This is a genomic window from Psychrobacter nivimaris (assembly GCF_904846365.1).
Taxonomy (GTDB): Bacteria; Pseudomonadota; Gammaproteobacteria; order Pseudomonadales; family Moraxellaceae; genus Psychrobacter; species Psychrobacter nivimaris_B.
Genome location: NZ_CAJHAL010000024.1, coordinates 1 through 56,046 on the forward strand (window position 1 = coordinate 1; position 56,046 = coordinate 56,046).

Sequence of the window (56,046 nt, forward strand, 5' to 3'; positions counted from 1 at the left end):
CTAAAAAGTGGTCGATGCCCATCCGTAACTGGACGTCTGCTTTGAATCGCTTTATGATTATGTTTGATGACCGTATAAGCAGGCATTTAATCTAAATGGCAGTTACACAGAATCTGGGATGGTCTCAGTAAGTCATTCATAGTAAGTAGCTTATTAACAATAGATTTGTATTCACCGTATTATAGGGAAATCTCAACCTCTATTTTGATTGGTCGTTTTAAATGGATAGTGACTTTTATATTAATAGAAGCTGCTTCTGGTGGCTCATTGTCCAAAGCGCCGTCAACGATATGTGCTATTTTCATTGCTTCTACTTCTTTAAGCTCAAAGCCGTTTGCTTTGGCACCTCTCATCACTTTTTCATAAATTTCTTTTTCGCCTATATAGCGCTCTTTATTGTTAAATGATAACTGCATAACTTTAGAATAGGCGACGCTAGACATCTCCATCGGCTTTTGCATTTTAAACCTATCTAAACTAGGATCAGCTGAACTACTAGCAGAAGCCAACACTAGGGCTGATGCTACCATTGCAATCGATAAAATCTTCATTTTGAATTCCTTTTGAGTTAATTTATTCCTTCTAAGTTAAAACGCTGTTAGCGAATATATTCGCTATATCAACTATATCCTAATAAATTATTAATTGAAAATTTAAATTAATATTAGTAATACTAATATTATTAAGTAATGGGTAATTTTAATCAGTTATCCCTATTCTGATTTTCTGCACAATGCCAATTATTACTTTAAATCAAACAAAAAAAAGCCCTGCTATCTTTCGATAACAGAGCTTTTAATAGTTCAAACGCTTTCACAAAAATACTTACAACTCTAGTGAAAAACGCTTTATGAGTTGACTAAAGCAGTACGACTAGGCAACCGAGTGAAGATTGTACTGATAGTACATCGAGCGAGGTTAACAACGTCGTACAAAGTTAGTCGAGGCATATATTACATCATGCCGCCCATTCCACCCATACCGCCCATTCCAGCACCACCGCCCATAGCAGCCATACCGTCATCACCTTGCGGTAAATCAGTGATCATAACTTCAGTCGTTAGCATTAAGCCTGCAACAGATGCTGCATTTTCTAGCGCTGAACGAGCAACTTTAGCTGGATCAAGGATACCCATCTCTAGCATATCGCCATATTCGCCAGTCGCTGCGTTGTAACCGTAGTTACCACTGCCACTCTTCACTTCGTTAACCACAACTGAAGCTTCTTCGCCAGCGTTGGTTACAATTTGACGTAGTGGTGCTTCCATCGCGCGACGTAGGATGTTCATACCCGCGTTCTGGTCATCGTTGTCACCGCGTAGTTCAGACAATGCATTCATCGCACGAACTAAGGCAACACCGCCGCCAGGTACAACGCCTTCTTCAACCGCTGCACGAGTTGCATGTAGTGCATCGTCAACACGGTCTTTTTTCTCTTTCATTTCAGTTTCAGTTGCTGCGCCGACTTTGATCACTGCTACGCCGCCTGCTAGTTTAGCAACACGCTCTTGTAGCTTTTCTTTGTCATAGTCAGACGTAGACTCTTCAATTTGACGGTTGATAGACTCAACACGGTTTTCGATGTCAGCTTTGTTGCCAGCGCCATCAACGATAACAGTGTTTTCTTTACCGACAGTCACTTTCTTAGCAGTACCAAGTTGCTCTAGAGTAGCAGTCTCTAGGCTTAGACCAATCTCTTCAGAGATTACAGTACCGCCAGTTAGCGTTGCGATGTCTTCTAGCATTGCTTTACGACGATCGCCGAAACCTGGTGCTTTAACGGCACAAGTTTTCAAGCCGCCACGCATGTTGTTCACAACTAGTGTTGCTAGTGCTTCGTTTTCTACATCTTCAGCAATGATTAGCAACGGCTTGCTCTGCTGCATTACTTGCTCAAGTAATGGCACGATTTCGCGAATGTTGCTGATTTTTTTGTCAACTAGCAAGATATATGGGTTTTCAAATTCAGCAGTTAGGCTGTCTTGCTTGTTAGCAAAGTATGGGCTGATATAACCACGGTCAAACTGCATACCTTCTACAACTTCTAGGGTATCTTCAAAGCTTGAACCTTCTTCAACAGTGATAACGCCTTGCTTGCCTACTTTTTCCATCGCTTGCGAGATCAGTTCACCGATTTTGGTGTCTGAGTTTGCAGAGATAGAACCAACTTGAGCGATTGCTTTGTGATCGTCAGCTGGCGTTGATAGTTTATGGATTTCTTTGACCGCTTCACGTACCGCTTTGTCGATACCGCGCTTAAGATCCATTGGGTTCATGCCAGCAGCAACTGACTTCATGCCTTCTTGTAGAATTGACTGAGCCAATACTGTCGCAGTGGTTGTACCATCACCAGCGACATCGTTAGTGCGACTAGCCACTTCACGTACCAGCTGTGCACCCATGTTTTCAAATTTGTTTTCTAGCTCGATTTCTTTGGCAACCGATACACCATCTTTAGTGATGGTAGGTGCGCCAAATGATTTGTCGATAACAACGTTACGACCTTTAGGGCCTAATGTTACACGTACTGCGTTTGCTAGAACGTTTACGCCATCCATCATTTGTTTACGGGCATCAATGCCGAATTTTACGTCTTTTGCCATGTTAAATTACTCCACTATTATAAGTATGAGAATACAATTGATTGATTTGATAGTTGCTTATCAAAAGCGATTATTAGAAACTGCTATCAAAATGTGCTGAGTATAAAATAATACTCAAAAGGACTAGCCTTCTAGCACACCCAATACATCAGACTCTTTCATAATCAATAGTTCTTCACCGTCAACCTTTACGGTTTGACCAGCATATTGACCGAACAAAACTTTGTCGCCAGCTTTTACATCTAACGCACGAGTTTCACCGTTGTCACGAACTTGACCATTACCAACTGCAAGCACTTCACCTTGTGAAGGCTTCTCTTGTGCTGAACCAGGAAGCAAGATACCACCAGCAGTCTTTGTTTCTTCTTCTATGCGGCGGACGACAATACGGTCATGTAAAGGACGAATGTTCATCGATATGACTCCAAAAGTTGGTTAATAAAATTAAGGGTTTATTTGAATTAATGGTCTCAATACCAGTATCTATAGGGAACACTGCCAAAAACAATGCTTTATAGATAAGCCTTGAGCTTGTAACAAAAAGTGGGGGCAAGGTGAGTTCGGTTCAAGTGTAAAGCCCAAAAATTTACAAGATTATTTTGCAAAAATTGATCAATCAACGTTTCATATAAATGAATGAAGCTTAGTAAAGCCGATATGCTATTCAAATAAGGAACAAGAAGTAGGAATATTTAGAAATATTAGCGAGCTGAATTTATATTTTGACCAATGCCAAATTAGCTATAGAAACATTTGCTACAAGCACTACACGAAGCGGTATGACATCACGCTTGAAAATGTAACAGCGTATGACCATTATAGGTCTGGTAAACATAATAAGAACGAACGAAAAAAGTTGCTATATCGGCAATAAATTAATGAAGGGGTATCTATGAGTTTTTCATCAATGTACAAAAAGTCATCAAGCGACAATGTTGATAATGCTAATAACGCAAAACGCAGTCCATCTAAATTTTTATCTGCCTTGGTAACAGGCATCAGTATCTCTACCGTTGGAGCTTTGAGTATGACCGCACCTACCCTCGCCAGCGCAAAAACTGTTCAACCATCGACTGCCGATTATAGTTTTACTGTTGAGGACAAATACAAAGGCACAGCAACTCGTACGCTAAGCAAATCTGGTAATACGTGGAAATATAACGTTAAGGCTCGCGTCGCTGGTGTGGCTAGCGCCTCGCAAAACAGCACTTTTACGATTAATGGCAACAATGTCAATCCGACGCAGGCAAGTACTACGTACAAACTACTTGGCATGGGTCGCACGCATAAACTAGACTTCAACCCAAGCAGCAAAAAAGTCACCAGTAACTATAAGGGCAAGTCGACGACTATGAACATGTCGCAGCAAGCCTTTGATGATTTAAGTCTTGAGGTACAGATTCGCCAAGATTTACTAAACGGTAAATTCTCTGGTAACTACTACATGGCGAAAAAAGACAAAATCGAGAAGACGCCATTTAAAAAATCAGGCAAAACTAAAGTCACCGTACCAGCGGGTACCTTTGATACGGTACGTGTTGACCGTGTCCACGATGACGACAGCCGCTCTACCAGCTTTTGGTTAGCTCCAAGCTTAGACTATATGCCAGTTAAAGTTAGCCAAATTAACGATGGTAAGAAAATGGATTTAGAATTGACTAAGATTAACTAATCTACTTATTTTTAACGTTATAAACAAAAAAGCGGCGCTCTAGATGGAGTGCCGCTTTTTTATGGTTTTAGATTAATGGATATAATTTATTAGGCTTCAGATAAATTCAATTATTGACGAGGTTTCTTCACAACGTTGTTCATCGAAGGCAAACGTTTGAGCAAAATAAATAGCCAAATATTGATAGCAAGCAATAGTAAGAAGTCCGTTAAGTATACGGCGATTTCTGCCCAGCTACTGCCATATATACGAGTAAACAGCACCACGCCACTCGCACCCAAATATACCAAGGTAAACATACTACTTATCAACAATGCATAAGGTGAACGACCACGCAATATCCATGGCGTCAGAATCAACGCGGGCACTAGCCATAATGCCTGCCAAGCAATACCGCCAACGATATCAGGGCTACTAGGATTAAAGATACTAATAAAGATAGGCAATCCGAGCAGTCTATAAACGAGCCAAATTAACCACGTAACCTTCAAGCGCTGTGCAATAGGTGCGATAGGCTTAACCGTTTTAAGAGGCTTTGTATTAGAGCGGGTTGTGGCCATTAGATATTTTGATTTCCTAAATGAATAATATACTGCTGAAGATGAATAAGTAGCTCTTTATTATAATCACTTGCTTATAACCGAGTGGTTATAACCACTCAATCATAGACTTTGAGACTCAGACGATTCTAGACAGCAGGTTTATAAAAGTTGCTTATCGGCCCCAATCAGCCTTTGCTAATGCAGCTGCAGTAATCGCTAAACGGCGACCCTGCGCAATACCCAAATCTCGCTCGTCAGTAGATATAGGCTGATCATGTGATGCACCGCTGACATGACTGGCACCATAAGGCGTGCCGCCGCGATGAGTACGGTTCAATGCTGGCTCTGCATAGGGCACACCTACGATGACCATACCGTGATGCATCAACGGCAACATCATCGTCAACAATGTCGTTTCTTGGCCACCATGCATAGAGCCTGTCGCCGTAAACACCGATGCAGGCTTGTTTTGTAGGTTCCCTGCCAGCCATAGGGTCACGGTATTATCCCAAAAATACTTCATGGGTGCAGCCATATTACCAAAGTGCGTTGGGCTACCAAGCGCTAGACCGCTACAGTCCTTGAGATCGTCCATCGTACAGTACAAATCACCCTCATCAGGTATGGCAGGCTTACTTGACGTGGTTTCAGGTGCCACTGTCGGTACCGTACGGATACGCGCCGACATGCCAGCATCTTCAATACCTTGAGCGATAGCATATGCTAATGTCTTAGTCGTACCGTAATTAGAATAATAAAGCACCAAAACATAAGGGTCGGTCTGACTCATTAGCAAAGCTTCCTTATAAAATCGTTAGTCGTACTGGCCACCAAAAATGCGGCGAAATATACGACTAACTGGCATTGTAGAATATGTGCACATTATGCCCGAGTCATTCACCGTCATGCAAATAACCATGATTGATAACCTGACTTATATTGTATCTGGTGTGCTACGCGGTGCATTTTGACACAATTAAACCGCAGATGATAACCGTTCATCTTTGTTACACTATTGTCACTCTTACTTTTGCTTAATGGTCGACATGGAAAAATTATCTCAAAAACTCCCGTTTTTACAGCAGCGCTGGTTTCAGTTTTTACGGTTTTTGACTCGGCATTTTTTTGAAGATAATTGCCAGCAAAAGGCCGCTTCACTAACATACACCACGATGCTGTCGATTGTGCCTGTATTGACGGTATTATTGATGATTTTGTCATCTGTACCAGCACTCGCATCGGTTAGAGCTCAGATTTATGACGTCATTTATAGCAATCTATTGCCGCAATCGAGCATGCAAGTTAGTGAGTACATTAATAGCTTTGCCGAAAAATCATCCAACCTAACCATTATCGGTGCCATGATTTTATTCTTTACGACTATCATGACCTTAACCACTATCGAGCGCGCGTTTAACCAAATTTGGCGAGTAGAAGATCGCTCCGGTGGTATCAAAAGCATGCTGCGTTATTGGACTATCGTTACCCTAGGACCATTAGTATTGGGTACCGCTTTTATCGCTTCAAGTACTGTACAGAGTCTGAGCTTTCTCAATCGTCAAATTGCTGGCTACGGTATCGACTGGAGCTTTTGGGTACAAATGGCATCGATTGGTATTACGATGGCGGGCTTTATCGGTATGTACTGGTTTATTCCAAAGGCGCGCGTACCAGCAAAGAACGCAGCCATCGCTGGCGTGTTTGTGGCCATTGTCTTTGAATTAATGAAGCATCTGTTTGGTACAGTGATGGCTAACTTTACCAGCTACGAAGCGATTTACGGCGCTTTTGCCGCATTGCCTATCTTCCTACTATGGATTTATCTGTCGTGGAATTTGATTTTATTAGGCGTTGAAATCAGCTATACCTTGACGATTTTTGAGACAGAAGAAGTCTACCCTCGTCACCCGTTACTTAGTTTGCTAGACATGTTGAATTTGGTCTATACCCACCACTTAAAAGGTGAAGCCGTTAGCGAACAAGCACTGCGCAATGTCTTAGGTCGCAAAGAGCTGCCAAAATGGTATACCTATATCAACTACCTACAAGACAGCAATCTTATCACCATGACGGATGATGATGACTACGTGCTCAAAAGAGACCTGAGTAGGATGACGTTATGGGACTTTTATCGTACCTTGCCCTATCCACTTCCTATCAAGGACGAGTTGGATGAGATGAAATTGGAAGGTCAAAAGCCTTGGCTAAGTTTATTGGTAAAACGCTTTGAAAACACCGAAGCATATGCCAAACAGCAATTGCATCTGCCGCTAAATGCTATCTTTGCCAATAGCGAACCGCGTAAACAATCTAACAGTAAGCATGGCGATGACCGTAAACTATTTAGAAAAACCTCTGCCGCCACTGAAAATGTACAACGACATGATAATCTAGATAGACATAATGAGAATATTTATAACGGTAATGATTCAAATATTGAAGCCTCACCGCACCTAGAGCCTATGGCTTATGATAAAGACAGTGATATTGAGTATGACGATCACGACAATGAAGCCATCATACCTCTAGGGACTAGTGAGAGTCATGCTGAGACAAATATGAGCAGACGTACGCACAAAAACGCTATTATTACAGAAGCAGATAACCCTAAGGCTCATCACAGTGAATAAAAATGATGGAGACAGTGTCTGGACACGTACGATCAATGCAGGTCAAAACAGGCTTAAGCAGTTCACTAAGTTGTGGTCAATACAAACGCTGACCGACTTGCCTGATCGCTTAAATAACTTGTGGCAATGGCTGATTGGCTCTTATTGGTTTATTCCAACCGCTTGTGTCATCGTCGGTATTTTACTTGCTCCTTTGCTAGTCGCGATTGATCAGCATTTTGATCGTGAAACGGTAAAAGAGATCTCCTTTGCCTTTACTGGGGATGACGAGGCTGCGCGCGCGATTATGACAGCTATCGCTGGTGCGGTATTGGGCGTGGCCGGTACGACATTTTCGATTACAATCGCCGTCCTGTCGATGGCATCCTCACAGTTTGGTCCAAGACTGCTACGTAACTTTTTGACCGACACCCCAAATCAGTTTGTCCTTGGCGCTTTTATCGGTACATTTAGCTATAGCTTACTGGTATTGAAGTCTATCCATAAGTCTGACGTAGCTTTTGGTGTGCCGCAATTGGCAGTGACCTTTGCCATTATCATGGCGATTATCTGTGCGCTGCTTTTAGTTTATTTTGTACAGCATATGGTGCATGCCATTCAAGCATCACACGTCATTCAAAATGCTAGCAACGATGCGATTGCAAACATTTACTATTGGTATAATGATCGATGTGATATTCAACATCAACGCGATGCTGAGCACCACGATATCGAGCAGTTCCAAAACTGGCCTGCTATGCCGATTTATTCACCAAATTCAGGTTATTTACAGCAGATTTATCTTGAGTCATTGATTGCGCTGTCACAGGATTATGGTGGCGTGGTACAGATGCATGTCAACCTCGGTAATTACGTCACTGACAAAAACGTCATTGGCTACTTTTATCAGCGGCCTGAATCTCATCCAAATAATCGCCAAAGGACAGCGACTCCGCATCTGGCAATAATACCGAGAGCACCCGATGGACTGTTTTGGCAACGTCTTGCAGGTTGCCTACGACTTGAGCAACGATTGGCGCACTCCAACGACATTGCATATAGCTTAGGTCAGATGACGGAAATTGCTGTACGCGCGTTATCCCCTGGTATCAATGATCCAAAGACTGCGGTCAATTGCGTCCAATCTCTAACCAGCTGTCTAAGCATTATGATGCGTCGTCAGCCACCAAGCCCTTATCATTTTCACATACCGCAGTCAGACACTAACGATAGCTCTGAAACTACTATCAAACAGAAGCGACTGGCCATATTGGCACTAGTCACTCATACCCCCCAAATTTCCGACTTTATCAATGTATCACTCGGTGAGATACGTCGTTATGCAGCTGCTGACCTAATGGTCTTAAAAGCATTATGTCAGGCAATGGTCAATCTGAACTATGCACGGGTAAACAGCGCACAGCAGCAAACGCTATTACATGAATTGCATCTAATTCAGCGTGCTGGAGAAGAGAATTTAAATTATCAGGAGCTGGTCGATGACTTGGTCGCTATGTGCGAACAAGCCAAGCAGTTTATTCTTGATAACGATGCGCAGCATAAGCATTTTAATTATGTCAGTGATTTTGAAGCTGATATTCGTCAAGCGTTACAGACACAGTCTAGTTAACGACATGACCAATTAACTGTTTAAATAAACGGCCGTATCAGCCCTTATAAGCACATTACTTATAAGCACAATACCTATAGCTAGCAACACTTATAACGTCCCTATAAGCCCTGCGCTTTAGATACTTTTTATATTCATATGAGACCTACTTTTTATGGCATCTGCAACCAGCCTCACCATTCTAGAAATCAGCGCCATATTTTTGTCGATTACTGCTTCGTTAACTTATATTAATCACCGTTTTATTGGTCTGCCGACCACTATCGGTGTCATGGTCATCTCTATCTTACTGTCAATCGGTGCGATATTTTTGGGCTTCTTAGGGTTTGATCAGCTGATCGATTACGAAGTCAGTTTATTGGAGCAGCTTGATTTTACCGAAGTACTCTTAGACGGCATGCTATCGATGTTGCTATTCGCAGGTGCATTACACGTCAATATTGGTGATTTAAGACGTTACAAGTTACCTATCGGCATCCTTGCCGGACTTGGTACGATCATATCGGCGATGCTTATTGCGACCGCGATTTATTTTATGCTGCCGTTGTTTGGTTTTGGCCTACCGTTTCTCTGGTGCCTGTTATTTGGGGCGCTTATTTCCCCTACCGATCCTATTGCCGTCATGGGTATCCTGTCGTCAGCAGGTGCTCCAAAGAGTATCGAGACTGTCATCGCTGGCGAGTCATTGTTCAATGATGGAATCGGAGTGGTTATCTTCGTCTTACTGCTGGGGATTTTATCTAGCGGTGATATCCCTACTGCCAACTACGTCGCACATACTTTGGCGGTTGAAGCTGGTGGCGGCGTTGTATTCGGACTGGTACTTGGCGCAATTTTGTATTACTTGCTTAAAAGTATTGATAGCTATCAAGAAGAGGTGCTATTAACATTAGCAGGCGTCATCGGTGGCTATGCGCTGGCCAGTCATTGGCATTTATCAGGGCCACTCGCCATGGTCATGATGGGCCTGATGGTTGGTAATCGTGGTCGCGAGCTAGCCATGAGTGACAAGACACGGCACTATATTGACTTGTTTTGGGAATTGATTGATGAGATTTTAAACGCCATTTTATTTGTACTCATCGGTCTAGAAGTGGTGATGATTGCTTATTCAGGCAATTTATTTATTGCGAGCGGTTTGACGATTTTGATTGCGCTCGTTGCCAGATTTATCGTGGTAGGCATGACGACCAAGACTTTTCATCGTCAGCTTGATTTACCTACGGGCGCATGGAAAGTTCTGACGTGGGGCGGCTTACGCGGAGGCATCTCAGTCGCGTTAGTATTACAGCTACCTATCGGGGCTGAACGCGAGATTTTATTGGCACTCACTTATGCGGTGGTGATTTTCTCCATTTTGGTACAAGGTCTCAGCGTTGGAAAAGTCGCTAAAAGCATTCGTACCGATGAAAAAACAGTAGACGTATAAGCTAAAAATATAGCAAGCACAAAAAATCCAGCATCAGACAAGTATCTTATGCTGGATTTTTTAACTTAAATTTAAACGTTATATCAAGCCCTTTCGTTTCATATTGCGATAAACCACAACAATAATGAGCAGATTAGAAACCAGTATCCCAAGCTTAAACCAGTCAAATGGGCTAACGATCAGATAGTAGATTTCTATAGGAATAAATACCCCATAGCCTAACACCCCGAACCAATACGCCCATGTTTTGTCATGCCACAAGCCATAGGCTTCGAGGAAACGCAAACTGGCATAAGCGAATATCAATAATAAAAACATCGGCCAGTTTTTACTTGCCTGCTGAGCAATACGTACGGCACTATCGATTTGCGGGGCAAGCATATGGCCGAAGCTGCGCTGCCAAGTAACCGTTGCCGTCGTCAGCCAATGCTCAAGATTGGTATGCCACCACCATAATGCCCCTGCTCCTAGTAACGCACCAACACCTTTGACTACCTCATAAATGGCCACTGCTTTGATAGACTCACTCGCCGTACTGCGCGATTTTTCTTGCTGACCATTCATGGCAACCCCTTTATCCTTCGAGGATGGCGGCAGACGGTCATCCTGTTGGGGCAAATTAGCCAAAGAATGTCTCCACAACACGTCCTTGCAACTGCTGATTGAAAAATGGCGTGTTTTTACCACTTGATAGCATAGATTGTGCCGTTACTTGCCACTCAAGGTTAGGATCGACTAATACTGCACCGCCGATAGCTTCATACTGCTCGCTAATACCTGCGATTTTTGCAGGATTCAGGCAGATTTTATCTACTAATTGCGAGAGTGTTAAGACATCGTCATTTACCAGCTGACAAGCCAACGCCATAAACGTATCAAAGTTTGAGATACCGGGCGTACTCTCAGCAAACGGTGCTTTTTTGGCGGTACTATTCAGTGGCTCGTGATGACTACAGATAGCGTCGATAGTGCCATCTTTTAATCCGCGGCGGATTGCCTGCTGGTCCGTGTTACTACGCAGTGGTGGTAACACATATGCCTGAGCATTAAAGCCTTCAAGATTGTCATCAGTTAAATACAGCTGATGCATCGCAACATCACACGTAACAGGCAAGCCTTTATCTTTTGCCCAGCGCATGAGCTCAATGGAAGACTTACAGGATAACTGGCTAAAATGAGCAGCGATTCCGGTCTCTTCAACCATCAGTAGCTGCGTAGACAGTGCAACAGTTTCCGCAATCCAAGGAATCCCTTGCAAACCATGATAAGAAGCAATATAGCCCTCATGTGCCACACCGTCTCCAGACAGACTTGGCTCATCAGGATAAAAGAATACCTTCATGCCAAAGGTTGCTGCATATTCTAATGTGCGTAGCAATACTAAGTCATTGCGAAAAGGTCTACGCGCATTAGATACTGCGATACAGCCGCCCTTTTTAAGCCCTGCAATGTTAGACGGTCGTTCGCCCTCTAACCCTGTGGTCAATGCACCCAAAATATGCAAGTAAATCCCGCCATCACTCAAGGCACGCTCACGTAAACCTTTTAAGAGTGAGCCATTTTCTAAAATAGGATTGGTATCAGGTGGCGTCACCACATGTAAAAATCCATTACCACGAGCAGCGCTGCCTTCTGATTTTAGCGTACCGTGTTGCTGCTGGCCTGGCTCACGCAAACGCGCGCATAGATCTACTAGTGGTGGCAATAACCACATCTCACGGTCAGAATCGAGTGTAGATAGTTTTTCTGTTGCAATTTGCGGCAATGCATCTTTAAATGCTTTTGGTAAATGGTCAAGAATGGGTGCATCCGTATTAAGCATGGTAGACATAACGTTATTACCGTATCAATAAAATTAAATAAATGAGAATAAGTCGCTCGGCAGCCTATTATTTGCCAGCCGCTTGATGAGCGCGTTGACCTTCCATCGCAAGTGATAAGACTGCCATGCGAATGGCAATGCCGTTATTTACCTGCTTTAAGATAACGGATTGCGCGCCATCAGCCACACTAGAGGCAATCTCAACACCGCGGTTCATCGGCCCCGGATGCATCACTAGTGCATCAGGTTTAGCGAGAGCTACTCGCTCTGGCGTGATTCCATAATGCTTATAGTATTCACTTGAGGATGCCAATAGCGGCGAACCGATACGCTCATTTTGTATTCTTAATCCCATGATCACATCACAGTCGGTGACACACTCGTCCATGTTTTCATATACTTGCACGCCAAAACGCTCAATACCTTTTGGCAGTAAAGTGCGCGGCGCACAAACACGGATGTCTGTCACACCTAGTGTTTGCAATGCACTGATATCAGAGCGTGCCACGCGTGAGTGCTTAATATCACCAACGATTGCGATAGACAGCTCTTCAAACGGGCGCGGAGCTTCACGGTGAATGGTCAACATGTCGAGCATTCCTTGAGTGGGATGCGCATGCCAGCCATCACCGCCATTGATAATAGCGATATCAGGCGTCACTTCTGTCGCCATAAAATGCGCGGCACCTGATGCTGAATGTCGAACTACAAAGATATCCGCAGTCATTGCCTGTAGATTCCACAACGTATCGCGCAGACTCTCGCCTTTTTTGGTACTAGAACGTTCGATATCGATATTGAGTACATTGGCACCCAAACGTTTTTCTGCCACCTCGAATGTCGTCCGTGTACGAGTCGATGGTTCAAAGAACAAATTCATCACCGTATAGCCGTCTAACTCAGGACGATTAATTAACTGTCCGTTTTCATCAAAGAAAGTCTCTGCTTTTGCGATAATAGCTTTGAGCTGTGCTTTGTTAAGACCTTCAACACCTAAGAAATGCCGGATACTGCCATCAGTGTTGAGCTGCGGACGACTTAGTGAAGTATTGAGCCTTTGATGAATCGTATTGGGATCAAATTTTGCATAATCAGTCGGTGAGACTGGTTGTGTAGCGCTACTATCGATAGAATTTGACATAATGGCGAGTCTTTATTGTGGGTTTATATGAGTCTATAGTAATCACTTATTCATCTTTGTTCGATCATTTATCACTGATAGGCATAGATACAAAGGACATTTTGACGCTTATTTGCTACAATTTACCGTAATCAAATTCGACCAAAAAATAGCCTCAGCAGACAATCAGAAAGCGTGAGTAGACATGCTGTATTCTCATAGAGAATAATTCTGACAAAACTATAAATGAATAACAATAGATATAGTGTAGCCGATTTTATGGTCGGGACAAAGATGCCGTATTAGCTATTTAAGAATTTACCTATTTCAGGTGTGCTAAATGCCACCTACTTCTTTACTTTGACACCTATCCGTTCTTTTACTTTCCATACTATTTATTAGGAAGCCTTATGACGACCTTAGCAGACTATCTAAACCAACATGCTACTAGCCCTGCACTTAACGACGTGATTACCACTGTCACTGATGTCGGTAAGACGATTTCACAACTGCTCAGAAAAGGCGCTCTGGCAGACATCTTGGGCGAAGCAGGTAACCAAAACGTCCAAGGCGAAGATCAGAAAAAATTAGACGTACTAGCCAATGACTTACTACTAGATGCATTGGCAAAAAATACACATTGTGCTGGTGTTGCGTCAGAAGAGCTCGATGACGCGACCCCTGCTAATGATGACGGTAGCCTATTGGTGTTATTTGACCCATTAGATGGCTCATCAAATATCGATATCAATATGGCTGTAGGTACGATTTTTTCTATCTTACCGTATGAACGTCAAGGTCAAACCAGTGAAAACAGCGACTATCTACAGGCAGGTAACAAACAGCTAGCAGCCGGTTATCTGCTATATGGTACCTCTACTGTCCTAGCGTTAACCGTCGCTGATAAAGTTGTGATGTTTAGCCTAGATCCAGAGACTTCTGACTATGTGCTGATAGAAGACAATGTTCAAATCGATGCCGATACGAGCGAGTATGCTATCAATAGCTCAAATTATCGCTACTGGCGTGCGCCGATGCAGCAGTACATTGATGAGTTAATCGCTGGTGAAACAGGTGTACGTGGACGTGATTTCAATACGCGCTGGGTAGCAGCCATGGTTGGTGACGTCCATCGTATTTTATGTCGCGGTGGTCTGTTCACTTATCCGTTTGATACCAAATACGCTCATAAAGCGGGTAAACTACGCTTGATGTATGAAGCCAACCCAATGAGCTTATTGATTGAACGCGCGGGTGGCGGTGCGACAGACGCGGTCAATCGTATCTTAGATATCGAACCGACTGATATCCACCAGCGTGTACCAGTAGTACTCGGTAGCAAAAACGAAGTCAGTTACGTGAAAGACTTACACGTCAATTATTCTGAGAAATAATTGATTGACGCGCCTGTTAAGAACAGTCAGCAGAACGCTAAATTAATAATAGATATTTTGCTGGTTATCTAAACGACTCCTTTACTCTTCTCTAAGCGATCCACTATGGTATTAAATCCCACCGAGCTGATTACCTCAGATAAGAACACAACCGTGAAGCTTGTAAAAGCACTGTTGTCCCAAGCACGCCAGCGTAAAAAGAACGGTCAGACAGTCATAGAAGGCGTCCATTTGATAGATGCTGCGCTGCGTAGTGATTATCCTTTCGCTCAAATACTACTGTCTGAGTCAGCGCGTAGCCACTCTGAAGTTCAGCAGATATTGACTCGCCTGCCCACTTATACGCCTATTCTTACTTTGTCAGACTCACTCTATGAGAGTATTCGTAGCTTGGGTACAGGCATCGATATCATGGCGATTATCAAAGTACCAACGCCTAGCTTATCGATGATCAATGAAGACTGCTTAATCTTGAACGACGTACAGGATAGTGGGAATGTTGGTACGCTACTACGCACAGCTGCAGCCGTTGGTATCCGCAATATCTTATGTACCAGTGCGACCGCTCAAGCTTGGTCTCCCAAGACGCTACGAGCAGGTATGGGTGCACAGTTTGCACTGACTATTTATGAGGGCTTGAGTACACAAGATATTTTAGATCAAGTACAAGTGCCGCTTTTGGCAACTAGCTCACATACAGATACTATCATTTACAATCACGATTTATCTGCACCTGTAGCATGGATTATGGGTCATGAAGGTCAAGGCGTTAGCGACGAGCTAATGCAATGTGCCACGCCGATAGCATTACCGCAGCCAAATGGTCAAGAGAGCTTAAATGTAGCGATTGCAGGGTCTTTATGTCTGTATGAGACCTTACGCCAAAGACAATACTCTTAGCATGCATTTATAACTGTTATTAAAGCCTAATTTATTAAGCATAAAAAAACCCACTACCAATTGATAGTGGGTTTTTTATTATCTGCCTACTACTGATATAGTCAAAGAGGTCTAAAACGGATATAAAGCATCCAACTGCAGATTGTACAAGTAGTACATCTAAGGAGGGTAACGCCGTAGCCGTTTAGTAGTTCTGTGACTATATATTAAACCTTACTAGTTAGCTCAATATTAAACCTTACTAGTTAGCTCAGGCAGTGCTTCGAACAAATCAGCTTCTAAGAAGTAATCAGCAACGCTAGCAATAGGCGCTTCTGGGTCATTGTTGATAGCAACGATGACTTTAGAATCTTTCATACCAGCCAAATGCTGAATTGCGCCTGAGATACCAGCTGCGATATATAGCTGCGGTGCAACGATTTTACCCGTTTGACCGACCTGCATATCGTTTGGTACATATCCGGCGTCAACAGCGGCACGTGATGCACCAACAGCAGCGCCTAGCTTATCGGCCAATGGCTCAATGTACTTGGTGAAGTTTTCACCGTTTGCCAATGCACGACCACCAGAAACAACAATACCAGCTGACGTCAATTCTGGACGATCAGACTTAGCCATTTCTTCGTTCACAAAGCTAGCTTTGCCAGTTTCTTGTACATTGTCGATAGTTTCAACAGTAGCTGAACCGCCTTCGCTTGCCACTGGGTCAAACGCAGTAGTACGTACTGTTAGTACCACTTTGTCTTCTGTTGTTTTTACTGTTGCCGTTGCATTACCTGCGTAGATAGGACGCTCAAACGTTTGCGCATCTACTACACCTGAGATTTCAGACAACATGCTGACGTCAAGTAATGCAGCAACGCGTGGCATAAAGTTTTTACCAGTCGTGGTCGCAGCCGCTAGGATATGGCTGTAATCACCAGCGATATCAGCAACCAATAGTGCCACGTTACCTGCCAATTGATGCTCATAAGCAGCGTTGTCAGCCAATAGTACTTTAGTCACGCCTTCTGCTTTTGCCGCTTCATCAGCAACAGCTTGGCTACCACTACCAGCAACCAATACATGGATATCATCACCCATTTGTTTAGCAGCAGCGATCGTGTTTAAAGTTGCCTTTTTTAGACTGGCATTGTCATGTTCTGCATATACCAAAATTGCCATGGTTTTAGTCCTTTATATATTCGTATTATCTATTCATGCGGTTGTTTGTGTACAAAGCTATTTGAGAAACTATCATTTAATCTAAGATAAAGCAGTCAAATTCACAGCCTTGTACAGGATATGCCGTAGCGAAGTATCCAATCATTAAAACATTAAATGACTTTTGCTTCGTTTCTTAGCTTATCGACCAACTCATCAACTGAACCTACTGTAATACCAGCTTTACGGTCAGCAGGTGGCACGACTTTAATAATCTCTTGCTTAGATGTCATATCAACACCGAAATCTGCTGGCGTTTTCTCATCAAGTGGCTTTTTCTTCGCTTTCATGATGTTAGGCAATTTAGCATAACGTGGCTCATTCAAACGTAGATCAGTCGTGATAACCGCTGGCAAATCAAGAGCAACAGTTTGTAGGCCGCCATCAATCTCACGCGTTACGTTTACTTTGTCGCCTTCAACTTTCACTTCTGATGCAAACGTACCCTGACCGATACCCATCAATGCCGCTAGCATCTGACCAGTTTGGTTGTTGTCATCATCAATCGCTTGCTTGCCTAATAAGATAATATCAGTGCTTTCAGCTTCAGCGATACTTTTTAGAATCTTAGCAACTTGTAGTGGATATGGTTTTTCGTCACTTACGACTAACACACCACGGTCAGCACCTAGCGCTAGGGCTGCACGAATCTGCTCTTGTGACTCTTTTGGACCGATTGAAGCAACAATGATCTCATCAATGACGCCAGCTTCTTTCAGACGAACCGCTTCTTCTACTGCGATTTCATCAAAAGGGTTGATTGACATTTTAGTGTTTGATAAGTCAACGCCAGAGTTGTCGGCTTTTACACGAACTTTTACGTTATAATCAATGACACGCTTGACCGCTACTAATGCTTTCATACGTTCCTCGTTTATTAATGTTATGAGTTAAAAATTGTCAGTTAAGAACCAAAGGTTCGTTGTGGTTCAAATTGTCGTTCAAAATACTGCTCAAGGTTATTACTACATCAACAGAATATAGTTAACTAAGAAAGATGAGCCAATACCTAAGAGCATATTAGCATTGTATCTCTTACTAATGAAATCTGCTAAAGCTAAGCCGACCGTTATTATCAGACCTATGTATCTTGCGTCAGCAGGCAGATAAGGTCAAGACAACGCCGTGAATAATGCGTCATAAATTTGTCAACACTCTACAATAAATACTCTATAAGCGCATCGTTTCAAGATTTTTATGGTTCAACAGCTCAAAATGCTCATACCCTTTATAGCATTCTAAGCCTTAGCTTTACTTAATATTTTGTTATTATTTATCTCTTCAAAGTTAACGGATAAGAATAGTTAATCGAGTCAGACCTGCGACTTACCATTCTTACTAGCACCAAGCAATAATTCGCTATCACGTATATCGTCAAATAAAGACCAATCAGGTTCGACATCATTGTTCTTGATGACACTCATATCACCTGTCGTCTCCATAATCACTGCAAACACTTCTGTTTTCGCTTTGATACCATTTTTACGTAGCACTTCCTGCACATCGCTGGTACTAAGATTAGCCTCTTTTAGATTATCATCTAAATACTCGCCATGAGCCATTAGGATAATAGCTTGATTATCTATCAGAGCTTTTAGTGGTTTTATTTTGCGTCTGATAATTGAAATAACACCCTGTATCAAGAATAGCACCGCAACAGCAAACAATCCTTGAAGTAGAGAGGGCTTATCTGACAACACTGTCGACGCTAATATACTACCAATACCAACGGTCATGGCAAAATCATGGCTTGATAACTTGGAAAAACTGCGTAAACCCATCAATCGAGTAAACAGCATCAATCCTACGTAAAAGCCTATAGCAGATAAAGAAATCCCGAGCACTTGTTGCCAGTCAATTGAAAGCCAGTTTTCCCACTTCATAATACAACCTTATTTATTACATCTTTATTAAATCATTGTTCGTTATTACCTGATGATGTTAACTGTCAAAATCAATAGCAATTTATCTAAAGAACACTTTGTCATATCAAAAAAGTCCCATAAAAAAAGCAACCTGATAAGAGGTTGCTTCTTTTTAAAGTCGATACAGTATTTTTATTGTTTTAACAAACAAAGTAATCAATGCATATTGATAATCTTATTGTCATTAAGTTTACTGGCAAGCAGTTAGCCTAATAATAAATGAGATTAGATAGCTTCGATTTGCTCAGCTTGTGGGCCTTTTTTGCCATCACCTAAGATGAAAGACACTTTTTGGCCTTCGGCTAGAGTTTTGAAACCGTTACCTTGGATAGCGCTGTAGTGAGCGAATACGTCTTGTCCGCCGTTGTCTTGAGCGATAAAACCAAAACCTTTAGCTTCATTAAACCACTTTACAGTGCCTTCAACTTTATCTGACATAAATTTTCCTGACTCTTTAACTGTTGGCGAGACTTGTGTCATCACCGATTAATTGATATATACCCTAATATTTTCTGCTAAATGCGGCGGCCAAAAATGCTAAATAATCTTAAAGAAAATTTGGATTTTTTGCCTCAAATATCTTGAGTACAGTCTGATTATAACAGTTTTCCATGGTAGGAACAGTCTAAATTGCTGATTTTTGTAAATAAATACTAACTATTGTTGCAAGCTAACATCGATAGTAATCAGCTCTATATCTTATTGATATAAAATAGTTTTTATTTATAGATGTACTACAACTTCATCAGTAAACCACTAATTAAATAAGTCGACATAGATGATGATAGGTTGGAATATCAATCATTGCAATGACGATGTTGGTAGCCATGCTGAACTCAATACGAGCAAACATAACGCAAAAAATACCAATGAAAATGACTGACTATAGGCAATATACTTGGCTGGAATGACCAAATCTTTAGGAGAGTCAGGGATGCCTTTGCGCTTAAGTAGCTTGGTACCATATATCCAACCAAAGGTCGTGTATATGCCATATGCAGCAGGCACTGCGATAGCTAACGGGGTCAAATCAATAACGTATAAAATTACCACTGATATGAAGAACCATAGAGTATCTAACAATGAACTGACTTTGAAGAATTTAGATTGAGGCAGTTTACCATCGGTCTGTTTGAGCATCTCCCCTTCTATCCAAATTAAAACTGCTACCACAGCGCTAAGAGTAATATATACGAATTGCGGCGTTAGCCAGTCTGAATAAGATATTTGCACAGCATACAACCTATTATCTATAGAAAGTGAGAATGAAGCATCCGCCCGCTTCGAATACTTAGAAACGGGTAAGAACAATGATGAATGTTGATCGCAAAGGCGCTTTGGCCAATGTTAAGGTGCCTGCTTATATTGGGTAGCGATTACTTGTTTTCAACCGATAACCCAGATTCAAATCAAAGCAAAAAGCGCCTATCAAATACTTTGCATAAAAAAACCCATGCTATCAAGTGATAACATGGGCTATTTAATCTAAATCAGATTATTATCTGAATAAGACTTTTATCTGTATAAAACTTAGTTTTTGTCTTTATCGATGATTTTGTTGCCACCGATCCATGGCATCATGCCACGTAGCTTAGCACCAGTGATTTCGATTTGATGATCAGCATTGTTACGACGACGCGCAGTCATTGATGGATAGTTGGTTGCGCCTTCAGAGATGAACATCTTCGCGTATTCACCAGACTGGATGCGTTTTAGTGCATTACGCATGGCTTCACGTGACTGCTCATTGATAACTTCAGGGCCAGTAACATATTCACCGTATTCAGCGTTGTTACTGATTGAGTAGTTCATGTCAGCGATGCCGCCTTCATACATCAAGTCAACGATCAGCTTTAGCTCATGTAGACATTCAAAATAAGCCATTTCTGGTGCATAGCCTGCTTCTGTTAGCGTCTCAAAGCCCATTTTAACTAGCTCTACTGCACCACCACAAAGTACGGCTTGCTCACCGAATAGATCCGTTTCAGTCTCATCTTTGAACGTTGTTTCGATGATGCCTGAACGACCACCACCAACACCAGCAGCATACGATAATGCTAACTGTTTGGCTTGACCAGAAGCGTCTTGATAGATAGCGATAAGATCAGGGATACCGCCGCCTTTAGCGAACTCTGAACGTACAGTATGACCTGGTGCTTTTGGTGCAACCATGATGACATCAAGATCGCCACGTGGTACTACTTGGTTGTAATGAATCGCGAAACCATGAGCGAAAGCTAACGTCGCACCTTCTTTGATATTTGGCTCGATTACATCATTATAAAGCTCTTTTTGGAACTCATCAGGCGTCAAAATCATGATAACGTCAGCAGCTTTTACTGCTTCTTCTACTTCAGCAACTTTTAGACCAGCATTTTCAGCTTTTTTCCATGAGCTTGAATTTGCACGTAGACCAACAGTTACATCGACGTCTGAATCTTGCAGGTTAAGCGCGTGTGCATGGCCTTGTGAACCGTAACCGATAATGGCAACTTTTTTACCTTGGATAATAGATAGGTCACAATCTTTGTCATAATAAACGTTCATAAATAGAGTCCTTGTTCTCAATCATGGCTTGCCATGGATAGTAAACGCTTATGCTGTAGTCAATATAATAACTAAGATAAGCGCTTTGTTGATTAGATAAATAAATATTGGTTGAAACTGGTTTTGATAAATAATTAAATGCTGAGGGTTTTTTCACCGCGGGCAATACCGATAACACCTGAGCGAACCACTTCCATAATGCGCTCACGGCCAATCACATCGATAAAACCATCAAGTTTGGCTTTGTCACCCACGATTTGAATCGTATATAAATTCGAATTTACATCGACGATTTGTGCGCGGAAAATATCTGCGCTACGTTTAATCTCTTCACGAACACCGCCTGTTGCACGGACTTTAATGAGCATTAATTCACGCTCAACGTGTACGTTCTCCGTTAGGTTAAGCACTTTAACCACTTCAATCAATTTATGCAATTGTTTGGTGATCTGCTCAATTCTTTCAGGTGATGTAATGGTCGTAACCGTTAGACGTGAGATACTTGGGTCATCAGTAGGCGCGACGTTCAAAGTTTCGATATTGTAGCCACGTTGTGAGAACAAGCCGACTAACCGCGACAACGAACCCGCTTCGTTTTCCATCAATACCGAAATCAGATGTTGTTGTTGCATTAGGTACGCTCCCCTTTTGTTAACCACATATCACGCATGGCCTGTCCAGCGATTTGCATTGGATATACATGCTCATTACGATCGACGTAAACATCGATAAATACCAGTTTGTCTTTCATAGCCATTGCTTCAGCCAATTGTGCCTCCATGGTCGCAGGGTCAGTAATTTTGATACCGACATGACCATAGCTTTCAGCCAATTTGACAAAATCTGGTAAGGAGTTCATATAAGACTGGGCATGACGACCTTCATACAGCATATCTTGCCACTGCTTCACCATACCAAGCTGCGCATTGTTAATGTTGAGAATTTTAACTGGTAAGTTATATTGCAAGCAGGTCGATAGCTCTTGGATATTCATCTGAATAGAGCCTTCGCCAGTAATACAAACCACATCACGCTCAGGATTGGCAAGTTTGGCAGCCATTGCATACGGCAGACCAACACCCATGGTACCAAGACCACCTGAATTCAGCCATTGACGTGGCTCATTGTAAGTATAGTAAAGTGCCGCAAACATCTGATGCTGACCGACGTCACTTGTGATAATAGCGTTACTGTTAGTCACTTTATCTAGAGCTTGTACGACACTTTGTGGCTTAATGCCATTATCTGTGCTGGTGTCATAACGTAAGCCATGACGCTTACGCCACTCATTAATTTGTGACCACCAATCGAGCAATGCGTGCTGCTCTAACTGCTTGTCTTGACCAACGATCTCTAGCATGTCCGTTAAGACCGACTTCACATCACCTACGATAGGAATGTGCGCAAGAATCGTTTTTGAAATTGACGCAGGATCGATATCGATATGAATGATGGTTGCGTTAGGGCAGAATTTTTTGACGTTGTTGGTCACACGATCATCGAAACGCGCGCCGACAGCTAAAATCACATCAGCGTGATGCATGCTCATATTGGCTTCGTAAGTACCGTGCATGCCAAGCATACCTAAGAACTGACGATCAGAGCCAGGGAATGTACCAAGACCCATCAAGGTATTAGTCACTGGTAAATTCAAACGATGTGCAAGATCTGTTAATTCTTCGTGCGCATTGCTCCAAATCACACCGCCGCCTGCATATACAACAGGACGCTGCGCTGCTAATAGCGTTTCCATGGCTTTTTTGATTTGACCGCTATGGCCTTTGAGTGAAGGCTGATAAGAGCGTATAAAAACTTCTTCTGGATATTCATAAGCGAATTTTTCGCTAGGCGCAGTCATATCTTTTGGCACATCAATGACGACAGGGCCTGGGCGACCAGTCTGGGCAATATAAAATGCCTTTTTTACAATCATTGGAATTTCGCTAGCATGGCGTACCTGAAAGCTATGCTTAACGATAGGACGTGATACGCCTACCATATCTGTTTCTTGGAAAGCGTCTTCACCGATTAGGCTGCTTGGCACCTGACCTGCGATTACAACCATTGGTACAGAATCCATAAAGGCAGTAGCAATAGCTGTCACGGTATTGGTCGCACCAGGGCCCGATGTGGCCAACACGACGCCAGTATTACCAGTCACTCGCGAATAAGCATCGGCCATGTGGCCCGCTGCTTGCTCGTGACGTACTAAGATGTGCTCAATATTTTCTTGCTGAAACAGCGCATCATAAATATGTAAGACCGCGCCACCTGGATAGCCAAAGATGTATTCGACACCTTCGTCAGTCAGTGCTTGCACCAGCATTTCAGCGCCCGATAGCATCACAGGCTGTGCACTACCTTCTGCAAGACGTTGTTGCTTTTGTTCAAAATTTTTGGCGGCATTACCCGTTTGGGTATGTCCCGTCATGTTCGGACTTTGCGTGGTTTGCGTCACTGTCATCACCTTTTTTTGCGGCGAGAATTTGCGGGATTCTATGAGTAAAAATAATTACTTACCGTCGTTATTTTCACTTACTGAATGATCGCTAATTCTTGTCCATATCAAGAATATCTGCCTAATAGGTTTAATTAACACTGTCTGATAGGACAATACTAATCAAACATAGCAGTGTATTTTAGGTCAGCTTTGTGATGGATGTTTATCGATATACAGTGACAAGATGCGAGTGCATCTATAAAAGAAGAGGCTTATTATTGAGATTTGATACTAGCAAGTACCTATTGTGACTTTATTTGTGTGACTCTATTTGTACAGATGCATCGATATACACAAGCAAAAAAACTTCATAACCAATGCTAAATTATAAGATTTTTAAAACTTACAATAGGCTTTGGGGAAATCTCTTAACGTCATACTATATCGCGTTTGATACAACTGCTAAAAACACATTTAGCACATTTCAAATAATAAGTTTATCTTAGTCATTGTAGACAGATAAGTCCGGAGACAATGTATCGCTATTAATAGTGATCGTTGTGCCACTATGCTTGCTATATCATTATCACAAAGGAAATAAAACTGCGTAAGCTACCGATAAGTAACTTGTAGTTCTCTTTCTCAAGTGCCACGGCAACATCGTAAAAGCCGCTCACTGACCAGTCAACTGCTATTATATTCGATGGTTTACGAGTTATTGTCAAGCAAAACTTCTAAAGCCTATCCCAAACTATTAGTTATTAAATAATATACATTGATAAGTATTATTTGCTAGAATCGATAGTCGATACATTATTACTACCAATAAAACGTTCAAGTGTTATATTTACACCCATATACATTTGATTTTTATTAAATAAGAGGATTGCTACTATGGCATATGCGTCTAAGATAAATACCGCTGCCAAACTGTTGATGAGTACCGCGTGTATGCTAATGCTGTCCATGAATGCCAGTCAGGCTATTCAAGTTTATAAATCTATTGGGGCACATGGTGAGGTAAAGTATAGCCAACATGCGCCGCAAGTCGGCAAAAATATCGAACTGATTGAGTTTCGTAGTGACGGTAGACAGAACAATGCAGGACAAATGGCAGGAAAAACAGATCCCAACCAGAGCAGCAATGCTCAAACTGCAGAAGAACAACGAGTAGCCGCACTTGAAGCACGTATTAAAGAACAAGAAGCTCAGGCTAATGCTCAGCGCTGCCAATCACTACGTAATAACTTGACCAACCTAAATGTAGGCGGACGCATCTATGAGATGGATGCCAATGGCAAACGTCAGTACCTAGATGGTCGTGAGATTGAGCTTAAGCGCGAGCGCGTACAGCAAGCGATTACTCAGTATTGCTCCAACCCTTCTACCTAGCCAGACCTCTTGAAAGCAAATATCAAACTATCATAAGCTGCATGACGTGACGAATGGCTGCTGGCATATCTTGAGCTTGTAGCCCTTGTTGCCCCACTAGTAATGTATTGGTGTCGCTATTCGCTTGATTGACTAATACATCTCCTGCAAACCCATGTATAAGAACTGCTTGATGTAAGCTACGCGCCTCTGCTGATAAATCTTGCTGTGCCAATAGTCCAGCAGTCACCCCAGATAGCACATCACCCATGCCAGCGGTTGCCATGCCAGCATTACCCACATCACAGACGTATATTTGCTCTTTTCCTTCTTCTTGCTCTAGCACTAACGATCCTGCCCCTTTTAACACCCAGTCACCACCGTATGTCGCGGCGCACTGTTTTATAGCTTGCAGTCTATTGGACTCAATCTCTCTTACTTTTTGCTCAAGCAATCTAGCTGCTTCCCCACTATGCGGCGTCAAGCAAACCCGATGATTAGTACTATATTCTCGTAGCTCTGTTATCAGCTCATGATTGTCCACATGTAGTGATGCCAAGTGATAAAGACCATCAGCATCAATCACGATTGATTTTTCATTCTCTATAGCAGCCTGTACGTAATCAATAAATAATGCGTTGGCTTTTTCGTCATGGCCAAGTCCCATCCCAATGGCAACGACACTGGCCTGCTTGATTAAATTTTTTACGCCGCTTGCGTCATGTAAATTAATGGTCATCGCATCTGGCAATGAGGTCAATAGTGACCCATGAAAAGCCTCATGGCAGGCAACTGTTATTTTACCGGCACCTGTCGCCATCGTACTGGCCGCAGACAGTATGGCAGCACCGCCCATACCTTGAGAGCCATCGACGCGATTTCCGCCAATGACTAATACATGACCATAGCTGCCTTTGTAGCTGTTTTGGCGACGTGGCTTCATACTATGTGCAGCCGTCAGCAGCGTAGCAACTGGCGCAAATGCTTGACTGGTATTTTTCTTAGGTATCATATGATGGCTAGCTGTTTGCGGACATGCCATTTGATGAGGTATCAACGGTATATCGACTACGTCTCCGCTATAGTCTGTACCGTCTTTGGTATGCAGACCAAACTTACGCGCAATCAAACATAAAGTCACGTCAGCTTGTATTGCTATATGCTCGAATACCTCACCAGTAGAGGCTACTAACCCACTCGGAATATCGACTGCTATTGCTAAGGCGTTATTTTGTTGAGTAAAGTTATTAAAAGCTTTAATAGCTGCTTTATAGGCTCCCTCTGGTGCACGATCTAAGCCAATACCAAATAATGCATCGATATAGATATCAGCTGGCAAAACTCTTTTATCCGCATCATCGTGACTAATAATATCTTCAAACAGTTGATAGTGACAACTGCTCGCTAAAGCTACCTGTAATGCCTTTGTCGCGTCCGTTATATTCCCACTGTCACTGTCTTCATTGTTAGAATTTTTAGAAGTGACTGATTGATTATCGATAACAAAATCATTTTCACTAAAACCAACCGTTATTATCTCGATTTGCCAGCCAGCTTGCTGTAAATAATGAGCGATAAGCCAACCATCACCACCATTATTACCTTTCCCTACCCAGATACTTGCTCGACGTGGATGAGCACTACGGTGATAAACGTTAGTATTGGTAGAATGGCTGGCACTGACATTTTTTCGCTCATAAATCTGTTCTATTTGCTGTGTCGTTTGCCAAGCGGCTTGTTTCATCAAACCAAAACTGTCGTATCCCTCTGCAAACCAAGCCTGCTCCATCGCATAAACCTGCTCACTATTATATAGCGCAATAGGTTTTGTATTTTTTATAGGTGACAAATTGGTATTATTTCTCATAACTTATCCTTGGTGTTTCTACTCATTTTTTATTCTATTTAAATTTGATTGCTCATTTCTCATATCAGCTTAGCAAAAGCTTACCTCGACTTATGTATCAATATGAATGTGAGTTTATTTTCTTTTATACTTGCACTCATTGCTCACTGGCTTATCATAGCGGTATTTACATTATCTCTGATTGTCAGATATGAATAATCTGATTAAAACAAACGAGAAAACATCTAATAAGCACCTACTCTCTATGCCTACTGATAAAAATAAAATTACCATTACCAATCCAACTGTATTTGCAACCACAGCTGATGTTAAGCAATGGATCAAAGCACAAGCACAGGCACTAGGATTTGCTGATTGTGGTTTTTTATCTGTGCATCATCCTTTGTTTACTAAGCAGATTGAACAACTACAGAAGTGGCTAGATAAAGGTTATGAGGGTCAACTGCAGTTTATGCACAATAATCATGTTCTGCGCGCTCATCCTGATCAGCTAGTCGAAGGCGCAAAGACCATCATCAGCGTACGTATGGACTATCTAACTCAAGCACCCATACCGCGTGCTGTCACTGATAACGATCACCCTAATAAAGGCATCATTGCGCGTTATGCAAGAGGGCGCGACTACCATAAAACGATGCGTAGTCGTTTAAAGCAATTGGCTTTGAAGATAGAAACAATGCTTCCTGAATGGCAACATTTGGATATCGGTTCAGAGAAAGAATTTGTGTTTAGACCTTTTAGCGATTCGGCGCCTATCTTTGAGCGGCCTATTGCAGATGCAGCAGGTCTCGGTTGGACAGGTAAACATACACTACTTATAAATAAGCAAGCTGGCTCATTTTTTGTGCTTGGTGAGCTATTTTTGAGCCTTGAGCTACCCGATGACAAACCAGTCAAGGAGCATTGCGGTAGTTGTAGCGCTTGTATTGACATATGCCCTACTCAAGCAATTATAGCGCCCCATGAGCTTGACGCCTCTGCTTGTATCTCCTATTTGACTATCGAGCACGATGGAGTCATCGACACTAAATATCGACGCGCGATAGGCAATCGGGTCTTTGGCTGTGATGATTGTCAGTTAATCTGTCCATGGAATCGTTATGCCAATCTAACTACTGTTGATGACTTCGCACCAAGGTACGGATTGGATAATAGTAGCTTGCTTGAACTATGGCAGTGGCAAGAAGCCGACTTTATGAAGAACACTCAAGGTAGCCCACTAAGACGCACCGGCTATGTGAATTTTTTACGTAATATCGCTATCGGCCTTGGCAATGCTAATGCCAGCTTAGAAGTAGTCGAACAGTTAAAATCTAAATTGACCTTACATAATGACATGCTAGATGAGCATATCGAATGGGCTCTAGCTGAGCAGCACAATAAGCTAGACTTAACCAATTAACCAATTAACCAATTAACCAATCACTTTATAACTATCAAATATCCCTGAGATAAAATGGTTATTTGAAGTGTACAACATAAAAAAAGCCTCTTAATAATAAGAGGCTTTTTTTATTAGAATATCATATTTAAAATATTATTTTTCTATACGCTTTTTCTAGAATTATGGCTTAGGAATACGTAATACTTGACCTGGATAGATTTTATCTGGATCAGATAACATTGGCTTGTTCGCTTCAAATATTTTCATGTAGTCGCCAGATGATCCATAAACTTCTTTAGCAATCTTAGATAAGCTGTCACCAGACTTTACCGTATACATCGTAGATTCAGGTGCATCTTCTTCGATATCGATGTTATCAATAACTTTTGCAACGTTTTGCACGTTACCGATAGCGATAATTGCTTTTTCACGATCAGCTTGAGTTTTAGCATTACCACTGATTTCTGCGGTATCTGTAGAACCGTTATATTTAATTTTTAGGTTACTGATATTGAGGTTTTGCTGCTGAATACGGCGCAACAGAATATTAGCCACTGATTGTGCACTCGGCTCGCTACTTTGTACTGGTGTATTAGCATCTGCTTTCGTTTCTGTCTTAGCATCATGTTTTTCGTCATCACGGTTAAAAATCTTATCACCGATATCTTTTGCAAAGCTAAACATACCCATATATCTACTCCTTGAAATATTATTATTTGTCATTCTTTTAATAAAACACGCAATCAAACAATATTTTAAATGTCTAACTGGCATCTTCTTCTACGACTTACTATTATGAGTATAGATAAAGTGAGCCAATGTAGATAGTAACAGTATGTTGAATAATGTTGAATTGACGTAGTCAATGTTAAATTCGATTGCTGTATTTAAAAATATCAGTCATACACACATAAAAAAACCGCCTATCTAATCAGATAAGCGGCATTATAAATCTACTAAATAAGTAGCAAATTATAGTTGGGCTTGTACGTAATCGATTGCTTTTTGAACAGTAGTCAATTCTGCAGAATCTTCATCAGGAATAGTGATACCAAAATCACTTTCAAATGACATAACCAATTCAACTAGGTCTAAAGAATCTGCACCTAGGTCTTCCATGAATGAAGCATCGTTGTTGATGTCTTCAACGTTCATACCTAGTTGCTCAGCCACTGCTGCTTTTACTCTTAGCTCGATATCATTACTCATGTAGATCACTCCGTTATCATCTATTATTTTTAATAAACTGCTATATCGCCTTATTTAACGCTATAGCATGGTATATAAAATGCGTTTGCCAGACCAGCAATGCTGTCTGAGTACTCTATGACATGTTATACAGTTTGTCTGATGTCTAATAAAGCCCTGTTATCATACAGGGCTTTGACTCAAAAGTATCCGTCATTATAGCACCCTTTATTATAGTTTACACTCGTTCACACAGTTTTTTATTATAACTATGTAACGCTCGTATATTGACTACATATACATGCCGCCATTGACAGGAATGACAGCGCCTGTGATATAGCTGGCCTCGTCGCTAGCCAAGAAGTGTACCGCTGCAGCGATATCTTCTGGCTGACCAAGACGGCTAATAGGTACAGCATCTAACATAGAGTTCAATAGGCGCTCATCAAGCTCATCTGTCATATCCGTTTCGATCAAGCCTGGTGCCACGCAGTTGATGGTCACTTGGCGTGAACCAATCTCACGTGCAAGCGTACGGCTAAACCCTTCTACGCCAGCTTTGGTCGCCGCATAGTTAGATTGACCTGCATTGCCCATTTGAGCGACGACAGAGGTGATGTTGATAATACGACCACGACGTGCTTTCATCATACCGCGTACAGCACGTTTGCTCATGCGATATACTGAGGTCAAATTGGTATCGATGACATTTTCCCAATCTTCATCTTTCATGCGCATCAGTAGGCCATCTTGAGTGATACCGGCATTGTTAACCAATACTTGCACCGCGCCATAGACGCTTTCGATCTCTTCAAACAACTTGTCAATTTGAGCAGTATCACGTACGTCTAAAACACGACCAATACCACCAGTATCATGAAGGTAGTCATCGATAAGCTCAGCGCCCTTTTCAGTGGTCGCGGTTCCGATGACAAAATGTCCTTCTTTAGCAAAACGCTTGGCCACTGCCTTGCCGATACCTCGGCTAGCGCCAGTCACTAATGTAATCGTACGGCTCATGATAACACCTCCAATAATTTTTCTAGACGGGCAGGCTTGTCAGTAGGATAGCTGGCGATTGGCTGCGCCTGACGCTTCGCCAAATTGCTCAGTACATTACCACTGCCACATTCGATTAAGATATTGATTTGCTTGTCAGCTAACTCTTGCATGGTTTTTGACCACAGTACTGGCTCGCTCAGCTGTTCAGTCAATGCTTGCTTAATACCGACCGCACTGGTTTCAACGCGTGCATAGCGATTTTGTATAACAGGAATGGTTGCCTGATCAAACTTGATACCCGCTAGTATCTCAGCCAATGCATTGCTGGCAGGTTCCATAAGTGCGCAATGAGATGGCACACTCACTTTTAGAGGAACAGATTTTTTGCCCGTGTTTTTGACTTTATCAATAACAGCATTAACACCAGCAGCGTTACCCGAGATAACCACTTGTCCTGGACTATTAAAGTTGGCTGCACCGACTACTGCATCTTCGACATGTTCGGTTGCTTGCTCACACAAGTTTTCGACTCGGTTATCTTCTAGTCCTAATACTGCAGCCATAGCAGTATCAACACCTACAACGGCCTCTTGCATCAACTGACCGCGCTTATGTACTAAAGTGACTGCATCACCCAGCGATATCACATTGGCAGCACACAGGGCACTGTACTCGCCCAAAGAGTGACCAGCTAAATAACAAGGCGTATCTTCTATTTTTTGTTGTAGAACACGCCAAATAGCAATACTAGCGGTCAAAAGCGCAGGCTGAGTATATTGGGTTTGATTGAGTTTTTCTTCGTCCTGACAGATTGCCCACAAATCCTCACCAAGCGCATCACTCGCTTCGGTAAATGTATCACGTATCTCTGGATAGATTTCAGCAAGCTCGCTCGTCATTGCGACTGCTTGAGATCCTTGTCCAGGAAAAATGACCGCGATACGAGCGGGTTGCTTTTTTACCATATCGGGTACAGAAGCCATAACCAATATTCCTTATCTGATTAGAAATATCCCTAAAAACAATGGGGTGTATTATATTATTAGATGTTATACAAAGCCGCTACTTCAAGTATTTATGCAAGAAAACGGATTGTCAGTAAACTATACACTGACAGACACTATTATCATAGCGGATGCAAACCAAACAGCAAGAGTAACGCTGCCCAAATTAAAGGAGCAGATTATATCAGCACATTTTTAAATCTACTAAAAATAACAAGCGAATTAAACAACAAGCCTAGCTATAAATAACAAAAAGCCAAGTTATCCAGCCACATAATATATGATAGCGAAATAACTTGGCTTTTTTTAGCTCAAAGCTTATTGACTAGTAATAACTAGGCAAAAACAATAATAGTCACCAGTACTATTATTGTTTTCGCCTAAGCTATCACAGAGCCAATGTCTTAGGCGTCTTGGCTGACTTTGAACAGTTGACGACCACGGTAGAAACCATCTTTAGTCATGTGATGACGACGATGTTTTTCACCAGTAGTAGCATCTACGCTTAGTTCAGCAATTTCCATACGGTGATGTGAACGGCGCATGTCACGACGAGAACGGCTTTTACGACTTTTTTGAACAGCCATGATATAGCTCCTATACTTAAAAGGGATAAGCTTGAAATTCAGCTTAAGTCGATACTGACAGAGGCTATATAATCATAACAACCTAAGTCTTAAGCATCATTAGTTAAATAGATTGCCACTCACATAAAGCACTGACCAAGGCTGAATCTTATAAAAAATTTACCCAGTCAGTTTCTATCAGCAAGCAACAGGTTGCTCGAATGCAATAAACCGGACATTATACGCATGTTTATTAAATTAATAAAGCCCTGCCTTGCACTCTTCTGTACAAAGCTGATAAAAGGCTTTTTAAATGCATTGAGTAGATAATTTTGACGCTTATAGTTTGCCTTTTAGCGAGGCTAAAGCAGCAAAAGGATTTTCACCTTCCTCTTCTTCTGGTATCTCACCAAACTGCTCAACAGACATCTCACAATCGTCGTGCTTTGGCGCCATTGGGGTTTTAAGCAAGATCTCGTCTTCTACCAACTTCTTAAATGGCAACAGACGCTCTGGAGATTGCTCGGTGACGATTTCATCCAGTAATAAATAATCTTGTTCATCTTTAACTAAACGAACCTGACTATCGTTTTCTAGTAGCGCGATGTCATAATCATCAGACAAGTCTATCGCGATTGGTTGTAAGCAGCGCTGACAAGTTAGCCAAACATCACCTGTCAAAGTAAATGCTAGATGCAAGACGTTGTTGCGACGATATAAGTTAGCGTTGAGCTGTATGTCTGACTGCTCATGTTCAGTGCTCAGAGTAGTAGCAAGACGATCAAACGAGCTTGGTTTGACCTCTCCTGACCATTCATAGCCAGTGTCTGCCCACTTGTCTAAGGAGATCTGCTCAGGCATGCCAGTAGATACAGGCGCTTTTTTATTGTCAGCGTGAGGTGCTGACGGTTTAGTTTCTGGAGTGCTTGACATGCGCGGCCTCATTCATAAAAACGGTGTATAATATTGCCTGCCATACTAACGGAAAGTGCCATATTCTGCTAGCGCTAGTATGTTAAGATTTTTTGATAGTAAATTTGTTTAAGCTCTTTTACTACTTACCTTTTTACCTAAAGTTTTTTGTCTTTAGTATTTATTAAGTCAATGTCTTCTCTATGAATCTATCCGATAATAAAATTAATTTTTCTTATTTACTTTCTCCTACTGAAGCAAGTTCGTTACTGCAACATCTTACTCAGTTAGGGAGTCATACTAAAAATGTTCCTAATAATAGACTATGCCTCGATAAAGATGAGTATTTAAACGAACTCAGAAGTCAGTGGCAAAGGTTATCTACTACTCAGCTTGACGATACTCACTCAACAGAATCGATAGTTGATGGCGAACGATTAGCTACCGATTGGCTCATACAGTTATTTAATATTTTATTTGCTGATCAGCAAGTTATATTGGTTCGTAGCAATGATGAACCCGAGTATTTCCCAGCTCAAAATGATAAACCTGCCAGAATTGAATTCGCTCATGGCTTTTTTGCCAGTGCTTTACATGAAATCAGTCATTGGTGTGTAGCTGGTGACGCTCGTAGACAACTATCTGACTTTGGCTACTGGTATGCTCCAGATGGACGATCAGCGGCGCAGCAGCAGGCATTTGAGCGTGTAGAAATCAAACCTCAAGCATTAGAGTGTTTGTTCACCTTGGCGTGTGGACGAAATTTCCAAGTCTCACAAGATAATTTGTTTGCCGACTTCGACACCAGTAGTAGCACATTTGCTAGTGATGTCTATCAGCAAGTCCAAAGCTATATAGCCAAACCTAATACTCTGCCGCGTGACGCTAAGACTTTGCTGATTGCGTTACTTAGCGCTTGCACTTCTTCATCTGAGATCAGCGCTTAGTTTAAATTACTAAGCGTTCCTACTTATTAACGATTTTCTACGGTTGGTAACGCCTTGCCACTAAACTTATATCTACTTTGAGCTATACTGATAACTGAAGTGGTATTTTGAAGATATCGATCTGCTTTAGTTCTAGAATAGTTTTTCTAATATATCCAATGATTGAACCACATCTAACTAATGAAAAATTTGTCTCAATTAAAAACCAATAATTATAAAATAAGGAACCATTATGGAAGTCTTCTATATTCATCCCGATAATCCGCAGCCACGTCTCATTGAGCAAGCCGCTGACCTATTGCGCAGAGATCAGTTAATCATTTATCCAACGGATACCAGTTATGCTTTTGGTTGCCGTTTGGGCGCAAAGGATGCCCTAGCTAAGCTTAAGCAAATCCGCGAACTTGATGATAAGCATCAATTTACCTTACTGTGCCGCGACCTGAGCGAAATTGCCAATTATGCAACAGTTGATAATGTGCAGTTTAAACAGCTGAAAGCCCACACCCCTGCCCCAATTACTTTTATTCTTACTGCCACTAAAGACGTACCCAAGAAACTGGCGCATGCAAAGAAAAAAACCATTGGTATTCGTGTACCTAGTAATCCCATTGCTCAAGCATTATTAGAAGCGATGGATGAACCTATCTTAACCAGCTCACTGATTTTGCCTAATCGAGACGATATTTTGGATGACCCATTTGAGATTGAAGATTTGCTAGGCAATCAAATCGACGGTCTCATCAATGCAGGTATAAAGACAACTAAGCTTACTACTATCGTGGATATGACTAGCAGCGTTCCTGAAGTTATCAGACAAGGTGCGGCCGATGTCGATTCGTTATTACTGTAAGCAGCTATTTATTGCTTTAAACAACTAATAATATATTTAGTCAAATTTAAGACAAAAAAAAGCTCCAATTGCATTGGAGCTTTTTTATGGAATATGTCTTGGGTGCAAAACTAGTCGCGATCAACCAATTCTACATAAGCCATTGGCGCATTGTCACCATCACGGTAACCGCATTTTACGATACGCAAATAACCACCTGGACGCGTTTGGTAACGAGGACCTAACGTGCCAAATAATTTGCCTACCATAGCTTTGCTACGCATACGGCTGAATGCTAAACGACGGTTAGCAACGCTGTCTTCTTTAGCCATAGTGATCAATGGCTCGGCAACGCGACGTAGTTCTTTAGCTTTTGGTAAAGTTGTTTTGATCAGTTCATGCTCAAATAATGAGTTAGTCATGTTCTGAAACATTGCCTTACGATGACTGCCGGTACGACCCAGCTTGACTCCACTCTTACGATGGCGCATAGTCAAAAATCCTTAAAGTTTAACGGCTACGATAAGAAAAGCGATCATCAACACGTAAATCAGCTGGTGGCCAGTTATCTAGGCGCATACCGAGCTCTAAATCTTTAGACGCTAATACGTCCTTGATTTCTGTCAATGATTTCTTACCAAGATTTGGGGTTTTTAGAAGTTCAGTCTCTGAACGCTGTACCAAATCACCGATATAGTAAATGTTTTCAGCTTTCAAGCAGTTGGCTGAGCGAACCGTTAGTTCAAGATCGTCCACAGGGCGTAATAGCACCGGATCAACCTCTTCTTTCTCTTTCACAGGCTCAGGCGCTTCTTCAGCTTCTAGGTCAACAAAGATAGAAATCTGTTGTTGTAAAATAGTGGCTGCTTTACGAATTGCTTCTTCTGGATCTATAGTGCCATTAGTTTCAAGCTCAATGATAAGACGATCAAGATCAGTACGCTGCTCTACACGAGCGTTCTCAACCTGATAAGCAACACGAAGCACAGGACTAAAACTTGCATCAAGCTTTAAGCGTCCAATTGCTTTAGTATCACCATCTTCACGGCGCTGGTTTGCTGGCTCATATCCACGACCCATCACTACACGCAAACGCATCTTAAGATGACCACGATCGCTCAATGTACCCAAGACCAATTCTGGATTGATGATGTCAACATTGTGCGGCAACGCGATGTCTGCAGCAGTAATAGTGCCTGGACCTTGTTTATCCAAGGTCAAAAATACTTCATTTTGGTCATGAAGCGTAATTGCTAAGCCTTTTAGGTTCAAAAGCAAATCAAGTACGTCTTCTTGCAGGCCTTCAAGCGTTGAGTATTCATGGTCAACACCATCAATCTCAGCTTCAATGACTGCAGCGCCAGGTAATGAAGATAACAAGATGCGACGCAGAGCATTACCTAGGGTATGCCCAAAGCCGCGTTCTAACGGTTCGAGCGTGACTTTCGCAATCGTTTCGTTAACCGTATCCACATTAATGGCATTCGGCGTTAGAAACTCAGTTGCATTTAGCATCATGATGTCACCTCGATTTATTAAACTGGTTTAATTAACGTTAATTGCTCAATGCCATTTTCATAACATTGAGCATTACGTCATTACTTAGAGTATAGCTCAACGATCAAGCTTTCGTTGATTTCAGCAGGTAGATCAATACGATCAGGCGCATGTTTAAACGTGCCTTGTAGTTTGCTGTGGTCAACATCAAGCCATTCTGGAATACCACGTTGTGTCGCTAATTCGATAGCGTTTTTAATACGTAGTTGTTCGCGAGATTTCTCTTGGATAGCGATGACATCACCATCTTGAAGCTGAATTGAAGGAATGTTCACACGAACAAACTCATCACGGCCAGCTTTTTTTACCATAACAGTACGATGACTGACTAGCTGACGTGCTTCTGCGCGAGTTGAGCCAAAGCCCATGCGATATACAACGTTATCTAGGCGGCTCTCAAGCATTGCTAGTAGGTTTTCACCAGTAGCGCCACGCTTACGAGCAGCTTCTTTATAGTAGTTCGCGAATTGACGCTCTAGTACACCATAAATACGCTTAACTTTTTGCTTTTCACGCAACTGTAGAGCATATTCTGAGGTCTTGTTACGGCTTACGCCATGCTGACCTGGTGGACGACCAGCTTTCTTCGTTTTTACGTCATACGGTTTAACGCCAGATTTAAGGCCTAAATCCGTACCTTCACGACGTGATAATTTCAGTTTTGGTCCAATATAGCGGGCCATTGTTATGTCTCCTATAAGCTTTTAGTATAAAAAGCTTCGTCTTTAATATTAGACGCGGCGCTTTTTCGGCGCACGGCAACCATTGTGTGGGATTGGGGTTACATCAGAGATGCTGTTAACTTTATAACCCAATGCACCTAGTGCTCTTACCGCAGACTCACGACCCGGTCCTGGTCCTTTGACCAAAACATCGATATTCTTAACACCATATTCTTGGGCCGCTTTACCAGCGACTTCAGCTGCAACCTGAGCTGCAAATGGTGTAGATTTACGTGAACCACGGAAGCCTTGTCCACCTGAAGTGGCCCAAGCCAATGCATTACCTTGACGATCGGTAATCGTAACAATGGTGTTATTAAAAGACGCATGGATATGGGCAATGCCCTCCGATACTGAACGACGAGCCACCTTTTTGCGACTGCGAGTGTCTTTTGCCATCTTTTAGCTTCCTAAGTTAATTATCTTTTGAGAGGGCGTGTCGGACCCTTACGAGTACGAGCGTTGTTCTTGGTGTTCTGACCTCTAACTGGTAGGTTACGACGATGACGGATGCCACGGTAACAACCAAGATCAACTAAACGCTTGATGTTCATTGAAACTTCACGACGAAGGTCACCTTCAGTCATGTAGTTTGCAACTTGTGCACGGATAGCATCTAACTGTGTATCATCTAACTGACTGACTTTAGTAGTAGGGGCGATGCCAACTGCTTCTAAGATTTTCTGAGCAGTGGTACGACCTACACCAAAGATGTAAGTTAGTGAAATAACAGCATGCTTATTATCCGGAATGTTTACGCCGGCAATACGAGCCATTGATTTCTCTCCATTAAAGAAAAATAAGCGTTATCTAGCGATAAGGCTTTACTCTTCAGATTTGTTGCTGTTAATACTAGAGCTTTTATAGTCATTATCGATGTTTTGACTATAAGTCTGCTCATCGATTCTATTATAAAAGATTTTGTATAAACACGGCAAGTGGCGGATGATATCGCATCCGCCGTTATTTTTCAAGTATTAATTTAATTAGCAGCGAAAACTAGATGTTTTCTAATACTAAATATTAACCTTGACGTTGCTTGTGGCGAGGTTCTGCTGTACAAATAATATGTACACGGCCTTTACGGCGCACAACTTTACAGCTACCACAAATCTTTTTAACTGATGCTTGAACTTTCATAGCATGCTCCTTGAAATATCGTACCGCTCATTTAAGGTTGAGTGGGCGATTGAATTAACGTCTGATCATGATATTGATGGGTCATCAAATGCGCTTGAATCTGCGAAATGAAGTCCATTACCACAACCACCATAATCAGTAAAGACGTACCACCGAGTTGAAACGGCACACCAAACGATGACTGGACGACCATTGGCATTAAACAAATAACCGTCATATACATCGCGCCAATAAAGGTCAGTCGGTTTAATACATGATCGAGGTAACGCTGAGTTTGTTGTCCTGGGCGAATACCTGGGATATACGCACCACTACGTTTAAGGTTCTCTGCTACTTCACGCGGACTAAATACCAATGCCGTATAAAAATAACAGAAGAAGATAATCATTGCGCCAAACAGTACTAAATATAGCGGCTGTCCTGGAGACAACACCAATGCCATATTTTGAAGTATTTTCTGTACAAAGGTAGGATCAGTCGATTGACCGACCCACTGCCCTAAACTTGCAGGAAACAATAACAAAGAACTGGCAAAAATAGCTGGGATAACCCCTGCCATATTTAGCTTAAGCGGCAAATGTGATTGCTGCTGAGCATAAATTTTGCGACCTTGTTGCTGTTTTTGTGCGTAGTTCACAGGAACACGGCGTTGAGCACGTTCAATATAAACGATACCCGCAGTAACCGCGATACCTAGCAGTACAAAAATAAATAGCACAATCAAGTTCATCTGACCTTGATTGACCTGTTCAATAGACTGCGAAATGATACCTGGAGTACCAGCCACAATACTCGCAAAAATGAGCATTGAAATACCATTACCTACGCCGCGTTCTGTAATTTGCTCACCAAGCCACATTAAGAACATTGCGCCTGCTACCAAAGAAGTAACAGCTGGAATATAAAAGGTAAGACCAGTAGATAAAGTAAGGTTTTGGCTGATTAAGCCGGCACACATTCCTAATGACTGTACTAGGGCTAAAGCAAGCGTTCCCTGACGGGTATACTTGTTTAACTTGCGTCGTCCCGCTTCACCTTCTTTTTTGAGGGCTTCAAGCGATGGCAATACTGCAGACATCATCTGTACGATAATCGATGCTGAGATATATGGCATAATGCCAAGTGCCATGATAGACATACGCTCTAGCGCACCACCTGAGAACATATTAAACATGCTCAAAATGGTGTTTTCGTTGCGCGAAAACAGATCAGCCAAGTTAACTGGGTTGATACCCGGAACTGGAATATGTGACCCTAAACGATAAACAATCAATGCGCCGATTAAAAATAATAAACGCGTCCATAACTCATCATACTTACGTATAAATGCGAATGGATTAAGCGGTATACCAGCCGATGACATTGATTGTTTTGACACGTTACTACTCCTCGATGCTACCACCAGCAGCTTCGATAGCTTGCTTAGCACCTTTAGTCACTTTAATACCTTTGAAAGTATAAGCTTTAGTGACTTCGCCTGATAGCATTACACGAGCACGTTTCATATCGTGACGGATAAGGTTAGCAGCTTTAAGTGTTTCAAGGCTAACTACATCGCCTTCAATTTTATTCAGTTCAGAAAGACGTACTTCAGCAGTCTTCATAGCCAGTTTACTGGTAAAACCAAATTTTGGTAGACGGCGATATAAAGGCATCTGACCACCTTCAAATCCTGAGCGAATGCTAGAACCTGAACGAGATTTCTGACCTTTTACACCACGACCACCAGTCTTACCAAGACCTGAACCGATACCACGACCACGACGTTGGGCAGTTTTCTTTGCGCCAACACCTGGTGATAATTCATTTAATCTAAGACCCATTACGCTTCCTCCACTTTTACCATGTAGTTAACGCGATTGACCATACCACGAGTCGAAGGAGTATCTTCTACTACTACAGTATGATTAATACGGCGTAAACCCAATCCTTTCAAGCTCGCTTTGTGGCTCTTTAGGCGATGGGCACCCGATTTAAATTGAGTGACTTTCATTTTTTTCATCGTAACTCACCTAGTCTAAGTTAACCCAAGATTTCGTCTACAGATTTACCACGTTTAGCTGCCATCTTCTCTGGAGTTGACATATCACGTAAACCGTTAAACGTTGCGCGAACAACGTTAGCAGTATTGGTAGAACCATAACATTTAGTCAAAACATCTTTGACACCAGCAACTTCTAATACAGCACGCATTGCGCCACCAGCGATTACGCCAGTACCTTCAGATGCAGGTTGCATGTAGACTTTACTAGCACCATGACGTGCTTTGATTGGATGATGCAAAGTTGCATCATTTAGCTCAACAGTAATCATATTACGTTTGGCAGCTTCTAGTGCTTTTTGGATAGCAGCTGGCACTTCACGTGCTTTACCGCGACCAAAACCTACACGACCATTGCCATCGCCCACTACAGTCAATGCAGTGAAAGAGAAAATACGACCACCTTTAACAACTTTCGCTACGCGATCAACGGTAACTAAGCGTTCTACTAGACCGTCAGTCTGTTCATTTTTATCATTTTTATCATTTCTAGCCATGATTAAAACTCCAATCCGTTTTCGCGAGCAGCTTCTGCTAAAGCTTTAACTCGACCATGATATTTGAAACCACTACGGTCAAAGGCAACTTTAGTAATGCCAGCTGCTTTTGCGCGTTCTGCGATCATTTGGCCTACAGACGTTGCTGAATCAGCATTACCAGTCGCGCCTGAACGCAAGCTGCTGTCTAAGGTAGATGCCTGAGCAATCACTTCACCACCATTTGGAGAGATAATCTGGGCATAAATATGTTTTGACGTGCGGTTAACCGTTAAGCGATGAACGCCTAAGAAACGGATATGCGCGCGTGTTTTCTTAGCTCGACGCAGACGAGCTGCTTTTTTATCAAACATTTCAACTCACCTTATTTTTTCTTAGCTTCTTTGCGAATCACATGCTCGTCACTATAACGAATACCTTTACCTTTATAAGGCTCAGGTGGGCGGAAACCACGGATGTTGGCGGCTGCTTGACCAAGCTGCTGTTTATTGTTTGATTTCAAAACAATTTCAGTTTGCGTTGGTGTTTCAGCTGATACACCTTCAGGTAACGTATACTCTACTGGATGAGAATAACCAACGTTCAAGGTTACCTTGTTACCAGTAACTTGCGCGCGATAACCAACACCAATCAACTGAAGACGTCTTTCAAAGCCTTCATTTACGCCAGTAACATAGTTGTTAACAAGAGCGCGCATGGTGCCAGTGTGCATCATAGCTTCTTTTGAATCGACTGTAGGTGAGAAAATGATAGCATCATCTTCCTGTTTCAGCTCGACCAATTCATGCAGGCGTAAAGACATAGAACCGTTCTTGCCTTTAACTTCGACCTGCCGATCGTTCAAAGTAACGCTTACGCCGTTTGGCAGCGTCACTGGGGCTTTAGCCACACGAGACATAGGAATATTCCTTAAAAAATTTAACTTCTTTATATTAGCGAAAAAACTAACAGGCTAAAAAGCGTGTTAGTTTAGCATAGTTGACTGTGTTAGACATCTATCAATTCAAAATAATTTAATATTACTCAACCGATAGAAGCCTAACAACCATCAAATAGACTTCATCGTCGTATAGCTTACGCTACAAATGCGACGATTTCACCACCGATACCAGCAGCGCGTGCAGCACGATCGCTCATGATACCTTGGCTAGTAGATACGATAGCAACACCCATACCTTGCTTAACAGTAGGGATAGCGTCTTTACCGCGGAACTGGCGTAAACCAGGACGGCTATAACGTTGGATAGTTTCGATGACAGCACGGCCTTCGAAATATTTCAATTCAATAGTAAGGGTTGCTTTGTTGTTTTCTTCTTCAGCAACAACAGCGCTAGCCACATAACCTTCGCTAACTAGTAAATCAGCAATTGATTTACGTAATTTAGAGCTCGGCATTGCTACCGATACTTTGTTAGCCATTTGTGCGTTACGGATACGGGTTAGCATATCCCCAACGGTATCTTGCATACTCATATAGTTACTCCTTACCAGCTTGCTTTACGAACACCAGGCACATCGCCTTGCATGACACGCTCACGCAGCATATTGCGTGACAAGCCAAACTTGCGGAAGTAACCGTGAGGACGACCGGTGATAGCACAACGATTACGCAGACGTACTGGTGATGAGTTACGTGGAAGAGCTTGTAGCTCTAACATCGCTTCCATACGAGTTTCGTCACTTGCAGTCATATCACTGATAGTTTCTTTTAGCTTGATACGCTTTTCAGCATATTTAGCAACCATTTTTTCGCGCTTTAATTCGCGGTTAATCATGCTCTTCTTTGCCATAACGTCTTTACCTTATTTAAATGGGAAGCCGAATGCTTTAAGCAACGCACGACCTTCTTCATCAGATTGAGCTGACGTAGTGATTGTCACATCCATACCACGGATACGATCAATCTTGTCAAAATCTACTTCTGGGAATACGATTTGTTCTTTGATACCCAATGAGTAGTTACCACGTCCGTCAAAGGCTTTAGGTGAAAAACCGCGGAAATCACGAATACGAGGAATTGCAATGGCAACGAGACGATCTAAAAATTCGTACATTTGCTCACCGCGTAGCGTTACTTTACAGCCAATTGGCCATTCTTCACGAATCTTAAAGCCAGCAACTGATTTACGCGCTTTGGTGACAACAGGTTTTTGACCAGCAATCGCGGTCATATCAGCTACAGCACCTTCCAACAATTTCTTGTCTTGAGACGCGCCGCCTACACCCATGTTAAGTGTGATTTTAGTGATTTTAGGCACTTGCATCACATTTGCCAAACCAAGCTCTTCTTTGATTTGCTGCTTTAGTTCATCGTTATATAAAGATTTTAATCTTGCCATTACCATTACACCCTTAGTGTCTTACGCAGTCGCCACTACTTCACCGCTTGAACGATAGACGCGTTGTTTCTTGCCGTCTTCGCCAAACTGATAAGTAATACGGTCTGCTTTTTGGGTTTGCGCATTTAAGATTGCGACATTTGAGATATGCAGAAAAGCTTCTTGCTTAAGAATGCCACCTTCAACGCCAGTTGCCTGATTTGGCTTCTGATGTTTAGTAACAATATTAATGCCTTCAACTTTAATACGATCGTTTTTTACAGCTTGTACAGTACCTTGCTTGCCTTTGTCTTTCCCAGCAATCACGATAACTGTATCGCCTTTACGTAATTTTGACATGGATTACCTCACAATACTTCTGGTGCTAGGGATACAATTTTCATAAACTGATCACCACGTAGTTCACGAGTTACCGGTCCAAAAATACGAGTTGCAATCGGTGCTTTGTTTTGGTTCAACAATACCGCAGCATTGTCATCAAAACGCAGAACAGAACCATCAGGACGACGAACGCCTTTTTTGGTACGTACAACTACTGCATTCATCACGTCGCCTTTTTTAACACGACCGCGAGGAATGGCTTCTTTAACCGTTACTTTAATAATGTCGCCAACTGATGCATAACGACGATGAGAGCCACCCAGTACTTTAATGCACTGAACTCGCCTTGCACCGCTATTGTCTGCAACTTCCAGCATTGACTCAACCTGAATCATAGCGTTACTCCACACGTATGAGCAATAAAAACCAGTTGCTGCCGCTAGCACAGTATGAGTAGTCGGCATTTTAATATAAATAACCGCTGCTACTCTTAATGTGAGTGATATACGCTCGGCGCAATCAGCATCCTTAAAAAGGCGGCTATTTTAACAGCTTCTGGCTTTTAATGCAATTTACTTAGATTTTTTCTACTTTTTCAACCACATCAACTAAAGTCCAAGACTTAGTTTTTGAGATTGGACGCGTTTCTTTGATGCGGACAAGGTCGCCTTGTTGGCAAACATTATTCTCATCATGAGCTTTGATTTTTGTAGAACGACGAAGCTGTTTGCCATACAAAGGATGACGTACAAGACGTTCAATCAAAACTGTGATGGACTTGTCCATCTTGTCGCTGACAACTCTTCCTGTCAATACGCTAGCATTAGCTGTTTGATTGTTATCGCTCATGAGTCGCCTCGTTGTTTCTCGTTAATCAAAGTCTGAATCTGAGCAATCGTGCGACGATTGCCTCTGACTTCATGGGTATTACCCAACTGACCAGTTGCTTTAGCCATACGAATACGGAAAGCATCAAGTTGCTTTTCATCAAGTAACTGGGTCAGTTCTTCTAATGATTTATCACGTAATTCACTGATCTTCATTACATTATCGTCCGCTTAACAATGGTAGTTTTAAAGGGCAGTTTTGCTGCAGCAAGCGTGAAAGCTTCACGTGCAAGCTCTTCTGGTACCCCTTCAATTTCATATAGCACTTTACCAGGTTTGATTTCGCATACCCAATATTCTACTGGACCTTTACCTTTACCCATACGTACTTCTAATGGTTTGTTGGTAATTGGTTTGTCAGGGAATACACGAATCCAAATCTTACCGCCACGCTTAATTTTACGAGTGATGGTACGACGTGCTGCTTCGATTTGACGAGCTGTCATACGACCACGCGTCAATGATTTTAGACCAATTTGTCCGAATGCAACGGTGCTTCCACGATGAGCTAGCCCAGTGTTACGACCTTTGTGCATTTTACGAAACTTGGTACGTTTTGGCTGTAACATAGTTTAACCTCTGTCTGAGTTTCGACGGTTTCCACGACCACGGCGTTTTGGCGCACGAGTCTGCTCTTCTTTGACGGGATTATATACACTGTTCATACCGTCAAGGATTTCGCCACGGAAAATCCAAACTTTAACACCGATGGTGCCGTAAGTTGTCTCTGCACGAATTGACGAATAGTCAATATCAGCACGGAGTGTATGCAATGGCACACGACCTTCACGGTACCATTCACTACGAGCAATCTCAGCACCGCCTAGACGGCCAGACAGCTCAACCTTGATACCCTTAGCACCAGAACGCATGCTGTTCTGTACCGCGCGTTTCATCGCACGACGGAACATAACACGACGCTCAAGCTGGCTACCGATGCCGTCTGCTACCAAACGTGCATCAAGGTCAGGTGACGTGATTTCTTCAATGTTGACCTGAGCAGGTACGCCCATAATTTTGGTCAATTCTTTTTGAAGTCTTTCGATATCTTCGCCTTTCTTACCGATAACAATACCAGGACGCGCAGTGGCGATGGTAATCTTAGCAGCGCCAGTAGGACGCTCGATCATGATGTTGCTGATCATAGCGTTGTCTAGCTTTTTGCGTAGATATTCACGAACTTGAATGTCGTTGATTAGGTATTCTGAGTATTGTTTAGGGTTAGCATACCAGTTTGCGTTATGCTTTTTTACAACACCAAGACGAATTCCGATTGGATGTACTTTTTGACCCATAACTTATTCTCCTACCTTTATAGTGATGTGACAAGTACGCTTGCTGATGCGATCAGCACGGCCTTTGGCACGTGGTAGGATACGTTTTAGCGTAATGCCTTCATCAACATAGATAGTAGCGACTTTTAGGTCGTCAATATCCAAGCCGTGATTATGTTCGGCATTGGCGATGGCTGAGTTAAGGCATTTCTTAACAAACACAGCGCCTTTTTTATTGCTATACGTTAGGATATCCAAAGCACGCTCAATAGATTTGCCACGAACTTCATCAGCAACGAGTCTAACTTTTTGTGCCGATATGGCGGCACCGCGTAATTTTGCAGTTACTTCCATGGTAAGCACCTTATCTCTTAGCTTTTTTGTCAATGCCGTGACCACGATACGTACGAGTCGGGGCAAATTCACCTAGTTTATGACCAACCATCTGCTCGCTCACGATAACCGGTACATGAGTACGGCCGTTGTGAACAGATAAAGTTAGGCCAACCATTTGTGGCAGAATCATCGAGCGGCGCGACCAAGTCTTAATTGGCTTGCGTGAGTTGGTGTCTAATGCATTCTCAACTTTAGCAAACAAGTGCGCGTCTATGAATGGACCTTTTTTCAATGAACGAGGCATGAAATTCTTCCTTTATTTCTTCTTGGCGCGACGGCGGATGATCATGTTGTCAGTACGCTTATTGTGACGCGTTTTAAGTCCTTTAGACTTCTGACCCCAAGGGCTGGTTGGATGGCGACCTTTGTTACGACCTTCACCACCACCGTGTGGGTGATCAACCGGGTTCATAGCGACACCACGAACAGAAGGACGAACACCACGCCAACGTGAAGCACCGGCTTTACCAAGTGATTTCAAGTTGTTTTCAGTGTTAGAAACTTCACCAATAACAGCGCGGCAATTTACGTGTACACGGCGAGTTTCGCCAGAACGCATACGTAGAATAGCATAAACACCGTCACGACCTAGTAACTGAACGCTAGCACCCGCAGAACGAGCCATCTGTGCACCTTTACCGATTTTAAGTTCGATATTGTGAATCACAGTACCCAATGGGATGTTTTTTAGCGGTAAGCAGTTACCTGGACGAATTGGAGAAGTCTCGCCTGACATTACTGTATCACCAACTACTTGTTTCTTAGCAGCGATAATGTAACGACGTTCGCCATCAGCATACTTAAGTAGAGCAATATGAGCAGTACGGTTAGGATCGTATTCAATACGCTCTACCGTTGCTGGGATATTGTCTTTAGTACGTTTGAAATCGATAATGCGATAATGTTGCTTATGACCACCGCCAATGTGACGAGTAGTAATGCGGCCATTATTGTTACGACCACCTGACTTGCTTTTTGATTCTAGAAGTGCTGCAAACGGACGACCTTTGTACAGGTGTGGATGCACTACTTTTTCAACAAAACGACGGCCTGGTGATGTTGGCTTTGCTCTTACGATAGGCATGAGTGTAATCCTTATTCGTTATTCGCTGTTTCACTAGTAGAATCAGTAGTATTCGCTACTTCTTCACCAGCATCAGCCATTTGTACATCTTGACCAGCTTTTAAGGTAACATAGGCTTTTTTGTAGTCGTTACGACGGCCGATGCTTTTACCAAAACGCTTTGTCTTACCTTTAACATTCAAAGTGTTTACTTTAGTAACTTCAACACCTTCAAACATCAACTCAACTGCTTTCTTGACTTCAAGCTTAGTAGCATTAGAATCAATTTTAAATACCTGCACACCAAGTGAGTCGCCAAGCATTTGAGATTTTTCTGAGAATACAGGCCCTCTTAAGACCTGATAAAGTCTTGCGTTATTCATGCTAGTGCTTCCTCAAATTGTTTCGCAGCTTCAACTGACATGATCACTTTATCAAATGCGATCAAGCTCACTGGGTCCACTTCATTTGTACCAAGTACATTGACGTGTGGAATGTTGCGAGCAGCTAAGTATAAGTTTTCATCAACTTCTTTAGTAACGATTAGTGCACGAGGTGCATTCAAATCGTTTAACTTAGCAATCAGTTCTTTGGTTTTCGGCCCAGAAACGCTCAACTCATCTACCAAAATCAGACGCTCTTGACGAATCAATTCTGCTAGGATGCACTGCATCGCACCGCGATACATTTTACGGTTTACTTTCTGTGACCAATCTTGTGGTTTTGCAGCGAATGCACGACCACCTGAACGCCAGATTGGGCTACGAATAGAACCCGCACGAGCGCGACCAGTACCTTTTTGGCGCCATGGCTTAATACCACCGCCAGAAACTTCGGCACGTGTTTTTTGTGCGCGTGTACCTTGGCGAGCACCAGCTAAATAAGCGGTGACGACTTGATGCACTAGTGCTTCGTTGAATTCACGACCAAATGCCGTATCAGAAAGCTCAACCGCCGCACCTGTAACTGTTTTTAAATCCACGTTAATCCCCTTGCTTAGGCTTTGACTGACGGACGTACGATAACATCGCCACCGGTGGCACCTGGGATAGCACCCTTGATGACAAGTAACCCTTTTTCGGCATCAACCGAAATCACTTCTAGGCCCTGAACGGTAACACGTTTGTTACCCATCTGACCCGCCATCTTCTTGCCTTTGAATACTTTACCTGGTGACTGGTTTTGACCAGTTGAACCATGCGCACGATGAGACACTGAGTTACCATGAGTAGCATCTTGCATACTAAAGTTGTGACGCTTAACAGGGCCTTGGAAACCTTTACCTTTGCTCTGTCCTGTCACATCAACCATCTGACCTTGTTCGAACAAGTCAGCTAGAATCTCGCCGCCAATCTCACGACCTTCAAGATCGCTTTCGTTGGCACGGAATTCCCAAACACCACGGCCAGCTTTAACACCAGCTTTAGCGAAGTGACCCTTTTGTGCAGCTGTTACGCGGCTGTCACGACGAGTACCTGTGGTAATTTGGATGGCTTGATAACCATCTACATCAGTATTTTTTACTTGAGTAATGCGGTTTGCATCGACCTCAACAACTGTTACAGGGATAGATGCGCCTGTTTCAGTGAAGACACGGGTCATGCCGCACTTTTTACCGACTAAACCGATCGCCATTTTAGACCTCTTTATATCTTATATTAATGGGTTGGGTGTTTAATGTGCATTAACCCAAAGCAATTTGAACGTCAACACCCGCCGCTAAATCTAATTTCATTAGCGCATCCACAGTTTTGTCAGTTGGCTGAACGATATCAACCATACGCTTATGAGTACGGATTTCGTACTGGTCACGAGCGTCTTTGTTAACGTGTGGTGAGGTTAGAACGTTGAAGCGCTCAATGCGAGTCGGCAACGGTACAGGACCACAAACTTGCGCACCGGTGCGCTTTGCAGTATCAACAATCTCTTGTGCAGATTGATCAATCAGACGATGATCAAAAGACTTAAGACGGATACGGATTCTCTGGTTAGCCATGCCAGCAAGCTCCTAATATGTGCCTTTGTCATTCTTGCGTCGCAAGACCATGATCAAAAGCAGTTTGGTTAAATATTCACTTAAAGCGGCCTTCTGTTCTTAACCAGAATGAGTTCTTTATCCGAACTTATAGCGTGCCAAAAGCAAAATAGTTTAAAGCCCCGCCAACCCTCCTATTAAATGGAAAGTAGCAAAGGCATAATGAAATAGTGCTAGAAACGATGCTCTAGCTGTCATAGCGCCAGCTTTTTTATTCAGCTGCGCATATATAATTCAGTGGTGTATATTATACATAGTATTTTAGGTATTGCAAGAGCAATCTCTAGTATCATTAGAGATGTTCCTTCTTATACTGGCCACTAATCACACAAATAGTTTCATCTAAAATTATTATTTGTTTTTAATAAAATTAATCTAAAACAATATCATACTGCTCTTGGGTATATAGATTCTCTACATCAAAAGTAATGACCCTACCCAGTAGATACTCTAAATCAGCCACTGTGTCTGACTCTGTTGTGAGTAGTAAATCAATGACTGCCGCATGAGCTACTACTGTGAACTTTTTGGGAGAATTATAAGTACGGGCGCAGCGCATAATTTCGCGGAAAATCTCAAAGCAAACGGTCTCTGCGGTTTTGACAAACCCGCGACCTTGACAAGTTGAGCACGGCTCACACAGTTGTTGACCCAACGATTCACGCGTGCGTTTGCGTGTCATCTCTACTAAGCCAAGCTCACTAACCTGCGTAATCTTAGTTTTTGCATAATCTTGAGTAAGCTGCGCCTGTAAGCTCTCAAGCACGTCATCTTTGTGCTGTTGCTCAAGCATATCGATAAAATCTAGAATAATAATGCCGCCTAGGTTACGTAGTCGTAACTGTCGAGCGATAGCATGTGTGGCTTCTAGATTAGTCTTATAGACCGTATCCTCTAATGAGCGACCACCCACAAAAGAACCTGTATTGACATCGATCGTGGTCATAGCTTCGGTCTGATCGATAATCAGATAACCGCCAGACTTGAGATCGACACGGCGCTTTAGTGCGTCACGTAAGTCATCTTCTACACGGTGTACATCGAATAGCGACTGCTCAGCGGTATAATGCACGATTCGGTCATAGACGAATGGAACAAACTCTTTGGCAAAATATCTGACTTGCTCATAAATCTGCGTATTATCAATAATGACTTTTTCGGTATCAGCGTGAACCAAGTCACGGATAGAACGTAATGGTAATGACAGTTCTTGATAGATCAGCTCTGAGCTCTGATGATGATTAATCTCTTGGCGACGAGCACAGATAGTACGCCATAGCTGCAATAGGTAATAGATGTCCTCTTCTAGCTTATCGACAGGCACACGCTCAGCAGCGGTACGGGCAATCAGTCCACCTTTTAGATTGACCGTCTGCATTAGGCTACTAAGTTCGGTCTTTAATCGGCTACGCTCTTCTTCACCATCGATACGCTGCGATATACCAATATGATCACTCGATGGCAAATATACTAGATAACGTGATGGTAGTGAGATGTTGGTCGTTAGACGAGCACCTTTGCTCCCTAACTGATCTTTGGTTACCTGTACCAAAATACGCTGACTTTCATGTAGGCGATGCTGAATCAATGTTTTAGACGCTGGTACTATTTCTGTGCTTTGCGCACTGACAATAGGCGGTGTCACAGCCAAGCTATCAGCAGCAGCATTGGTAGTCGCATCGTCCTCATTTATCTCGTGCTTAGTGGCCTTAGCCGCTTTGTTTTTTTCTGCAACGGGGCGCGGTTCACGCTGCATATCGTTGACATGTAGAAATGCGGTCCGTGATTGACCAATATCTACGAAGGCTGCCTGCATACCAGGAAGGACACGTACGACCGTCCCCAGATAGATATTGCCGACCAACCCCAGTTTGTGATGTCGTTCAATATAAATCTCGCCCAAAATACCATTGTCTAAAACCGCAACACGGGATTCCATTGGACTAATATTAATCAGCAGCTCTTCGGACATAGTTTTTTCTCTTATCTCTCAGCTTTCTTATTAGACGGTCATCGCCTATTAGATTGACAGTGTAACAAATGCGACTTGCTCTTGCCCATTACCCTACCGTGTCATTATGTGCATATCCCATTATAACGGGTTGACTGTGTCCATACTGCCTTCTGTCATTTCTTTGATTAGTGCCAGTGTTTGTGCCAGTGGCAGACCAACGACATTGGTATAGCTGCCATTAATACGACTGACCCATGTAGCACCAAGTCCTTGAATGCCATATCCACCTGCTTTATCAGCAGGTTCGCCACTATTCCAGTAGTCGCTCATCATCTGTGTCGTCAGTGGTATAAAAGTCACTTCCGTACGTTCAGTGATTCGCTGCTGGTTAATAATTTGCAAGCACTGTGTAGGTTTTGCTTTGCTTGGTTCTGCTTTAGTCAATAACTGTACTTGAGTCGCTTGAACGGCAGTCCATACTTCGTGGACGTTATCAGACATACGCTGCCACATACTATATGCGTGCTCGCGATCGACGGGTTTGACCAAGACTGTCTTACCATCCGACAGCACGCCAATGGTATCAGAAGTCAAAATCATAAATGGTGATGTGAGGCTATCATGATCCGCTTGAGAGGTGTCGCTTAGCTGTTGTATCGCGGCATTAGCTTTGGTTTCGACCATGCGTTCGATATAGTCTGTTGGCGACTCATTATCCAACGGCGTCTCATCGATATCTACACTTAAGATAGTAAAGTCTAGTTGCGCTCTTTCTAGTAGCTCACGACGACGCGGAGAGCCAGACGCTAAAACGATATCCATCGATATTCTCTTCATTTATAAATTTATGATGTGTGTGGTCATACAGTATTGTGGGCCGAGCAAGCTAAGCTGTTAATCAGAGTAACAGCTATAGCTAGTGACTCATTAACGCGAAAACTTGCGTAAAGCAAACAGTACGAGTGGCCAGCTAATGATACTCATAAACAATGACAAAGCAGACTGAGCAACAAAGACGTTTTGAATAAACATCTGTAGTATCCATAGATTTAACTGAAAGACAATCAACCCTAGACTAGCAATTAACCAAGCGCTAACGGTATTCAACTGTCTGACATAGATACTGGTAATTTTGATAACCAGTGCAACCACAACAGCGGCGAACGCTTGCTGGCCTAAATGCGTATCCATCAATAAATCAGCAATCAGTCCAACCGTAAATGCGGTAAAAATGCCAACATAACGTGGCTGAAACAGTAACCAATAGATCAACACCATGATCATGACCATGGGACGCAGTGTGGCCATGCTTGGGCTTAATGGATAGACATTGAGTGATGATGCAGCGATGAAACTTAGAACAATCACAACTATCAATAGTACCGTGGCATTCTCAGAATCAGGATACGACATGGGTACTTACCTTAGCGAGTGTTTGATAGTTGCTGTTATATTGTTGATTGGATATTGGCAAGGTGAATACCATAAGTGGAAAGAGCTTTAAAACGTTAATACTGTGGCTTACGTCATTATCTATGGAGCAATAGCAGCAGCATTATTCTCATTTAGCAGCTTGTCTTGAAGTATTAATACATAGGCATTGTCAATAAAGTTAGCTGCTGGAGTAACTTCGATCGTTCTAAAGTTATCAGTTTGCTCGTCTTTGACATGCGCGATACGCCCTACTCGATAACCTGCCGGAATACGACCGCCCAATCCTGACGACACTAGCTCATCACCTACCCGCACATCCGATGTTTTGAATACGTAATTGAGACTTAATGAGGATGGAATGCCTTGACCTGTGACGATAGCACGCTGACCGGTACGCTTGACAGTAACCGCAACTGACTGCTGCTCATCTGTAATCAACAACAGACGGCTAGTATTCGGGTAGACATTGATAATCTGTCCTAATACACCATCTTCATCGATGACCGTTTGCCCAACTTGTACGCCATCTTGCTCACCTTTGTTAAGCACCACAATCTGTCTGAGCAAATTGGTATCTGTACCGATGACTTGCGCCAAATTAAGATCAAACTGCTCAGGCTTGGTGGTAGATAAGATACCTTGCAGACGTGCGTTCTGCGCCAAGATATAATCTTGCTGTTGTAGCTTGGCATGCGCGTGTATCAATTGCGACTTTAGCTGCATATTTTCGCGACGCAGTGCTTCTTTTGACTGCAGGCTGCCACCAGCCCAATGCTTGGCATAGCTTGGTAATAGAGACAGCTCATAGATTGGCTGCATGGCGGCATGACTGGTGCTACGTACTGGCTTGAACCAATCAGAGTTTTTGCTATCAAACCACATCAAAATTAAGGCTGCTATCAATACGATAACAGTCTTACGAAGTGATAACGGCTGGCGCGCAAAAATACTTGGAGTCATAAGTCGTCTGATTTAAGGATTCTAAAATGAACAATAGCACTTATTTATAGCATGAGTGTTTATCGAGGATATTGGGTTCTAGCACAAATGAATGCAATTAAAGGTAGCACAATCGGCTACCTTTAATTTTATATATAGTCAATTTTATATAAATTGGGTACGGTGTCAGTCTCGCTCAGCCTACTATTTGTACTACTTTCGCTCGGCTTTCTTGTATCCAAATTATATTGAACCGACTATATTTATAGTGTCATCATTCACATAAATCATCATATATTACCAAGACTATATGGCAATTAAAGATAAAGATGACTTAAACAAAAATCATGTTTAAACTTTTGTTATTGATGAAATCAAGCGCGATACCACCGCCACGACTAACGCAGGTTAGTGGGTCTTCTGCTACCGTCACTGGCAAACCGGTCTCTTGCGAGATAAGTTTGTCTAAGTCACGTAATAGCGCGCCGCCACCTGTCAATACAATACCACGCTCAGCGATATCTGATGACAACTCTGGCGGAGTCTGCTCAAGTGCTACTTTTACAGCGCTAACAATACCGCTCAATGGATCAGTCAATGCTTTTTGCACTTCTTCTGAATTGACAGTAAAGGTCTTTGGCACACCTTCTGCCATGCTACGACCACGAACTTCTACTTCTAGTTGGCTGTCTTCATTCAATGCAGAACCGACTTCTTTTTTGATACGCTCAGCAGTCGTCTCACCGATGACACAACCATGCGTACGGCGTACATGAGTGATGATCGCTTCATCAAACATATCGCCACCGATACGAATCGACTCAGCATATACGCAACCAGACAGTGCGATAACAGCAATCTCAGTTGTACCACCACCGATATCCACAACCATAGAACCACTGGCTTCATGAACTGGCATACCAGCACCGATAGCCGCAGCCATCGGCTCTTCTAGCAATAGTACTTTGCTCGCACCTGCTGATGATACTGCCTCACGAATCGCCTTGCGCTCAACTAGAGTAGACTTGCATGGTACACAAACCACGACGTTAGGCTGTGCCATAAAACGCTTGGCTTTTACTTTAGCGATAAAGTGCTTAAGCATTTTTTGCGTCACTTCAAAATCAGCAATCACACCGTCTTTCAACGGGCGAATCGCTGTGATGTTCGCAGGCGTACGACCTAGCATCTGCTTGGCATCGATACCAACAGCGGCGACGGTCGGGTTTTGAGTACGATTGCTTCGTAACGCGACCACCGTAGGCTCGTCAAGCACGACGCCTTTATTAGGAATAAAAATTAGGGTGTTCGCAGTACCGAGGTCGATAGCGATATTATTTGATAAAAATCCAAACAGGTTCATGACTAATATATCCAGCGTCTTACGAATGAGGCGAATGAGATTGACTGAGGTGTTACTCGTCAGTGTTGAGCAGGTCGTCGTTAAACATTACTTGTGGCAACAGTTAATCATCCCAACAAGTCAAAATTCAAACAATAATGATGAAATGAAAAAACTGAGCTAAATTATACCGATTTAGCTCAAAAAAAACATAGATATTTGCATCAGTAAGTAAGGATTTTTGTCTTAGACGCCAAAAGTTGTTACAAAGTTTGAAATAGTAGCGAATATCATTCAACTCAATGAAACATCATTTAATCTGATAACTAACAAGGCTCTACAGGCAGATGAATGTTTTGCTTAATAGCAGATGCATACTGTAACGTATTTTAGAAGCTAATTGGAGAGCAATTGAGGAACAATGATGAATTAGGGGGTCAGTTTTGCAATTCTCTGTAAATCATTGTGTCTTAATTAGCATTATGGCTTGTCTGACACCATATCTTATTTAATATTACGTCTTTATCAATTCAGCCTCTTGGTTGAGATTGTGCATCAATCAAGCGTCATGCTCTGTAAACTTGAGTCAGATGCTTTATAATAAGCCCACTTACTATTTGTTTGTATTTTAGTTGTTTCTATTTTAGCGCTTATGTATTTTCGTTTTCGTAATCAACTACTCTAACAAAAACTGTCCTTAACTGGAGAAACTATGTCTCAGCAGCCAGCAACGTCTGACAGCAACGTCAGCCGTGAAGAAATCCTAGAAGTTGCCAACCTTGCCCGCTTAGGTGTCGATGAAAGTACAGCCGATAGCTATGCTGATGATATCAGTAAAGTATTAAAACTGATGAATACGCTATCTAACGTTGATACCACAGACATTAAGCCATTAGCCAATATCCATGAAGCTTGCCAAGAGTTGCGTGCTGATGTGGCAAAACATGATATCAATCGTGAGCGTAATCAGTCAGTCGCGCCTGCCGTAGAAGAAGGCTTATATCTAGTGCCTCAGGTGATTGAATAATAGTGGCTGAATAACACAATCACGCATTTGCCATTATCTCATTTTATTTTATGCTATTAACATTTTGACGGACGACACCTTATGTCTGAACTTCATTTATTAAGTACCGAGCAACTCATTACTGGCTTGCAAAACAAACAATTTAGCAGCGCAGAATTAACCGAACACT

The 56,046-nt window shown here is 42.4% G+C and carries 69 protein-coding genes (1 of these 69 only partly in view); 13 read left to right on the plus strand and 56 right to left on the minus strand.

Annotation, left to right across the window (positions count from 1 at the left end; genetic code table 11):
• Window positions 1-179 precede the first annotated feature (179 nt).
• The 3 genes from JMX63_RS10325 to groES all read right to left on the minus strand — a co-directional run bounded on the left by JMX63_RS10325 (window position 180) and on the right by groES (window position 3,017).
• Window positions 180-551 carry a hypothetical protein gene (locus JMX63_RS10325; protein WP_201572258.1) on the minus strand — a complete coding sequence of 124 codons (372 nt, stop codon included), beginning with the start codon at window positions 549-551 and terminating at the stop codon, window positions 180-182.
• A gap of 402 nt (window positions 552-953) precedes the next feature.
• Window positions 954-2,603, minus strand: a complete 1,650-nt coding sequence (gene groL, locus JMX63_RS10330) for a chaperonin GroEL (RefSeq protein ID WP_101204842.1) — start codon at window positions 2,601-2,603, stop codon at window positions 954-956.
• A gap of 123 nt (window positions 2,604-2,726) precedes the next feature.
• Window positions 2,727-3,017, minus strand: coding sequence for a co-chaperone GroES (gene groES / locus JMX63_RS10335; protein WP_057758860.1), 291 nt, complete (start codon window positions 3,015-3,017; stop codon window positions 2,727-2,729).
• Between the two features lie 478 nt (window positions 3,018-3,495).
• On the opposite strand from groES, the gene JMX63_RS10340 reads away from it, so the two are divergent.
• Window positions 3,496-4,275, plus strand: a complete 780-nt coding sequence (locus JMX63_RS10340; protein ID WP_201572259.1) for a DUF3108 domain-containing protein — start codon at window positions 3,496-3,498, stop codon at window positions 4,273-4,275.
• Between the two features lie 110 nt (window positions 4,276-4,385).
• On the opposite strand, the gene JMX63_RS10345 is transcribed toward JMX63_RS10340, so the two are convergent.
• Complete coding sequence (locus JMX63_RS10345) at window positions 4,386-4,835, minus strand: hypothetical protein (RefSeq protein ID WP_201572260.1); 450 nt, start codon at window positions 4,833-4,835, stop codon at window positions 4,386-4,388.
• 154 nt (window positions 4,836-4,989) lie between these two features.
• Window positions 4,990-5,607 carry an NAD(P)H:quinone oxidoreductase gene (gene wrbA / locus JMX63_RS10350; RefSeq protein ID WP_201572262.1) on the minus strand — a complete coding sequence of 206 codons (618 nt, stop codon included), beginning with the start codon at window positions 5,605-5,607 and terminating at the stop codon, window positions 4,990-4,992.
• Window positions 5,608-5,863: 256 nt separating this feature from the next.
• On the opposite strand from wrbA, the gene JMX63_RS10355 reads away from it, so the two are divergent.
• The 3 genes from JMX63_RS10355 (at window position 5,864) to JMX63_RS10365 (ending at window position 10,485) form a co-directional block, all read left to right on the plus strand.
• Window positions 5,864-7,447: a YihY/virulence factor BrkB family protein gene (locus JMX63_RS10355; RefSeq protein WP_201572264.1), complete on the plus strand. Its 1,584-nt coding sequence runs from the start codon at window positions 5,864-5,866 to the stop codon at window positions 7,445-7,447.
• Window positions 7,440-9,056: a DUF2254 domain-containing protein gene (locus JMX63_RS10360; RefSeq protein ID WP_227673311.1), complete on the plus strand. Its 1,617-nt coding sequence runs from the start codon at window positions 7,440-7,442 to the stop codon at window positions 9,054-9,056. Before JMX63_RS10355 ends, JMX63_RS10360 begins: the two co-directional genes overlap by 8 nt.
• Window positions 9,057-9,210: 154 nt before the next feature.
• Window positions 9,211-10,485 (plus strand): cation:proton antiporter, encoded by a 1,275-nt coding sequence (locus JMX63_RS10365; protein WP_101204848.1) that lies wholly within the window; start codon window positions 9,211-9,213, stop codon window positions 10,483-10,485.
• 78 nt (window positions 10,486-10,563) lie between these two features.
• On the opposite strand, the gene JMX63_RS10370 is transcribed toward JMX63_RS10365, so the two are convergent.
• From JMX63_RS10370 to JMX63_RS10380, 3 genes are read right to left on the minus strand one after another with little or no spacing between them, the layout of a single operon-like run.
• Window positions 10,564-11,049 carry a DUF2127 domain-containing protein gene (locus JMX63_RS10370; protein WP_406947850.1) on the minus strand — a complete coding sequence of 162 codons (486 nt, stop codon included), beginning with the start codon at window positions 11,047-11,049 and terminating at the stop codon, window positions 10,564-10,566.
• 55 nt (window positions 11,050-11,104) lie between these two features.
• Entirely contained in the window at window positions 11,105-12,316 is a 1,212-nt protein-coding gene (locus tag JMX63_RS10375; protein WP_227673312.1) for a dihydroorotase, read from the minus strand.
• Between the two features lie 58 nt (window positions 12,317-12,374).
• Window positions 12,375-13,448 carry an aspartate carbamoyltransferase catalytic subunit gene (locus JMX63_RS10380; RefSeq protein ID WP_114701674.1) on the minus strand — a complete coding sequence of 358 codons (1,074 nt, stop codon included), beginning with the start codon at window positions 13,446-13,448 and terminating at the stop codon, window positions 12,375-12,377.
• A 389-nt stretch (window positions 13,449-13,837) separates the two neighbouring features.
• On the opposite strand from JMX63_RS10380, the gene JMX63_RS10385 reads away from it, so the two are divergent.
• Entirely contained in the window at window positions 13,838-14,821 is a 984-nt protein-coding gene (locus JMX63_RS10385) for a class 1 fructose-bisphosphatase (protein WP_201556124.1), read from the plus strand.
• Window positions 14,822-14,926: 105 nt separating this feature from the next.
• The gene (locus JMX63_RS10390; RefSeq protein WP_101204852.1) at window positions 14,927-15,721 is read left to right on the plus strand and encodes a TrmH family RNA methyltransferase; all 795 of its coding nucleotides are present in this window, start codon (window positions 14,927-14,929) and stop codon (window positions 15,719-15,721) included.
• Window positions 15,722-15,952: 231 nt separating this feature from the next.
• Here JMX63_RS10390 and JMX63_RS10395 read toward each other — a convergent pair whose 3' ends face one another.
• From JMX63_RS10395 to JMX63_RS10430, 8 genes are all read right to left on the minus strand, one after another.
• Window positions 15,953-16,885: an electron transfer flavoprotein subunit alpha/FixB family protein gene (locus JMX63_RS10395; protein WP_057758839.1), complete on the minus strand. Its 933-nt coding sequence runs from the start codon at window positions 16,883-16,885 to the stop codon at window positions 15,953-15,955.
• Between the two features lie 152 nt (window positions 16,886-17,037).
• On the minus strand, window positions 17,038-17,787 hold the full coding sequence (locus JMX63_RS10400; protein WP_057758837.1) for an electron transfer flavoprotein subunit beta/FixA family protein: 750 nt from the start codon (window positions 17,785-17,787) through the stop codon (window positions 17,038-17,040).
• A gap of 450 nt (window positions 17,788-18,237) precedes the next feature.
• Window positions 18,238-18,807, minus strand: a complete 570-nt coding sequence (locus JMX63_RS10405) for a DUF421 domain-containing protein (protein ID WP_201572266.1) — start codon at window positions 18,805-18,807, stop codon at window positions 18,238-18,240.
• 267 nt (window positions 18,808-19,074) lie between these two features.
• Window positions 19,075-19,287: a cold-shock protein gene (locus JMX63_RS10410; protein WP_057758834.1), complete on the minus strand. Its 213-nt coding sequence runs from the start codon at window positions 19,285-19,287 to the stop codon at window positions 19,075-19,077.
• Between the two features lie 363 nt (window positions 19,288-19,650).
• On the minus strand, window positions 19,651-20,082 hold the full coding sequence (locus JMX63_RS10415) for a hypothetical protein (protein WP_165598246.1): 432 nt from the start codon (window positions 20,080-20,082) through the stop codon (window positions 19,651-19,653).
• A 297-nt stretch (window positions 20,083-20,379) separates the two neighbouring features.
• Window positions 20,380-21,396 (minus strand): ketol-acid reductoisomerase, encoded by a 1,017-nt coding sequence (ilvC, locus tag JMX63_RS10420; protein ID WP_101204856.1) that lies wholly within the window; start codon window positions 21,394-21,396, stop codon window positions 20,380-20,382.
• A gap of 134 nt (window positions 21,397-21,530) precedes the next feature.
• A complete protein-coding gene (ilvN, locus tag JMX63_RS10425) occupies window positions 21,531-22,028 on the minus strand; it encodes an acetolactate synthase small subunit (protein ID WP_057758828.1) in 498 nt (165 codons plus the stop codon).
• Entirely contained in the window at window positions 22,028-23,740 is a 1,713-nt protein-coding gene (locus JMX63_RS10430; RefSeq protein WP_201556139.1) for an acetolactate synthase 3 large subunit, read from the minus strand. The genes ilvN and JMX63_RS10430 overlap by 1 nt, the downstream gene beginning before the upstream one ends.
• A 990-nt stretch (window positions 23,741-24,730) precedes the next feature.
• On the opposite strand from JMX63_RS10430, the gene JMX63_RS10435 reads away from it, so the two are divergent.
• Window positions 24,731-25,228, plus strand: a complete 498-nt coding sequence (locus tag JMX63_RS10435; protein ID WP_102092415.1) for a DUF4124 domain-containing protein — start codon at window positions 24,731-24,733, stop codon at window positions 25,226-25,228.
• 22 nt (window positions 25,229-25,250) lie between these two features.
• Here the strand turns inward: JMX63_RS10435 and JMX63_RS10440 are convergent, their stop codons facing one another.
• A complete protein-coding gene (locus tag JMX63_RS10440) occupies window positions 25,251-27,074 on the minus strand; it encodes an NAD(P)H-hydrate dehydratase (protein WP_201556122.1) in 1,824 nt (607 codons plus the stop codon).
• Between the two features lie 244 nt (window positions 27,075-27,318).
• Here JMX63_RS10440 and queG point away from each other — a divergent pair, with 244 nt between their 5' ends.
• On the plus strand, window positions 27,319-28,476 hold the full coding sequence (gene queG, locus JMX63_RS10445) for a tRNA epoxyqueuosine(34) reductase QueG (RefSeq protein ID WP_227673314.1): 1,158 nt from the start codon (window positions 27,319-27,321) through the stop codon (window positions 28,474-28,476).
• 162 nt (window positions 28,477-28,638) lie between these two features.
• Here the strand turns inward: queG and lysM are convergent, their stop codons facing one another.
• The 6 genes from lysM to JMX63_RS10475 form a co-directional block, all read right to left on the minus strand.
• On the minus strand, window positions 28,639-29,148 hold the full coding sequence (gene lysM / locus JMX63_RS10450) for a peptidoglycan-binding protein LysM (protein ID WP_057758817.1): 510 nt from the start codon (window positions 29,146-29,148) through the stop codon (window positions 28,639-28,641).
• A gap of 282 nt (window positions 29,149-29,430) precedes the next feature.
• Window positions 29,431-29,667 carry an acyl carrier protein gene (gene acpP, locus JMX63_RS10455; protein WP_057758815.1) on the minus strand — a complete coding sequence of 79 codons (237 nt, stop codon included), beginning with the start codon at window positions 29,665-29,667 and terminating at the stop codon, window positions 29,431-29,433.
• A 270-nt stretch (window positions 29,668-29,937) separates the two neighbouring features.
• The gene (fabG, locus tag JMX63_RS10460; RefSeq protein WP_057758813.1) at window positions 29,938-30,666 is read right to left on the minus strand and encodes a 3-oxoacyl-ACP reductase FabG; all 729 of its coding nucleotides are present in this window, start codon (window positions 30,664-30,666) and stop codon (window positions 29,938-29,940) included.
• Complete coding sequence (fabD, locus tag JMX63_RS10465; protein ID WP_201572270.1) at window positions 30,663-31,631, minus strand: ACP S-malonyltransferase; 969 nt, start codon at window positions 31,629-31,631, stop codon at window positions 30,663-30,665. The genes fabG and fabD overlap by 4 nt, the downstream gene beginning before the upstream one ends.
• A gap of 425 nt (window positions 31,632-32,056) precedes the next feature.
• Entirely contained in the window at window positions 32,057-32,239 is a 183-nt protein-coding gene (rpmF, locus tag JMX63_RS10470; RefSeq protein ID WP_057758809.1) for a 50S ribosomal protein L32, read from the minus strand.
• Between the two features lie 318 nt (window positions 32,240-32,557).
• Window positions 32,558-33,151 carry a YceD family protein gene (locus tag JMX63_RS10475; RefSeq protein ID WP_201572272.1) on the minus strand — a complete coding sequence of 198 codons (594 nt, stop codon included), beginning with the start codon at window positions 33,149-33,151 and terminating at the stop codon, window positions 32,558-32,560.
• A gap of 182 nt (window positions 33,152-33,333) precedes the next feature.
• On the opposite strand from JMX63_RS10475, the gene JMX63_RS10480 reads away from it, so the two are divergent.
• Both JMX63_RS10480 and JMX63_RS10485 read left to right on the plus strand, forming a co-directional pair.
• Entirely contained in the window at window positions 33,334-34,077 is a 744-nt protein-coding gene (locus JMX63_RS10480) for an elongation factor P hydroxylase (protein ID WP_201572273.1), read from the plus strand.
• A 232-nt stretch (window positions 34,078-34,309) separates the two neighbouring features.
• Window positions 34,310-34,930 carry an L-threonylcarbamoyladenylate synthase gene (locus tag JMX63_RS10485; RefSeq protein WP_160023599.1) on the plus strand — a complete coding sequence of 207 codons (621 nt, stop codon included), beginning with the start codon at window positions 34,310-34,312 and terminating at the stop codon, window positions 34,928-34,930.
• Window positions 34,931-35,040: 110 nt separating this feature from the next.
• On the opposite strand, the gene rplQ is transcribed toward JMX63_RS10485, so the two are convergent.
• From rplQ to JMX63_RS10650, 33 genes are all read right to left on the minus strand, one after another.
• Window positions 35,041-35,400: a 50S ribosomal protein L17 gene (gene rplQ, locus JMX63_RS10490; protein ID WP_021813387.1), complete on the minus strand. Its 360-nt coding sequence runs from the start codon at window positions 35,398-35,400 to the stop codon at window positions 35,041-35,043.
• 19 nt (window positions 35,401-35,419) lie between these two features.
• Window positions 35,420-36,427: a DNA-directed RNA polymerase subunit alpha gene (locus JMX63_RS10495; protein ID WP_021813386.1), complete on the minus strand. Its 1,008-nt coding sequence runs from the start codon at window positions 36,425-36,427 to the stop codon at window positions 35,420-35,422.
• A gap of 80 nt (window positions 36,428-36,507) precedes the next feature.
• Complete coding sequence (rpsD, locus tag JMX63_RS10500) at window positions 36,508-37,149, minus strand: 30S ribosomal protein S4 (protein WP_057758723.1); 642 nt, start codon at window positions 37,147-37,149, stop codon at window positions 36,508-36,510.
• A 48-nt stretch (window positions 37,150-37,197) separates the two neighbouring features.
• The gene (rpsK, locus tag JMX63_RS10505; RefSeq protein WP_010196728.1) at window positions 37,198-37,587 is read right to left on the minus strand and encodes a 30S ribosomal protein S11; all 390 of its coding nucleotides are present in this window, start codon (window positions 37,585-37,587) and stop codon (window positions 37,198-37,200) included.
• A gap of 20 nt (window positions 37,588-37,607) precedes the next feature.
• Window positions 37,608-37,964: a 30S ribosomal protein S13 gene (gene rpsM / locus JMX63_RS10510; protein WP_021813384.1), complete on the minus strand. Its 357-nt coding sequence runs from the start codon at window positions 37,962-37,964 to the stop codon at window positions 37,608-37,610.
• Between the two features lie 247 nt (window positions 37,965-38,211).
• On the minus strand, window positions 38,212-38,328 hold the full coding sequence (gene rpmJ, locus JMX63_RS10515) for a 50S ribosomal protein L36 (protein WP_010196721.1): 117 nt from the start codon (window positions 38,326-38,328) through the stop codon (window positions 38,212-38,214).
• Window positions 38,329-38,359: 31 nt separating this feature from the next.
• Window positions 38,360-39,691, minus strand: coding sequence for a preprotein translocase subunit SecY (secY, locus tag JMX63_RS10520; protein WP_180958160.1), 1,332 nt, complete (start codon window positions 39,689-39,691; stop codon window positions 38,360-38,362).
• 19 nt (window positions 39,692-39,710) lie between these two features.
• Entirely contained in the window at window positions 39,711-40,151 is a 441-nt protein-coding gene (gene rplO, locus JMX63_RS10525) for a 50S ribosomal protein L15 (RefSeq protein WP_057758719.1), read from the minus strand.
• The gene (gene rpmD / locus JMX63_RS10530; RefSeq protein ID WP_057758718.1) at window positions 40,151-40,330 is read right to left on the minus strand and encodes a 50S ribosomal protein L30; all 180 of its coding nucleotides are present in this window, start codon (window positions 40,328-40,330) and stop codon (window positions 40,151-40,153) included. Before rpmD ends, rplO begins: the two co-directional genes overlap by 1 nt.
• Window positions 40,331-40,350: 20 nt before the next feature.
• The gene (gene rpsE, locus JMX63_RS10535; RefSeq protein WP_057758716.1) at window positions 40,351-40,866 is read right to left on the minus strand and encodes a 30S ribosomal protein S5; all 516 of its coding nucleotides are present in this window, start codon (window positions 40,864-40,866) and stop codon (window positions 40,351-40,353) included.
• Between the two features lie 2 nt (window positions 40,867-40,868).
• Window positions 40,869-41,219 (minus strand): 50S ribosomal protein L18, encoded by a 351-nt coding sequence (rplR, locus tag JMX63_RS10540; RefSeq protein ID WP_057758713.1) that lies wholly within the window; start codon window positions 41,217-41,219, stop codon window positions 40,869-40,871.
• 11 nt (window positions 41,220-41,230) lie between these two features.
• A complete protein-coding gene (rplF, locus tag JMX63_RS10545) occupies window positions 41,231-41,764 on the minus strand; it encodes a 50S ribosomal protein L6 (protein ID WP_057758710.1) in 534 nt (177 codons plus the stop codon).
• Between the two features lie 176 nt (window positions 41,765-41,940).
• The gene (rpsH, locus tag JMX63_RS10550; protein WP_101204864.1) at window positions 41,941-42,339 is read right to left on the minus strand and encodes a 30S ribosomal protein S8; all 399 of its coding nucleotides are present in this window, start codon (window positions 42,337-42,339) and stop codon (window positions 41,941-41,943) included.
• A gap of 11 nt (window positions 42,340-42,350) precedes the next feature.
• Window positions 42,351-42,656, minus strand: coding sequence for a 30S ribosomal protein S14 (rpsN, locus tag JMX63_RS10555; RefSeq protein WP_010196705.1), 306 nt, complete (start codon window positions 42,654-42,656; stop codon window positions 42,351-42,353).
• Between the two features lie 12 nt (window positions 42,657-42,668).
• Window positions 42,669-43,205: a 50S ribosomal protein L5 gene (gene rplE / locus JMX63_RS10560; RefSeq protein WP_101204865.1), complete on the minus strand. Its 537-nt coding sequence runs from the start codon at window positions 43,203-43,205 to the stop codon at window positions 42,669-42,671.
• A 21-nt stretch (window positions 43,206-43,226) separates the two neighbouring features.
• Window positions 43,227-43,544: a 50S ribosomal protein L24 gene (gene rplX / locus JMX63_RS10565; RefSeq protein WP_101204866.1), complete on the minus strand. Its 318-nt coding sequence runs from the start codon at window positions 43,542-43,544 to the stop codon at window positions 43,227-43,229.
• An 8-nt stretch (window positions 43,545-43,552) separates the two neighbouring features.
• Entirely contained in the window at window positions 43,553-43,921 is a 369-nt protein-coding gene (gene rplN, locus JMX63_RS10570) for a 50S ribosomal protein L14 (RefSeq protein ID WP_010196702.1), read from the minus strand.
• A gap of 181 nt (window positions 43,922-44,102) precedes the next feature.
• Window positions 44,103-44,375 (minus strand): 30S ribosomal protein S17, encoded by a 273-nt coding sequence (gene rpsQ / locus JMX63_RS10575; protein ID WP_010196699.1) that lies wholly within the window; start codon window positions 44,373-44,375, stop codon window positions 44,103-44,105.
• The gene (gene rpmC / locus JMX63_RS10580) at window positions 44,372-44,569 is read right to left on the minus strand and encodes a 50S ribosomal protein L29 (protein ID WP_010196696.1); all 198 of its coding nucleotides are present in this window, start codon (window positions 44,567-44,569) and stop codon (window positions 44,372-44,374) included. The genes rpsQ and rpmC overlap by 4 nt, the downstream gene beginning before the upstream one ends.
• Complete coding sequence (rplP, locus tag JMX63_RS10585; RefSeq protein WP_010196693.1) at window positions 44,569-44,982, minus strand: 50S ribosomal protein L16; 414 nt, start codon at window positions 44,980-44,982, stop codon at window positions 44,569-44,571. The genes rpmC and rplP overlap by 1 nt, the downstream gene beginning before the upstream one ends.
• 3 nt (window positions 44,983-44,985) lie before the next feature.
• Complete coding sequence (gene rpsC, locus JMX63_RS10590) at window positions 44,986-45,708, minus strand: 30S ribosomal protein S3 (protein ID WP_057758704.1); 723 nt, start codon at window positions 45,706-45,708, stop codon at window positions 44,986-44,988.
• A gap of 3 nt (window positions 45,709-45,711) precedes the next feature.
• Complete coding sequence (gene rplV, locus JMX63_RS10595) at window positions 45,712-46,041, minus strand: 50S ribosomal protein L22 (protein WP_021813373.1); 330 nt, start codon at window positions 46,039-46,041, stop codon at window positions 45,712-45,714.
• A 10-nt stretch (window positions 46,042-46,051) separates the two neighbouring features.
• Window positions 46,052-46,327 (minus strand): 30S ribosomal protein S19, encoded by a 276-nt coding sequence (gene rpsS, locus JMX63_RS10600; RefSeq protein ID WP_010196682.1) that lies wholly within the window; start codon window positions 46,325-46,327, stop codon window positions 46,052-46,054.
• Window positions 46,328-46,339: 12 nt separating this feature from the next.
• Window positions 46,340-47,167 carry a 50S ribosomal protein L2 gene (gene rplB, locus JMX63_RS10605; RefSeq protein ID WP_057758702.1) on the minus strand — a complete coding sequence of 276 codons (828 nt, stop codon included), beginning with the start codon at window positions 47,165-47,167 and terminating at the stop codon, window positions 46,340-46,342.
• A gap of 11 nt (window positions 47,168-47,178) precedes the next feature.
• Window positions 47,179-47,529 (minus strand): 50S ribosomal protein L23, encoded by a 351-nt coding sequence (gene rplW, locus JMX63_RS10610; RefSeq protein WP_057758700.1) that lies wholly within the window; start codon window positions 47,527-47,529, stop codon window positions 47,179-47,181.
• Entirely contained in the window at window positions 47,526-48,128 is a 603-nt protein-coding gene (rplD, locus tag JMX63_RS10615; RefSeq protein ID WP_201572276.1) for a 50S ribosomal protein L4, read from the minus strand. Before rplD ends, rplW begins: the two co-directional genes overlap by 4 nt.
• Before the next feature lie 14 nt (window positions 48,129-48,142).
• A complete protein-coding gene (gene rplC, locus JMX63_RS10620) occupies window positions 48,143-48,781 on the minus strand; it encodes a 50S ribosomal protein L3 (RefSeq protein WP_057758696.1) in 639 nt (212 codons plus the stop codon).
• A gap of 49 nt (window positions 48,782-48,830) precedes the next feature.
• The gene (rpsJ, locus tag JMX63_RS10625) at window positions 48,831-49,142 is read right to left on the minus strand and encodes a 30S ribosomal protein S10 (protein ID WP_010196670.1); all 312 of its coding nucleotides are present in this window, start codon (window positions 49,140-49,142) and stop codon (window positions 48,831-48,833) included.
• A 409-nt stretch (window positions 49,143-49,551) separates the two neighbouring features.
• Window positions 49,552-51,153, minus strand: coding sequence for an Rne/Rng family ribonuclease (locus JMX63_RS10630; protein WP_201572278.1), 1,602 nt, complete (start codon window positions 51,151-51,153; stop codon window positions 49,552-49,554).
• 120 nt (window positions 51,154-51,273) lie between these two features.
• Complete coding sequence (locus JMX63_RS10635; protein ID WP_201572280.1) at window positions 51,274-51,957, minus strand: Maf family protein; 684 nt, start codon at window positions 51,955-51,957, stop codon at window positions 51,274-51,276.
• A 105-nt stretch (window positions 51,958-52,062) separates the two neighbouring features.
• Window positions 52,063-52,548, minus strand: a complete 486-nt coding sequence (mreD, locus tag JMX63_RS10640) for a rod shape-determining protein MreD (protein WP_057758689.1) — start codon at window positions 52,546-52,548, stop codon at window positions 52,063-52,065.
• A gap of 120 nt (window positions 52,549-52,668) precedes the next feature.
• The gene (mreC, locus tag JMX63_RS10645) at window positions 52,669-53,529 is read right to left on the minus strand and encodes a rod shape-determining protein MreC (RefSeq protein WP_102077941.1); all 861 of its coding nucleotides are present in this window, start codon (window positions 53,527-53,529) and stop codon (window positions 52,669-52,671) included.
• A gap of 313 nt (window positions 53,530-53,842) precedes the next feature.
• Window positions 53,843-54,880 carry a rod shape-determining protein gene (locus JMX63_RS10650; protein WP_057758685.1) on the minus strand — a complete coding sequence of 346 codons (1,038 nt, stop codon included), beginning with the start codon at window positions 54,878-54,880 and terminating at the stop codon, window positions 53,843-53,845.
• A 25-nt stretch (window positions 54,881-54,905) separates the two neighbouring features.
• On the opposite strand from JMX63_RS10650, the gene JMX63_RS14630 reads away from it, so the two are divergent.
• From JMX63_RS14630 to gatA, 3 genes are all read left to right on the plus strand, one after another.
• Complete coding sequence (locus JMX63_RS14630; RefSeq protein WP_265089099.1) at window positions 54,906-55,034, plus strand: hypothetical protein; 129 nt, start codon at window positions 54,906-54,908, stop codon at window positions 55,032-55,034.
• 528 nt (window positions 55,035-55,562) lie between these two features.
• Window positions 55,563-55,877, plus strand: a complete 315-nt coding sequence (gene gatC / locus JMX63_RS10655) for an Asp-tRNA(Asn)/Glu-tRNA(Gln) amidotransferase subunit GatC (RefSeq protein ID WP_057758683.1) — start codon at window positions 55,563-55,565, stop codon at window positions 55,875-55,877.
• Between the two features lie 81 nt (window positions 55,878-55,958).
• Window positions 55,959-56,046: the start of an Asp-tRNA(Asn)/Glu-tRNA(Gln) amidotransferase subunit GatA gene (gatA, locus tag JMX63_RS10660; RefSeq protein WP_134292650.1), read on the plus strand. Its footprint extends 1,409 nt past the window's final position; 88 of the gene's 1,497 nt are visible here — the first part of the coding sequence; the start codon lies at window positions 55,959-55,961; the stop codon falls past the right edge of the window.

Excerpts from the sequence above, each read along its gene's own strand:
- JMX63_RS10325 (WP_201572258.1), bottom strand. The coding sequence starts at position 551 with ATGAAGATTTTATCGATTGCAATGGTAGCATCAGCCCTAGTGTTGGCT.
- rpmC (WP_010196696.1), bottom strand. The coding sequence starts at position 44,569 with ATGAAGATCAGTGAATTACGTGATAAATCATTAGAAGAACTGACCCAG.
- mreD (WP_057758689.1), bottom strand. The coding sequence starts at position 52,548 with ATGTCGTATCCTGATTCTGAGAATGCCACGGTACTATTGATAGTTGTG.
- rplC (WP_057758696.1), bottom strand. The coding sequence starts at position 48,781 with ATGGCGATCGGTTTAGTCGGTAAAAAGTGCGGCATGACCCGTGTCTTC.
- JMX63_RS10480 (WP_201572273.1), top strand. The coding sequence starts at position 33,334 with ATGAATCTATCCGATAATAAAATTAATTTTTCTTATTTACTTTCTCCT.
- fabD (WP_201572270.1), bottom strand. The coding sequence starts at position 31,631 with ATGGCTTCTGTACCCGATATGGTAAAAAAGCAACCCGCTCGTATCGCG.
- JMX63_RS10370 (WP_406947850.1), bottom strand. The coding sequence starts at position 11,049 with ATGAATGGTCAGCAAGAAAAATCGCGCAGTACGGCGAGTGAGTCTATC.
- rpsK (WP_010196728.1), bottom strand. The coding sequence starts at position 37,587 with ATGGCAAAAGACACTCGCAGTCGCAAAAAGGTGGCTCGTCGTTCAGTA.
- rplQ (WP_021813387.1), bottom strand. The coding sequence starts at position 35,400 with ATGCGCCATCGTAAGAGTGGAGTCAAGCTGGGTCGTACCGGCAGTCAT.
- rplR (WP_057758713.1), bottom strand. The coding sequence starts at position 41,219 with ATGTTTGATAAAAAAGCAGCTCGTCTGCGTCGAGCTAAGAAAACACGC.
- gatC (WP_057758683.1), top strand. The coding sequence starts at position 55,563 with ATGTCTCAGCAGCCAGCAACGTCTGACAGCAACGTCAGCCGTGAAGAA.
- JMX63_RS10405 (WP_201572266.1), bottom strand. The coding sequence starts at position 18,807 with ATGAAGTGGGAAAACTGGCTTTCAATTGACTGGCAACAAGTGCTCGGG.
- JMX63_RS10495 (WP_021813386.1), bottom strand. The coding sequence starts at position 36,427 with ATGATGCTAAATGCAACTGAGTTTCTAACGCCGAATGCCATTAATGTG.
- rplO (WP_057758719.1), bottom strand. The coding sequence starts at position 40,151 with ATGGGTCTTAGATTAAATGAATTATCACCAGGTGTTGGCGCAAAGAAA.
- JMX63_RS10475 (WP_201572272.1), bottom strand. The coding sequence starts at position 33,151 with ATGTCAAGCACTCCAGAAACTAAACCGTCAGCACCTCACGCTGACAAT.
- rplV (WP_021813373.1), bottom strand. The coding sequence starts at position 46,041 with ATGGAAGTAACTGCAAAATTACGCGGTGCCGCCATATCGGCACAAAAA.
- rpsC (WP_057758704.1), bottom strand. The coding sequence starts at position 45,708 with ATGGGTCAAAAAGTACATCCAATCGGAATTCGTCTTGGTGTTGTAAAA.
- rpsS (WP_010196682.1), bottom strand. The coding sequence starts at position 46,327 with ATGCCTCGTTCATTGAAAAAAGGTCCATTCATAGACGCGCACTTGTTT.
- rpmF (WP_057758809.1), bottom strand. The coding sequence starts at position 32,239 with ATGGCTGTTCAAAAAAGTCGTAAAAGCCGTTCTCGTCGTGACATGCGC.
- JMX63_RS10365 (WP_101204848.1), top strand. The coding sequence starts at position 9,211 with ATGGCATCTGCAACCAGCCTCACCATTCTAGAAATCAGCGCCATATTT.
- JMX63_RS10385 (WP_201556124.1), top strand. The coding sequence starts at position 13,838 with ATGACGACCTTAGCAGACTATCTAAACCAACATGCTACTAGCCCTGCA.
- fabG (WP_057758813.1), bottom strand. The coding sequence starts at position 30,666 with ATGAGCCGTACGATTACATTAGTGACTGGCGCTAGCCGAGGTATCGGC.
- wrbA (WP_201572262.1), bottom strand. The coding sequence starts at position 5,607 with ATGAGTCAGACCGACCCTTATGTTTTGGTGCTTTATTATTCTAATTAC.
- JMX63_RS10410 (WP_057758834.1), bottom strand. The coding sequence starts at position 19,287 with ATGTCAGATAAAGTTGAAGGCACTGTAAAGTGGTTTAATGAAGCTAAA.
- rplB (WP_057758702.1), bottom strand. The coding sequence starts at position 47,167 with ATGCCTATCGTAAGAGCAAAGCCAACATCACCAGGCCGTCGTTTTGTT.
- JMX63_RS10340 (WP_201572259.1), top strand. The coding sequence starts at position 3,496 with ATGAGTTTTTCATCAATGTACAAAAAGTCATCAAGCGACAATGTTGAT.
- groL (WP_101204842.1), bottom strand. The coding sequence starts at position 2,603 with ATGGCAAAAGACGTAAAATTCGGCATTGATGCCCGTAAACAAATGATG.
- rplP (WP_010196693.1), bottom strand. The coding sequence starts at position 44,982 with ATGTTACAGCCAAAACGTACCAAGTTTCGTAAAATGCACAAAGGTCGT.
- rpsJ (WP_010196670.1), bottom strand. The coding sequence starts at position 49,142 with ATGGCTAACCAGAGAATCCGTATCCGTCTTAAGTCTTTTGATCATCGT.
- JMX63_RS10375 (WP_227673312.1), bottom strand. The coding sequence starts at position 12,316 with ATGTCTACCATGCTTAATACGGATGCACCCATTCTTGACCATTTACCA.
- rpsH (WP_101204864.1), bottom strand. The coding sequence starts at position 42,339 with ATGAGTATGCAAGATACCGTTGGGGATATGCTAACCCGTATCCGTAAC.
- rplW (WP_057758700.1), bottom strand. The coding sequence starts at position 47,529 with ATGAATAACGCAAGACTTTATCAGGTCTTAAGAGGGCCTGTATTCTCA.
- rplF (WP_057758710.1), bottom strand. The coding sequence starts at position 41,764 with ATGTCTCGTGTGGCTAAAGCCCCAGTGACGCTGCCAAACGGCGTAAGC.
- rplX (WP_101204866.1), bottom strand. The coding sequence starts at position 43,544 with ATGTCAAAATTACGTAAAGGCGATACAGTTATCGTGATTGCTGGGAAA.
- ilvC (WP_101204856.1), bottom strand. The coding sequence starts at position 21,396 with ATGAACGTTTATTATGACAAAGATTGTGACCTATCTATTATCCAAGGT.
- secY (WP_180958160.1), bottom strand. The coding sequence starts at position 39,691 with ATGTCATCGGCTGGTATACCGCTTAATCCATTCGCATTTATACGTAAG.
- JMX63_RS10430 (WP_201556139.1), bottom strand. The coding sequence starts at position 23,740 with ATGCTATCGGGCGCTGAAATGCTGGTGCAAGCACTGACTGACGAAGGT.
- JMX63_RS14630 (WP_265089099.1), top strand. The coding sequence starts at position 54,906 with ATGAGATTGACTGAGGTGTTACTCGTCAGTGTTGAGCAGGTCGTCGTT.
- JMX63_RS10390 (WP_101204852.1), top strand. The coding sequence starts at position 14,927 with ATGGTATTAAATCCCACCGAGCTGATTACCTCAGATAAGAACACAACC.
- rpmD (WP_057758718.1), bottom strand. The coding sequence starts at position 40,330 with ATGAAAAAAATGAAAGTCACTCAATTTAAATCGGGTGCCCATCGCCTA.
- rpsM (WP_021813384.1), bottom strand. The coding sequence starts at position 37,964 with ATGGCTCGTATTGCCGGCGTAAACATTCCGGATAATAAGCATGCTGTT.
- JMX63_RS10355 (WP_201572264.1), top strand. The coding sequence starts at position 5,864 with ATGGAAAAATTATCTCAAAAACTCCCGTTTTTACAGCAGCGCTGGTTT.
- rplN (WP_010196702.1), bottom strand. The coding sequence starts at position 43,921 with ATGATTCAGGTTGAGTCAATGCTGGAAGTTGCAGACAATAGCGGTGCA.
- rpsD (WP_057758723.1), bottom strand. The coding sequence starts at position 37,149 with ATGGCCCGCTATATTGGACCAAAACTGAAATTATCACGTCGTGAAGGT.
- rplE (WP_101204865.1), bottom strand. The coding sequence starts at position 43,205 with ATGGCAAGATTAAAATCTTTATATAACGATGAACTAAAGCAGCAAATC.
- JMX63_RS10395 (WP_057758839.1), bottom strand. The coding sequence starts at position 16,885 with ATGGCAATTTTGGTATATGCAGAACATGACAATGCCAGTCTAAAAAAG.
- JMX63_RS10635 (WP_201572280.1), bottom strand. The coding sequence starts at position 51,957 with ATGGATATCGTTTTAGCGTCTGGCTCTCCGCGTCGTCGTGAGCTACTA.
- queG (WP_227673314.1), top strand. The coding sequence starts at position 27,319 with ATGCCTACTGATAAAAATAAAATTACCATTACCAATCCAACTGTATTT.
- JMX63_RS10485 (WP_160023599.1), top strand. The coding sequence starts at position 34,310 with ATGGAAGTCTTCTATATTCATCCCGATAATCCGCAGCCACGTCTCATT.
- lysM (WP_057758817.1), bottom strand. The coding sequence starts at position 29,148 with ATGGGTATGTTTAGCTTTGCAAAAGATATCGGTGATAAGATTTTTAAC.
- ilvN (WP_057758828.1), bottom strand. The coding sequence starts at position 22,028 with ATGCAACAACAACATCTGATTTCGGTATTGATGGAAAACGAAGCGGGT.
- JMX63_RS10435 (WP_102092415.1), top strand. The coding sequence starts at position 24,731 with ATGGCATATGCGTCTAAGATAAATACCGCTGCCAAACTGTTGATGAGT.
- rpsN (WP_010196705.1), bottom strand. The coding sequence starts at position 42,656 with ATGGCAAAGAAGAGCATGATTAACCGCGAATTAAAGCGCGAAAAAATG.
- mreC (WP_102077941.1), bottom strand. The coding sequence starts at position 53,529 with ATGACTCCAAGTATTTTTGCGCGCCAGCCGTTATCACTTCGTAAGACT.
- rpmJ (WP_010196721.1), bottom strand. The coding sequence starts at position 38,328 with ATGAAAGTTCAAGCATCAGTTAAAAAGATTTGTGGTAGCTGTAAAGTT.
- JMX63_RS10630 (WP_201572278.1), bottom strand. The coding sequence starts at position 51,153 with ATGTCCGAAGAGCTGCTGATTAATATTAGTCCAATGGAATCCCGTGTT.
- JMX63_RS10380 (WP_114701674.1), bottom strand. The coding sequence starts at position 13,448 with ATGTCAAATTCTATCGATAGTAGCGCTACACAACCAGTCTCACCGACT.
- JMX63_RS10440 (WP_201556122.1), bottom strand. The coding sequence starts at position 27,074 with ATGAGAAATAATACCAATTTGTCACCTATAAAAAATACAAAACCTATT.
- JMX63_RS10400 (WP_057758837.1), bottom strand. The coding sequence starts at position 17,787 with ATGAAAGCATTAGTAGCGGTCAAGCGTGTCATTGATTATAACGTAAAA.
- groES (WP_057758860.1), bottom strand. The coding sequence starts at position 3,017 with ATGAACATTCGTCCTTTACATGACCGTATTGTCGTCCGCCGCATAGAA.
- JMX63_RS10345 (WP_201572260.1), bottom strand. The coding sequence starts at position 4,835 with ATGGCCACAACCCGCTCTAATACAAAGCCTCTTAAAACGGTTAAGCCT.
- acpP (WP_057758815.1), bottom strand. The coding sequence starts at position 29,667 with ATGAGTAATGATATCGAGCTAAGAGTAAAAGCAGCAGTGGCTGAGCAA.
- rpsE (WP_057758716.1), bottom strand. The coding sequence starts at position 40,866 with ATGGCTAGAAATGATAAAAATGATAAAAATGAACAGACTGACGGTCTA.
- rpsQ (WP_010196699.1), bottom strand. The coding sequence starts at position 44,375 with ATGAGCGATAACAATCAAACAGCTAATGCTAGCGTATTGACAGGAAGA.